The following is a 57,671-nucleotide window of genomic DNA, read 5'->3' as shown; positions in this document are numbered from 1 at the left end:
GGCCCTCTATTGGGGAACCGCGGGCTCCCTGCAGTTCGTCGATCAAGGCCTCCCTACCCAGGGGGTCGTGCTCGCAAATGGGCTGGGCCTGCTGGCCTTGATGCTAGTCAGCGTGGCGGCCTCATGGCGGCTGCTGACCGGGTCCGGCGGTCCCACGGCCGTGATATCCATCGTGATCCTCCTCATAGGACCCGAGATGGCGCTACTGGAGGACAGCGTGCGGAGCACCCTTCCCGCAGGCGAGCCGTTCTGGTACGGCGCCACGGTCGTGCTGAACCTTGTGACGCTCGCTCTCGTGAGGCCGGTGGTGACGCTCGCCGGACTTTCCCCATCATCGCTTCGTCCCGTGGCGTTCAGGAGCTTTGTCTCCGGCGGCGCTGGATTAGCCGCCGCTCTCGTTGCGGGTCCACTGACCCTCGTGCCGCCCCATGCGCCCGCGACGCTTCCACCCGGGGTCGGCGATGCGGCGGGCTATGGCCTCGGGCTCGCGGTGGCTGCGGTCGTCTTCGCGGCATACGACGCCGTGCATCCCCTCGGCGCACCAGCCGCCGCCGACGCTTCGCACCCTGTGGGCAGTGATAGCCCAGCGCCGTCCGAATCCCAAGCTCCTCCGGGCCAGGCCGCGGCGCCCGCGGGGCCGGCCCGCATCGATTCGGGAGGAGAAGCACAACGCCGCCCGCAATGGCAAATGTTGATCCTTGCCATCCGAGGCTCAAGCGTTCCCGAAGGCGTCGAAAAGACCGGCGAAGACCGCCTCATGCAGAGGGCCATATCGGAACGGACCGGGATCGGAGCGCCCCGCATTTCGACAATCGTTGCCGAACTCACCGAGGGCGCTGAAGCGCGGCTCGATGCGTACATGCCCGGGTGGAGGACGGAGTCCAGATCGCGGCCAGAGATCCTGCGCCAGTTCCGTGGCGCGATTCCCGGATTTGCGGGCGTCTGGGTCTACTATCGGCTTACCCCCCTAGGTGAGAAGTTGGCAGAAAGGATTGCGGGGGAAAGCCATCTTGGCCGGCCGGGACCGTAGGCGCTCGAATGCTTCTTCCGCGGTGCCATCGTAGGCCACGAGTAAGACAACACGAGACTCGCTAACGCCCGACAGATCATTCTCGCACGGCAAACGCCGAATACGTGAACGGCGGGCCACGGGGCGCGCCTGTGGCGAGAACGAGCGTGCAAGTTCCGCTCGCGTGAAACTCCCACGGTAAAGGGACTTGCAGGGGGTTGTTCCCTCTTTCGGGGCGAATTCCCCCATAATTCTGCGCAATCCTCATACTAAATGATGTTTTCCCCGGACCTGTCCGGCGAAAACCTGATGCGGGGCGTGCCGACCGGCAGCGCGAAGAACGCGCCACGGCCGAAATTCTTGACGGGCAAACGGGCCTCGGCGGACGGAGAACGGAAGTATGGCGCAAGATACAGGGTCATGGAAGTACTGGCTACGAACGATCCGGAACCCCAAGGTGATCGCGACGTTCCTCGTGGTCATTCTCGTGGTGCCAGGAGGCCTCATTCTTCCCACGCCGCAGACCGACGAGTCCGCTTCGTGGACCTTGCCGTCGACCGTGCCACCTACCGCGACCGGCGAGCCCCTCCTTTCAATCACTGGAACCGCCGCTTTGGACGGAGCGTCCGGTCGACCGGCACCAAAGGTAACGGCCCCGACGGCGCCCCCGATCCCCATCCACATCGAGGAAAACCGCGGCCAATTCGACGCCAACGTTCTCTATGCAGCACGCTCAAGCGACTCGATGTTGGCCTTTGAGACCGACGCGGTAACGTGGGTCTCTGGCCGAAGCGCCATGCGCATGGAATTTCCGGGCTCAAGACCCCACACCACGCCCACGGGCGTCGGCCCCGTGGAAGGCGTCAGCAGCTATTTCCGCGGCAGCGACGAATCGGAATGGGTCTCAGGCGCTCGCCACTTTTCAAGTGTCAGCTACGGCGACCTGTATCCGGGGATCGACCTGATCTTCTATCCGCCTGGCGGAACGGCGCTAGAGTACGATTTCATGGTGCACCCGGGCGCCGACCCATCGCTCATCAAGATGGCATTCACCGGAGCCACGGTGGAACTGGCCGCCACCGGAGATCTCCTGCTCCATGGGACTGACGGCGACATCCTGCGCCACGCCCCTCCATCGCTCTACCAAACGGGCGCAATGGGAGAGCACCAAGACGTGGCCGGACGGTTCGAGAAGTCGTGGGATGGCACCATAGGGTTTTCGGTCGCGCCCTACGACGCTGCGCGCGACCTCGTCATCGATCCTCGGCTCGAATACGCCACGTACCTAGGGGGCCAGGGCTTCGAATACGCGCATTCCCTCTTTGTGGATTCCTCTGGCAACGTCTACGTCGTGGGCAGCACGACATCCGACGACAGTTTCCCGACCACTCCTAACGCCCTCCGCCGGACGCGTAACAAGGCATCGAACGAGCAGTGGCCTAAGACCGACGTTTTCGTGGCCAAACTCAACCCGTCTGGGACATCCATCGTCTACGCCACCTACGTGGGCGGATCGGACCAGGAATACGCGCACGGGATAACGGTGGATACGGGTGGCAACGCCTACTTGGCAGGCTACACGACATCCGACGACTTCCCGGTCACGGCCAACGCACTGCAGAGTTCGCGTTCCAAGCCCGCCTCCGAATCATCCTGTTGCCCGGGATCGGATGCATTCCTGATGAAGATCAACCCCACTGGGACGAACCTCGCTTATTCGACTTACCTTGGCGGTAAGGGCGGTGAATACGCATCCGCTCTCGTGGTCGCCTCCAACGGCGCCGCCTACATAACGGGGTCCACGTCGTCCGACGATTTCCCCGTGAGTTCCAACGCATTCCAAAGAACGCGTGCCAAGTCATCCACCGAAAATTCCTACTATCCGCCTGCGGACGTTTTCGTCGCGCAAGTGAATCCCGGGGGAACGGCCCTGACATTCTCCACGCTCCTCGGTGGAGTCGACTCCGAGTATCCCCACGCCATGAGCGTGGATTCGAGCGGAAACGTGTACGTCCAAGGTTCCACCACCTCGAGCGATTTCCCGGTGACCTCGAACGCGTTCCAGAGAACCCTCACCCGGAACTCGAACTCCTACTACAGCGCCGACGTCTTCGCGGCCAAGTTCAACTCCCTCGGCACAAGCCTCACCTACTCAACGTTCATCGGCGGCGACGGCTACGATTATCCGTCAGCTGCGTTCGTGGATTCGGTCGGCAACACGTACCTATCGGGGTCGACGTCGTCGGACAACTTCCCCACGACCGCCGGCGCATTCCAGACCACCAGGTCGAAAGCGAGCAGCGAAAACGCCTGCTGTCTGGTCCAGGACGCCTTCGTGACGAAACTGAATTCCGCCGGTACCGCTCTCACGTTTTCCACGTTTCTCGGGGGTAAGGGACACGACTACGCCGGAAAGATGAGTGTGGACGCCAACGGTAACATCTACATCGCGGGCACGACCACGTCCGACGATTTCCCGGTGACGGCCAACGCATTCCAACGCGCCCGCGCAAAGAACACGACCGAATCCTACCCGACGGGGGACGCCTTCGTCACGAAGGTCTCCTCCACAGGGACCTCTCTCATCTACTCCACGTACCTAGGGGGGAACAAGACGGAATACGCCAATGGTCTCTTCGTGGATTCCACCGGGACCGCATACGTGACAGGTCAAACTGGATCCGACAATTTCCCGACCACGGCCCGCACCTTGCAAAGCGCGCGCGGGAGGACTCCGACGGATTCTCCTGACTGGCCGAGCCAAGACAGTTTCGTCACCGTCATGAACGCGACCGGGACCGGTTTGAGCTTCTCGACGTTCCTCGGGGGAAACCAGTCTGACTACGCCACTGGTCTCTCCGTCGACTCCAGCGGCAACATTTACGTGCTAGGGTCCACGTCGTCGGAAGACTTTCCGGTCACGTCAAACGCCTTCCAACAGACGTTGGTAAAGGACGCGAGCTCGACGTACTATTACTACAGTGGAGGGGACGTTTTCATCACGAAGATCACAATGGCGCCTGCCTGCACGGGCCCTCCCGTGACTAGCGCGAACGCCACCGGCACGGCCGGCTCCAACGGATGGAACACGTCGGCCGTCAACCTGACTTTCAGCGTCGCGTCGAACTGCACCATCGTGTCCCATTTTCAGGTGGACGGCGGCGCGGTCCAATCGGGAGCGAATGCCACCCTGTCGTCAGACGGCGACCACAACGTGACTTACTACGCGACGGACGAAGTGGGAAACAACGAGACCGCCCGGACCATCAGGGTAAAAGTCGATCGTACCACGACCTTGCCGTCCATCAATCTGACCTGTCTCGACCAACCGCTCGTCACCACCTGCCGATCGGCGAACTTCACCTCGGTGATCTCGGCGACGGACGCCACCTCGGGTGTCTTAAGCCTCGTCTGCAAGGACAACGGGACGACGATCAACTGCGCGAGCGCCGACATCACGGGCGCTGGTCTCCACAACATCACCGCGAATCTCACGGACAACGCGGGCAACACCAGGAACTCATCGGCGAACCTCACCATCGACACGACGCTCGGGGTCATCTCGTCCTTGAGCTTCACGAGGTCCCCGACCTCCGAAAAGACCGGTGTGACCATTTCAGACGTAGTGGTGAAAGCGAAGGACGCCTACGGCAACGTCGCCGACACGTTCACCGGGATCATCACGGTAGCGCTTGGCGTCCCCGCAGGAAAGACGGCGACACTCTCCGGAACGGCCACCGCGTCCGCCGTACGCGGCGTCGCGACGTTTTCGGGCCTCACGATCACGGGAGACGCATCAAACTCGTACACGTTCATAGCCAACGCGACGCTTCCAAACGCGACCGGGACGAACGTCACGAGCGGCACCTTCGCGTTGACGGCGCCGCCCACCGTGTCCCTCATCTATCCGCCTTTCCTCAACACGGGAACGACGGGAACGACTTTGACGGTGAAGGGCGCGAATTTTACCTCGGGAACGACCGTGAACGTCTCGGGCGGGAACGTGAGCGTCACGGCGGTCACCGTGAGCTCCTCCACCCAACTCACGATCACCGTCAGCGTCGACCAGAACGCGCGCTCTGGCCCGAGGACCGTCACGGCGGGTAACGCCGCGGGGGATGGCCTCTGCTATGGCTGCATCACGGTGCGAGCCGTCGGCGACAACGTACGGACATGGGGCAACGCAGGCAACGGCCGTCTCGGCGACGGAAGCATCGCCGGCACCGTCACTTCCCCGGTCACGGCCACGGGCCTGGCGAACGCCGTCGAAGTCGGGGGGCAGGACTTCACTTCTCATGCGCTCCTTTCCAACGGGACCGTTTGGGGATGGGGCGGGCAAGGTAGCGACGGGCGCGTCGGGGACGGGAACACGAACACCAACCAGGCGACACCCGTGGAAGTGCGCACCGATGCCACGACCTACCTTTCCGGGGTCGTGCAGATCGCAGTCGGGGGCGGCCACACGCAGGCGTTGAAATCCGACGGAACGGTCTTCGGTTGGGGCTACAACGCTGACGGCCGGCTTGGAGACGGAACCACGTCCGGACGCGCATACGCCACGCAGGCGACGGGGCTCTCGAACGCCGTCCGCATCGCCGTCGGCGACAGCCATTCACTGGCCGTCGATTCGAACGGTGACATCTGGGCGTGGGGCGGGAACTCGCGCGGGCAGTTCGGAAACGGCACCACCACGGACAGCACTTCCCCTACGAGGCTTTCGACGTTCTCGGGCGCAGTACAGCTTTCGGCGGGCCGATACCACTCGCTGGCGCTCATGCCGAACGGGACGGTCTATTCGTGGGGCGCAAACGACTACGGTCAGCTCGGCGACGGCACGACGACGGACCGCTCGACTCCGGCGAAGGTAGCAGGCATCTCACAGATCGTCCAAGTGGCTGGCGGGGCCTACTCTTCGTACGCCCTGGCCGCAAATGGCACGATCTATGCTTGGGGCAGAAACGATGACGGCCGACTCGGGGACGGGAGCACCACGCAAAGGACGAGCCCGGTCGCACTCACCGCGCTTTCGAACGCGACACTCCTAGGCGGCGGCATTTGGGAAATACGCCATTCGCTTGTCCTTGCGGGCGACGGCAACGCCTACGCATCGGGTTCCAACTCCAACGGGCAACTCGCAGTCCCGACGTCGACGACCAGCCGGTCGTCACACACTGTCGTCACAGGCCTGCTCAACGTGACCGCGGTCGCGATGGGGACGACGCACTCGCTCGCCATCGACAGGACGATCGGCTCCCCGCCCTTCGCGCTGTTCAGCATCGCCCCGACGAACAGGACCGGCGACACGTCCACGCAATTCACGTTCACCGACATCTCCTCGTCCTTCGGCGGACCGGTAAGCGGCAGGTCGTGGGACTTCGGCGACGGCAACTCTAGCACGTCGGCGGTCCCGACCCACCAATTCACGAGAAACGGAACGTACACGGTGACGCTCTCCGTCACGGACAGGGCGGGCCTTTCCGACGCGAGGACCGCCACGGTCGCGGTCTCTCGAGGACCGCTCTACAACCTTACGGCGACGCCTTCGACGACGACCCAGACGGCGGGCTCCACGTCTGCCGTCTTCTACAACGCCTCGGGAACGGATCAACTCGGAAACGACGTTGAGATAAACGCGACGAACGACCTCACTTGGACCGTCAGCCCATCGACCGGCGGCACCTTCATCGGAGCGAGTTTCTCCCCCTCAAATGTGGCCGGCAACTACACGATAACGGCCACGAACGCGACGACCGGAAGGACCGCGAACGTCACGTTGACGATACTTCCAGGCTCCGCCGCGTCACTCACGATAACGACTTCCGCTACCACACAATCCGCCAATGCGACCTCGAACGTCACCTATTCGGCGGTGGCGAAGGACGCGTTCGGAAACAACGTGACCATCGACTCGGCCACAGACGTGGATTGGGCAGTGTCCGCCAGCGACGCAGGGAACTTTTCGCAAAACGTACTGGCTCCGTCCACCAAGGCCGGGCGCTACATCGTGACGGCCGCGCTCAGAAACCTCACGACCGCCCGCGACACAGTGAACTTCACAATGAACACCGGACCGGTCAACTCCATCATCCCAGTGCCATCAGCGGGCTTCCATGTGGCCGGTGCGTCAGGAAACATCACCTGGAACGCCAACGCCTCAGATGCCTTCGGCAACGCAGTCACCTTGAACGCCACCACGGACGTCTCATGGTCGATCTCGCCCACCGCAGGCGGGACGTTCTCCGGAAACGTTCTCGCCGCTGGAACCGCCTCAGGCTTCTACATGGTGACGGCCACGCTCAATTCCAACACGTCGACGAACGGCTCCCGGACGTTCCCGATACAACCCGGCGCGATCGTGGCGATCGTCATCGACAACGGCAACCTCTCCCAACAAGCCACCGATGGCCGTACAATCACCTACAAGGTCACGGGCAGGGATGCGTTCGGTAACAACGCGAGTGTTCCAACCGCGAACGCCACGTGGGAGATCGCCGTCAACGGCACCACGGGAAGCGTCGGCGGTTCTTTCAACGCCAACGTCCTGGCGCCATCCACCATCACGGGAAGATACACGGTGACGGCCACGTACACGCTCAACACGAGCATCAAGGCGAACGCGGATTTCACGCTGACGCCCGGGGCGCTGGCTGTGATCTACATCCAGACGCCGCTCAACGTGACCGCCGCCGGGGCGACCACGAGCCTCACCTACAACGCCACGGGCAAGGACAAGCTCGGAAACAACGTGACACTCAACGCGGCCACGGACGTCACCTGGTCGATCAACAACAGCGCCGGCGGTTCCTTCAGTACCAACGTCCTTAACCCGGGAACTATTGCGGGCCTTTACAAGACCTCGGCATCTAACGGCTCCGTCCCGGAACCGGCGGAGGCGTTCCTCCAAATCGTCGCTGCCACTCCTCTGAGGATCAGCATCACGAACGGCAACATCACGCAGACGGCCGGAAACACGTCAATAGTCACCTACATGGCGAACGTCACGGATGCATTCGGCAACAACATCCCGTTGAGCTCTGCCAAGAATGTGACATGGACCGTCAACGCGTCCACTGGCGGTTCGTTCGCGGCGAACGATTTCGCGCCCACCAACACCGCCGGTAACTACACGATACGCGCCTCCCTAGACTCGGATTCGAACATCAGCGCCACCGTCCGTTTCGACATCGGGCCTGCCGGACCCGACAAGATCGTGGTGACGACCGGGAACCGTATCCAGACGGCGGGGAACACCTCGTCCATTACCTACGGGGTTTCCGCCACGGACTCCTTCGGCAACGCCGTCGCCCTGGACGCCGCCAACGACGTGACCTGGAGTATCAGCCCCTCGAGCGGTGGCACCATGGGTCTCAACGTACTCTCGCCGACGAACACATCCGGACGATACAACGTGACGGCGACGCTCAAATCGGACGCGTCCAAGAACAACAGCGTCGGGTTCAAGATCCGGCCGGCGTCAATCGTGACCCTCACGGTGGCGGGCGGCAACGCGTCGGCACTCGCAGGCTCCACGAACGTGAGCCTGGCCGTGAACGCGACAGACAGGTTCGGGAACCGCGTCGAAATCGACTCCGCCACCGAGGTCTCCTGGGCCGTGTCGCCCCGGGCAGGTGGCTTCTTCTCGAACAACCTGCTCGTGGCAGGCCCCGTTTCGGGTAACTACACGGTCACCGCCACGCTCCTGGCAAACACAAGCGTCACGGCATCGACGAACATGACGATACGCCCGTCGGACCCGTTCTATCTCAAGATCACAAACGGTCCCGTGACCCAACGGGCCGGTCAGACGAGTCAGGTCACCTACAACGTGACCGCGACGGACTCGCGGCTCAATCCCGTGCCCATGGACTCCACCACCGACGTGACGTGGTCGCTCGACTCCATCCGTGCGGGCAGCTTCTCATCAAACGTCCTGAATCCGAGCAATGCCGCTGGCCTGTACACGGTCAGGGTCCACCTGTCGTCGAACTCGTCGCGAAACGCGTCCGCGAGCCTACAGATCCGGCCGGCAGCGCCGAATTCGTTCTTCATCGTGAACGCGAGGACGACCGAATCCGCGGACAACGTCACGAGCCTCGACTACGAGGCCACGAGCACCGACGCATTCGGCAACCCGATCCAATTGGACATGGCGAAGGACATCCTCTGGACGCTCGACTCCGCCGCGGGCGGTTCATTCACGAGGAACACGTTCAACCCGACGCAAGCAGCCGGGACGTACACGATCACCGCCACGCTCGCGTCGGACCTGTCGAAGAACTCTACGGCGGTGTTCGTGATGGCACCTGGTCCGCTATACAAGATCGCGTTCACCTCTGCGCCCGGCGCCATCAACGCCGGCTCGACGGGGAGCTTCGTCGCCGTGCCGCGAGACGCATTCGGGAATGACCGAACGGACGCTCTCACGTGGAGCACGTCTGGCGGCACCGTCGTGCCGTCGAACTCGACCGCCGCAACCTTCGACCCACGGGGGGCCGCGGGCGCGTACGCGATCACGGTGACCACGACGGGCGGAGTAAGGAACGTGACCAACGTCACCGTCAATCCCCTAGGAATCGAGCACCTTCATATCGGATGTGTGGACACCGTGGAGGCGGGGAACGCGACCGTTTGCGGAATCGTGGCGACCCACGACATCCATCATAACAAGATCGGCGATCCCTCGCTCGCGTGGAGTTCGCCTTCCGGACGCTTTTCGCAGGCGAACGGAGGCGTCACCCTCTTCACGCCCCCCGCGACCGTGGGTACTTACCTCATCACGGCGACGGGGGCAGGCAAGACTGCTTCCGCGCAGGTTCGGGTCGTTTCGGGCCCGCTCTCCGATTTCAAGCTCTCATGTCCGGCAAACGCGACGGCGGGCGTGACCGCCTCCTGCACGGTGCGTGGTGCGTCCGACGCCTACGGCAACGTCGTCACCATCGCCGCCGTCACATGGGATGCGCCGGGCTCAACGCCCGATCTCCAAGCCCTGGACGCGGGCTTCGTCTGGACGTCTCCCGGGACCAAGGCGGTGACGGCATCAGCCGGCGGAGTGTCGACGACCGCGACCGTGACGGTGAGCCCTGGCCCGGTGGCGTCACTTGTAATCCTCAACGGCGCCCTCCTGTTGACCGCCGGCAACGCCACGCCAATCCCCTACGCGACCGTTGCGAAGGACGCCTTTGGAAACGAGGTGCCTTTGGCCGCGAGCGCCATCCAGTGGGGGGTCTCGGACGGCGCCGGGAACTTCACCGGAGCCATCCTGCAGCCCGGCACGAAAGCCGGAAACTACACCATCACGGCGCGGCTAGCGCAAGCGTCAGGCGCGGTGGGGGCCACGGTGAGAGTCCAGATCCTGCCGTCGTCGCTCGCTCGGCTCGTAGTGGACGCCCCGGAAACGGTGGAAGCAAACACGACCGTCACAGTGAATCTCACAGGATTCGACGAATTCGGAAACGAAGTGAAGCTCGCCGAGACCTCCGTCACGTTCCAAGCCAACCCGACCATGGGCGCCCAGACCGTGCCCGTTGCGGTTGGTAACTTGACTTTACCCGCCACTTGGACCGTGGTCGCACCAGGGACAATATCAAGGGCGGGCTTGTCGGGCGGCGCCGAAAAGAGTGCGGGCGCGGGTCAAGACGTGGCGGGATCATCCGCTCTTGGGGGCAATGTCACGGGCGAAGCGCCCACCGAACGCGGCGGCCTACCATGGACCGTCTACGGCGCCATCGCGTTGGGGCTACTGACCGCGCTTCTGGTGATCGTCGCATGGCGTAGGCGCAGAAAGAAGGAAGAGGACCGATAGTGGCGGCGAACCGAGGAAGCGGCGACCCCGTTACCCACGCTCCTTCCCTGCCGTGACACGCTAGGCGGCGGCCACCGGGGCGCGAGGCGCGGTCCTATTCGTCGGGGGCTACATTACGCACGAGCTCCGGCGAATTCTTCATGAACTGGACCGCCGCTTCTATTCCCACATGGAACAGCCGCGAAGAGGCGGAGAGTAGTGATTTTTCGACTCACCGCCGTTTGGGGCGTAGCCGCAACCGCAGGCCATGTCGCCCATAAGGGCGTGACGGCCCCAACGACTATCGCGTTCTGGGATACGCCGAACCTGATGCGTTGACCTTGGGCCGAAGAACTAAAGAATGTTAGCGACTCGGCCTCCGCGCTGAATGCCGCCTCCTGGAAGACCGTCGCCTGACGAAAAAACCCGGGGCCCGCGAACGCGAGCCCCGTTTTCCGGACCGAAAGTCCGGGACCGTGACAGGTCTACGTACCATTAGATCGGGAAAGAACTTAAGAGTTTCCCAGGTCGAATGTTGTCCCGGAGGTTGGCCACAATCTCCCGGCCGGGTGGCGGAACCAGGTCAACGCGCTGGATTGAAGATCCAGGGATCGTGACAGGTCCTGCGGGTTCAAATCCCGCCCCGGCCGCACGTTCACGAAGCGCTCACGACCGGCGGGGGTCAAGATGGAGCATCCCTTTATTTGACGGCCAAACGTTGTCGTCTGGATACCATGAAGTCCCGCATCAAGTCCATCTTCAAGCGCGCCCCGAAGACCGTCGACGCCATCGTGCTCTTCAACGCCGAAGCGCCGCACATGGACATGAGTTTCTTCTACGCGACCGACCTCGTCGAAGGGGGCCTCTTCGAGGGCGGTGGCGCGGTCCTTCACCGCGACGGCTCGTGCCAGGTCTTGTCATCGCTTCTTGAGGAACAATCGGCGAGGAAGGGTCGCGAGGCGGATGTGCTCGTTTTCACGACCGGCAAGGAGCGCACGGAGCATCTGAAGAAATCCGTGGGGAGAGCGAAGACCGTCGGCATCAACGCGCATGAACTCACTCACCAGAATTTCCTCTACCTCAAGAAGGCGCTTCCCGGGCGCAAATTCGTGGACGTGACCGACGCCGTGATGAAGGCGCGCCTTTACAAGGACGAGGTGGAACTTGAGAGGCTGCGAAAGGCATGCAAGCTCGTCTCCAAGGTGGGCGACGAGATCCCGAAGATGCTCGTCCCCGGTATGACGGAGATGGAGCTCTCGGCGGAGATAAACGACCGCATGCAGCGTTACGGCGCGTCAGGCCCGAGTTTCCAGACGATAATCGCGTTCGGCGAGAACGCGGCCGAGCCCCATTATAGCCCCGGGGAGCGGCGTCTCAAGAAAGGCGACTACGTGCTTTGCGACTTCGGCGCGTTCTACAAAATGTACGCGTCGGATATCACCCGCACGTTCGTCTTCGGGAAAGCGACGAAGGAGATGCGGACGGTCTACGAGATAGTCCAGGAGGCCCAAGAGGTCGGGTTCAAGATGATCCACCACGGCGCGAAGGCGTCGGACGTGCACATGGCGGTGGAGAAGGTCATCAACTCGACGAAGTACAAGGGCCGATTCATCCACTCGACGGGGCATTCCATCGGATTGGCCGTGCATGACGGCGGTCGCATCGCGGCGCTGAGCGACACGACGCTCGAGGAGACGATGGCGTTCACGGTCGAACCGGGGATATACGTCCCGAAATGGGGCGGAGTCCGGATCGAGGATGACGTCGTCGTCACGAAGACCGGGTGCAAGATGTTGACGACGGCCGGCCGCGACCTCGTCGAAGTGTAGGTCCCTGCCCCATCATGCGGTCGGACGCAGGTCCGGCGGGGGCCTGTCGTACTTGTTCGAGAGGATGATGCCGTTTATCATCGACATGCCGGCGACGACCATCACCTGCCCCGCGATGATGATGGAGGTGAAGGCCGGATCGTCGAGGGAAAGGCCGGCTGTGTAGCGCACTGCGTCCGCCTCCGCGATGATCGCGATTCCGAAGAGGATGAAGCTGATCCCCCAACGGAAACTCTTGTACCCGTTGAAGAAGCGCTCGGCGGAGACGCGAGCCTTGGCCGAACCGGCAAAATTCGCGGCGATCGATAGCAGGTTCATCACCATCACAAGTTCGAGCGAGATGGAGATCGCGTCGAAGAGGCTTATCGCGATGGGATGCCGCCCCCTTCCATGTCGAGGCGGTCGCGGGCCTTTGGCGCCGGGTACCACGTGGAAGCGGCGATGAGCACCACGCCGACATAATAGATCGGGTAGATCGCCATCCGGACGAGGTCACGTTCTGCCTCTCCCCGGCCGGCCGCGAAAGCCGTGTTCGTGATGCTGATGAGAAGTCCGAGGACGACTAGGAGAAGCCCGATCCGCAGGCGCCCGTAGAGCGTCTTCATCCGTTCGGCGCTGACGCGCGCCTCGGAACTGTTCCTGAAGCTCAAAAGAAGTGCCGAAGTGAGGGAGGCCAGAATGATGTCGAGTACCGGGAATACCCATTCGAACATTTCTCAAGCGCCCCGCGTGTTCCTATCATGAGGACGGACCGACGCACATTAAACCTTCTTGTTTTTCCTTGTCCCCAACTCCCGTGGGTGACTGGCATTGTTCCGGTGGGGCGGCCGATTCCCCCGGGAAAAAGGAAATATGCGCCCCAAGGCCCGTCCGGGAAGGTGCGCAACCTCCAAGTCGCGTTCCTCCTTGCAATCGTCGCCCTCGCGGCGCTCCTCGGCTCGAACGTGGGCCGCAGGGAGGAGATCGTGGACCTCGCAAGCCTCCAATCCCGCGTCGGCGAGGACGTCTCCGTGCGAGGTCACGTCGTCGACGCCCGGGTCGGACGCACCGGGCACACGATGTTATCGATCGCGGACACCGCCGGCGGGACGGCCAAGCTGTCGTTTCCCGCGATAGTGCCCGTCTTGGAGGACGAACTCATCGAGGCGCGCGGCCGTGTGGCCACCGGCCTTGACGGCGTGGTTGTCTTTGCCAACGTCGATTCGCTCCGGACGATCAAGGTGCGATCCCTTCTCACGGTGGCCGAACTCAACGCGCAAGCGCCGCGTATCCTGGGCCGCACGGTGACCGTCGTTGGGGTCATGGCGCAGGATGGCGAAGGAATCGAGGACCTCGACGGCGGCCATCGGATATGCGTTCGCATCACGAGCGAACTCGCTTTCTCCGGCGCCATGCGGTTCACCGGCGTCACCGAGTACAGGCCAGCCACCGCCCAGTACTGTTTGAAAGTCAAGGCCGCCGAAGGCTTCTGGCCGAACGCGTCGACGAAAGATAGCGACGACCGAGGCACGCCTGCGGGGAGCGATGACTGACCCGGCGTCGTACACCGCCCTTCTCGTAGGCGCCGCCCTCGCAGGCAGCGTCCTTGGCCTCGTTCCCGGATTCCATTCGAACACTCTCGCCTTGTTCGGCCTCGCCTCCATCCCCTTCATGTTGGCTCAACTTCCCACGCTCACGATCCAGGAGAGCTCTGCCCTTCTCGTCGCCTTCTCGATGGCCGGCGCCATGGGGGCGATCGTCCCTGGGACGATCCTTGGCGCCTACGACGAGCGGCAGGCGCTATCGGCTCTGCCGGCCCAGAAGCTCTTCCTCAGCGGCCGCTTCCACGAGGCCGTGACGCTTTCCGTCGCAGGCAGCCTCGCCGGCCTTTCGATCGGTCTCCTCCTCGTTTTCGCGGGAGCGTCCATCTTCCTCCCTCCATCGACGGCTTCAAGCGACCTGCGTTCGGCCCTTCCCGCGCTTCTTCTATGCGCGACGATCGCCTTGGTGGTCACGGAGAAGGGCGCCGTGCCGTATCGCCGAGTGATCACGCCGTGCCCGTTCGGGGTAGTTCGCGGCGATGGCGCTTTCTCGAGGCAGACGCCGGTCACGGGACTCACCGTGACGGGGACGGTGGATGCCGTGTCCAAACGTGGCTTCGTACTCGAAACCCCGACCGGTCGCGTAAGAGTCGAGGACGACATAGGATGGCTCGACGACATCGGCGAGGGGGATCAGTTGCGCGTTCGAGGTTCCGTTTCTTACTGGGTGGGGCCGTGGTCGCGCCTTCTTGCGATCTTCGTCGGCGCCCTCCTCTTCGTTGCGAGCGGTCTTCTCGGTCTGTTGCTTCCGCTCGTCCACGTCGAATCGCCCGTGGGTTTCCCATCCTCCCCCATTTTCCCGGTCCTTGCGGGCCTATTCGGACTCCCGTCGTTGCTTTTGGCTCTCGATGCGGCCCCCGTAGAGCGGCGCCAACAACTCTTCGAGGCGGCCCAGCCGACGAAAGAGTTCCTTGGCGATTCGGCGTGCGGCGCGGTCGCGGGGGCGATCGTCGGTCTCCTTCCGGGCGTCACGCCGGCCGCTGCGGCGACGCTCTTGTCCCCCTCGGAGATCGACGCCGAACGCTCCATCGTCCGCTTCTCCGCCGCCGAAGCGGCGAACGGGCTTGCGGCACTTTGTGCGCTCTTTCTCCTTGGAAGTACGCGTTCCGGCGAGGCGGCGGCGCTTTCACGCTTGGCCATCGACCTCTCCTGGGCCGATCTCCTGCCCGGCCCTGCAGTGATCGGGGTGCTCGTGGGGGCCGCAACGGCGATGGTCGTGGGGGGCGTGGTTGCGGTCTCGCTTTCGGGCGCCCTGGTAGGTCTAATCGCGGGCGGAGGCGCAAGACGGGTCGCTCTCCTCGGCCTCGCCCTGACGGCCGTCTTCGTGCTCCTTTTCACCGGGGCTTCCGGACTGCTCCTGTACTTCGTTTGCGGCGGTCTCGGGACCGTGCCGCTTGTCGCAAGGGTCCGCAGGACAAATCTCCTCGGCGTCCTCATCGTGCCCGTACTCGTTTCGCTCTGGGGTGTCGGGTGGATGTAAGGATCGGCGCGACGGGGCGCGAAAGTGCGCGGGAGGGCGCCCTGTTCAGCGGAGGATCTCGTCGGAGAGTTCACGCGCGAGCGACCGGACGTCGACGCCATGCCGCGCGAGAACGAACAACGTGAGGGCATCCCTTGAATGAAGGCCGCGAGTCCGCGCCTCGAGCGAGGCCAACGCTTCGCCCACTTCGACCGTCGAGACACCGCTTGACTCCGGAAGAAGGGCTATCCGTTCGCGCACCGACGGTGCGTCAAGCGCACTGGGCCGCGGGGGCTTGAAATCTAGCGGAGCGTCGACGGGACCGGCCGCCGAGGCCACGACGAGGAACTCCCCGTCCTCCTTGACGAGGCCTCGCCGGCGGACTTCGTCTATGAAGCGCCGGGCGTCCGTCGGGGTGTACCAGTTGAGCTCGAAACTCAGCACCTGGCGCAGTTCCGCCTCGGTGAGCGTCCCTTTCCCGCGCCGCTTGAAGGCGAGGGCCAAAGCCATCTCGTATTCGTCCAACTTCCATCATCTCCGAGTCCCGATGGCGCCGGAGAAGCCGAGGCTTCGGAGGTCGGCGATCGAGTGTTCGTCGAAGTCCCCTCCGAGGGCGTACTTGCGGCCGTTGAAGCCTTCCCAAGCTGAAACGACGCCCCTCGAGGGGGCTCCGGATCCAGCGCCGCTTTTCAAGTCGACGACCACGACACCGACGCCGAACTTCGTCGCGATCTCCCGCATGTCGCGCTCCGCGGTCGCTTTCATCCCCGGATTCTGCCGGAAACCCCCATCGTATTCGACGCCTAGGTAGGCGTCCTCGGAGAGTTCAGCGAGTTCCGCAAGTTCGTCCTCGGATCGCAACTTCGACCAACGCGCCGTGACCCTGTCCGCGCCGCCGACGAAGAGATCCATCGCGTCGTCAGCGTAGCGAGGACCGGCGTCCACCCACAGCTCGGCCTTACGCGACGCCGCTTTGAGTAGTCTGAGGTTCGGTTTGTTCGAGGCGATCCCGTCCGCGTCTATCACGTACAGGGCCTTGCCGCCCGCGGCTTGCTTCACCACGTCACCAGGGTCGCCTTCGAGTAACGCGCCGTCCGGCGAATGGAACCGCCCGCGCGACGCAAGGAGAAGTGGGAGAAGCTGGAAATCTTCCAAGACCGACCGGACAGGCAGCCGGTGCGTCGGTTATGAATTTTTGGGCGATCGGCCCGTCCGCTCCAGCGTCTAGTCGACGGCCGCGAGCGAGGCGAGGGCGCGTTCGAAGGAGGCCCCCTGATTCTCCGGCGTGAGGTCCGACGTCAGACGTCGGGCGCGCCGGCCTAGTTCGCGGCGCTTGTCGGAACCAAGTTCCAGGTAATCCAAGATCGCCTCCGTGATGGCATCCACGCCCGTTCCCGCGACAAGCCCAGTGTCGACCCCGGCCACGATGTCCTTGGTCCCGGTCTCCGTCGATACGAGCGCTGGGACTCCTGCCACCATCGCCTCAAGGGTCGACACGGGTGAGGCCTGGCCTAGGCCAGGGAGCGCGAAGAGGGCGCTATCTCGAAGGAGTGGTGCAATCGATTCGACGCGACCATGTTCCACTACGCCGGCCGAAGGGCGGTCCCCGAAGGTGCCGCGCGCGTCACCAATGATGTGGAGCTCCGCAGCCGGCACGTGTCGCCTTACCTCAGCGAACGCTTCCATGAGGACCGCGGTCCCGTTCTTGCCCGACGCATGCGAGATGTGGAGGATCTTCGACCCTTCAAGCGCGGGCTCGATGGTTTCGAGCGACTTTCTGACATCCTGGAGGACATGGGGTCGGACGACCTCGACCGGAAGGTCTGGTAGCAACACCTTCAGATCGTCTCTCACGTAGGGACTCACGGCTATCGCGCCGTCGAGCCAGCCCGAGAATGCGCGCCACCACCACCGCTCGCCCCGGGGGAGCGGGGACGGGACGCCTCGCCGGAGACGCGACCACGTCTCATCGGCTGCGAGTACGACCGCCCGTTTGACACGGCCGATGCGGTTGGCAAGCGCGCAAGCTCCAGCGGGGCCTCCCCCTTCCGCCACGGCGACGTCGCACCTCGGGACGTGGAGGGCCGCATCGAGGTCCCTCAACGGAATCGCCGGGTAGGGCCCCGGGCGGGGAAGCCACGGGTGGAGCGCCATCCCGGCGGCCTGCGCCCAATCGCGATGCACGGGATGGGGCGTCTGGTAGACCATCACCGCCTTCAACCCTTCAGCCCCACGACCTCAAGGACGAAGCGCATGGCAAGCGGGCCACGGTCGAAAAGGAAGCGGGTGGCCCGTAGGGTCGCGTTGCCGAGGTATTTCTCGATTCCATGCGGGCCTACACCCATGAACGGGGCGAGGTCGGGGATCACCTCAAGCCGTTTCGTGCGAAGGCGAGCCCGGGAGTAGTAGTTGTAATCGCTCCACGGTGGGGCCTCGCCATCGGGGGCGAAGTAATCGAACGTGTTCTCCGTGAAAGGCGTCTTGTGCGTGAAGTCCTGGAAATACGCCTTGCTCAAGGCGTAGGGCACCTCCACGAGGGCTCGCCCACCAGGCTTTACGATGCGGCAGATCTCCTCCATGACCTCACCAAGGTCTTCGAGGTGTTCCAGTACCTGTACGGCGACGACGCCATCGAACTCGGCGTCCCGGAACGGCCACGGCCGTTTGGAAAGGTCGTGGACGACGTCCACGCCGTCAAACGGCACGATGTCGTTTCGGACCAGCTCGATTCTCCTAAGGCTTGCGCGCGCGGCCGCGACCTCGGGCCACGAGTCGAGATCGCTTCTCTTTCCCGCGCCGATCTCCAGGAGCCGCAGCGGGCCTGTACCTGTGAAGGGCGCTGGCAGGCCTCGGGACTTGACCATGTCGAGGTGTCACAAGCGGCACGATGGTCTTGAACCTGGCGACCGGATCCCGGCGATTGCCTCCAACGCGTAAAGGTAGTGGGGACGTTGCGCGGCATGCGACGAGTCACCCGGACGTACCCGTTGTGTGATGCCGCTTCCCCCTTTGACGGACACGGTGGGATTCGAACCCACGATCCCAGGCTTAGGAGGCCTGTACCATATCCTGGCTTGGCTACGTGTCCAAATCCGTCTACTACGTAGCCAAGCCATAAGAGGGCGAGCGTCAGCGAGCCCTCGCAATGCTTGGCTACGTGTCCAGACTGCTGCTATGTAGCCAGCGAACTGAAACGGGACGAATATCCGCACATTGGCTTGGCTACGGGACGCGACCTACCTCGTCGCGTCGTCACCCCAACAATGTGAACGCAATAAACCTGACGCTTCAACGAAGGTGATTTGGCATTCGCCCATCGGCGTTCGACGCTTGCGGGAAAAACGCCTTAGGCCGTGATCACGGTCGACGTGAGTGTCCCCGTTTCTCGCACTCGGCCTTTGGCTACTCTTGAGCGGGACCGCAAGCGCCGGCCATCTCGCACCACCCGAAGCCGTTTCCCTCGAGCCCGGGTCGGTCCATACCTTCACCGCGCCCGAGACGTCATATTCCGCCTTTGTCGACGTAGTCGGATCGGCCAACTCCAGCCTGCTCCTATCCAGCTATGTCGCCAGCGGGGACCACATCCTAGCGCCCCTTTGCCACGCCGTCCGGCGCGGCGTGGAGGTGGAGATGCTTCTCGACGGCTCTCCTGTCGGCGGAATCGCGGACGAGGAACGTGTTTTCATTGAAACGGCATTGGCCAGCGGCGTGCGTGTGACCCTCACCGGCGGAGCCACAAGCTATTCCTTCGCGAGCATGCATGCAAAGTACATTGTCGTGGACCACGCGAGGGTCCTTGTGGGCTCCGAGAACCTTGGTCCGACGGGCTACCCTGTGCGGGGGCAAGGCAACCGTGGTTGGGGCGTCGTCGTTGAAAGCGCTGAGGTCGCGGCGCGCTTCGAGGAGATCTTCATGACAGACACGGGCGGCGCGTCGGGAGGGGTACGCGTCTTGGAACCATCGAGACCACGCGCCGATTGTCCTCGCGCGCCGGACGGTGAAGGCCGTGTCCGGGGCCTACCGGCCCTCGTCCCCGACGCAGGTTCGGTCGAGACCTTTTTCTCTCCCGCCCCGATGGTGCTCGAAAGGCTCTCTTCGCTCATACGTGACTCATCGCTCTCCATCGACGCGGAGCATCTCCAAGTGCCGCCCCGCTGGCGTGACGATGAGAATGCGGTACTCGAAGGGCTAACATCCGCTGCGTCCGCCGGGACGCGCGTGCGGCTACTAATGGATTCGAAGTACGCGGACTCGGATCCGGACTCCAACCTTGCGACGTTGCATGATATCGATGAGCGTGGGGTTGCAAGGATGGAGGCCCGCCTCGCCGTCCTCGGCGGATTGTCGAAGATCCACAACAAGGGGTTCATATTCGATTCCGACGCCGTTTGGGTCGGAAGCGCGAACCTGGGGGAGGCGTCATTCAAGCGCAACCGTGAAGCGGTCATCGTCTTGCACTCGGATACGGCGGCCGGATACTTCGCTGACCATTTCGAGGCCGATTGGGGAGACCGCGGCACGAAACCGTGGCCATCGTTTTCGGTAATGAGCCTCGTCGTGGCGGTCGCCGCGGGCTCGCTCTACGCGGCGTATTCCTCCTTGTCCGAGGCCATTCACTACCGAAGAAGGCATAAATAGGGGTTATCCGCTAACCGGTTTACTTCGGGCGCGAAGCTTATATATTGAGTTCGCCCCGCTGGAGCGTAATCCGATGGTGAAACTTCCCCGCGCTATCTCCCGATACTGCCCCAACTGCAAAAAGCACCAACAGCACGACGTCGAGCGCGTCAAGAAACGACGCACGTCGGAGTTGAAGCAAGGGCAGCGGCGATTCAGGCGGGCGACCGCCGGTTACCGCGGTTTCCCGCGTCCGAAACCGGAGGGCCGCGAAAAACCGACGAAGCGCGTGAACCTGAGGTACAGGTGCAAGGTCTGCAAGAAGGCGCATCAACCGCCGTCGGAACGCGCCAAGAAATTCGAACTGGTGGAGTGATCCAAATGGCCAAAGAGAGATTCCCGGGGACCGTATCGAAGTTCCTCAAAGTGAAATGCCCTGACTGCGGAAACGACCAAGTGCTCTTCAACAAGGCGTCGACGGTCGTGAACTGCCTCGTCTGCGGCAGCAACCTCGCACAACCGGCGGGTGGGCTCGCCGAACTCAAGGGCGAAGTTGTCGGAGAAGTCGAGTGATGTCCTCGAAGGGGGACTTTCCAGAGGAAGGAGAACTCGTCGTCGGCACCGTAAGAGAGGTGAAGAACTTCGGCGCCTTCGTCGTCCTCGAGGAGTACCCCGGAAAGGAAGGCTTCATCCACATCGCAGAGATCGCCACGGGCTGGGTCAAGTACGTCCGAGACCACGTGCGCGAGAACCAGAAGGTCGTCTGCAAGGTCATAGGCGTCGACCGCTCGAAAGGCCACGTCGACCTGTCGCTCAAGAAGGTCAATGAACACCAACGGCGGGAGAGCATCTCGGAGTGGAAGAACGAGACGAAGGCCTCGAAACTCCTTGAGATACTGGCGACCGAACTGAACATCCCGAAGGAGAAGGCCGACCGGGAGATCGGCGGGCTTCTCGTCGAGAAGTTCGGGACACTCTACCGTGCTTTCGAGACCGCCGCCGCGAGCCCGGAGGAATTGAAGGGCGAAGGCATCGACGGCGCGTGGGTCGCGAGGTTCGTGAAGATCGCCCAGGACAACATCTCTATCCCGTTCGTGGAGGTCAAGGGTGTTTTGGACCTCACGAGCTACGCCCCCGACGGCGTCAAGAAACTGAAATCCGCCTTGGAGAAGGCAGGGACTTCCGATTACGAGGACGTCGAGATAACGCTCAAGTACCTCGGAGCACCCAGGTACCTCATCAAGGTCAAAGCGCCCGACTACAAGGTCGCCGAGGACGAACTGAGGAAGGCGGCCGAACGCATCGTGAACGAGATGAAGAAACACGGCGGCGAGGCATCTTTCAGCAGGGAAGTCCCGACCGAGAAACCGGCCGCATGACCCTCAACAAGTGCCGCAAGTGCGGAATCTACACCATGAAACCCGCGTGCCCGTCGTGCGGCGGTAACACGGGAAAACCCGGCCCGGCAAAGTACTCGCCGGAGGACAGGTTCGGGAAATACCGGCGCCAACTGCGCCGTCTCGAGGAGGGGAAATAGATGGCAAAACCCAAGGCCCAACGAGAACCGATGAAGGACGTCGAGATAACGCAGTTCTCGAAGCCGAAAGTGCGAAACCCCATCCTCATCGAGGGGCTTCCCGGTGTGGGAAACGTCGGGAAACTCGCCGCCGACCATCTCATCTCCGAGTTGAAGGCGAAGAAGTTCGCCGAGATCACGTCCAAGTACTTCCCACCGCAGGTCTTGGTGCAACCGGACGGGACGATACGGCTCGTCAACAACGAGCTCTACTACTACACGGCGAAGGGAGCCGCTCGAAACGACCTCATCATACTCATCGGCGACTACCAGGGCCTCACGGCCGACGGCCAATACGCCTTGGCCGACGCGATCCTCTCGTACCTTGGACAATGGGGCGTCAAGGAGCTTTACACGCTCGGTGGATACGGCACCGGCCGGACACAGGAGAAACCGCGAGTCCTCGGTGCTGCCACGAGCAAGGAGCTCGTCAAGCAGATGAAAAAGTACGAGGTCGTGTTCAGGAAGAACGAGCCCGGCGGCGGCATCGTCGGCGCATCCGGCCTCCTTCTTGGCATGGGCATGCAGCGCGGCCTAGACGGTGTCTGCCTCATGGGCGAGACGAGCGGTTACCTCGTCGACCCGAAGAGCGCCCAGGCCGTCTTGGAAGTGCTCGCGCATCTTCTCGGCGTCAAGATCGATTTCAAAGACCTCGAATCGAGAGCCGAGCAGATGGACAAACTCGCACAACAGCTAAGGGACCTGGAGAAGGCGAGCCAGGGACCGAGCGATGAGGATCTGAAGTACATAGGGTAGCGGCGTTCACGAGAACGGGCCCGTGAACAGACCGACCAGCCCCTCGAAAAGACACGCCGATGGGAGGCCCCCTCCACACGTCCCTACGACTCTTCACGTGGAGAAGACGGCTCTAAATATTCGGACGCGAGAGTTGTCCAAACCAACGGGGTGCGCACCAAGCGCGCAAACGAACCACTCGCAGGAGATCACGGCGAGATCCCACGTCTGGAGCCGGTAATCGGGGGCCAATCCATTCTTGAAAGTCTTTCGCGCGGCCTTGGTTTCCTTGGTCTCCACGATCGGGGCTCCGGCGTTTTTCAGGATGACTATGTCCTCTGGGTTTCCCCCAAGGGTCATCGCGGCCCCCGTCACGTTCACCACGTTGTCGCGAATGATCCCATCCTGAAGACCCAAGGCCCAAACGCCGTGAGTACGGTTTCCAGTGAGAGTATTGTTGTGGATCTTCAAACCTTGAGACCATTTGGCTTGGTTGAAACTCGGCCCGACGAGGATGCCAGTGGTCCCTGTTCCCGTCACGACGTTATTTGAGATCGAGCCCTGTTTCCCGCGAAGCACGATCATCGAGTGTTGACTCCCGATCAACGTGTTGTTCCGTATCTCGACGTCCTTCGCATCCTGCGCGAAAACGTGCGCGAGCCGGTGGTTCGCGAACGTGCTGTTCTCGATCGTCCAGCGGGTGCCGGTCCCGTTCGCGAAAAGGACTCCCGTCCACGCGTTGTCGTGCACGTTCACGCGGGAAAGCCTCACATCCGTACTCGCTCCGAGCGCCACGATGCCGCTTGAGGGATCGTCCGTGCGGAGGAGGTCGTCGAAATTCCTGATCTCTAAGCCGAGGAGCGTGAAACCGGTGACGCCGTTCGCGATCCGGACGCCGTACCTCGTGCCACTCAGGATCGCCCCGTCAAGGACAGCGCCCGAGGGGGCGTCAAGCGTCAGGCCGTTCTTGTTGATGAAAAGCGATTCCGCGTAAATTCCTGCGCAAATGACGAGGCGGGCGTTCAGAGGCGAAGCGTCAATGTTGGATTGGATACTCATCCCCGGGCGCACGTCGCAATCGTCACCGGGAAGATGCGCCTTGACGACGTCGAGCGGCAGGCTCGCAGTCAAGAGCAAGCCAAGAACGCCCAACGCCTGTAATTTGAATCGAGCCTTACCTCCGCTGTCCCCCAAACCTTCCGCCACATGTAGGACGCTTCGTACGTCTTTGAAGAACGCGGCGTCACCAGAGGGGGTGACGACTTCAGGTTGCCCCTTGGCAGGACGACATCATACGACGTCGCGAGATTCGGCGCCGTTAGCCGGAGACAGGGAATCGCGGCCTTGGCACCAATCCGGATTCCCCGGCCCTTCTTCGCGCCTCATGGCCATCACGGAGACCTGTTCACGGACGCTTGCCCGTCCTATCCCTCAGACGGCTGCATCCCAAAATCGGCTTGATCACGATTCCTATCGCCAGATCATCACTTTCATCAAGGCCGCCGCGCCCTGAAGCTGCACGGTCGCGTCCTCGCCCTCGAACAGGAGCGTGCCGCCTCCGGCCGCCATCTGATTCTTCAACAATGCTTCACTCTCGCGAAAGGCTCCGACATCGACGGGCGGGAAATGCGCGTTCGGGGGTGCCTGTGTGAAGCAGAAGTAGACGCCCATCACGTAGCCGCGGGGCCGCGCCTTCGCCTTCGCCATGTGGCCGATGAGCTTGGCCGAATTGTCGTTGATTCCTTTTCCCGGCCATGGCATCTCGATGTAGAAATGCGGATACTCAGACCACTTTGTGTCGTCCTGGCGTTGGTATGGAAGGAACCTGAGATCCGGAACGGGGTCTCCGGGTCGAGAGCGGCCCACGGCTTCCAAGTCGAGCTTCGCAGCGTCCAGCTCCTTTGCGAGCCGGCGGTCCGCGTATCTGAAAACGGCCGCCTTTTTCGCTCCCGAAAGCAATTCGCCGGCGACTAGATGCGCGCTGGAGCGTACGCTCCTGTCGATGACGGCGAACAGCGCATCGTCTTCGGCCACCCTTCTACGCCTCCATTTTTCTACGGCTCCATTCTCGTACGCCCCTGTTCTTCCACGCCTCCGTTCGCCCACGGCTCCATTGTGCTACGCCCCCGTTGCGCCACGCCTCCATGGTACTACAACTCCATCGGTTTTCCGCCGAGAAGCGCGTTTTGCGGTCGGGCGACCTTTATCCCTAGTGGTTCGAGGTTCTTCACGAACAGGTCATGGCGCTCGGTGTGTATAGGCACTACGGTCCGAGGCTCGATCGCCTTTATCGCGTTCCAAAGCTCCGGGCCCGAAGCGTGGCCCGAAGCGTGCCTTTGGACGTAAGGGAAGAGGCCGAAGTGCTTGAGCCAGTTCTCGGTGCGCTCCTTGTCGATCTTCATCTCCTCGTCGAAGGGTTCGGTGACCGAGCGGATGTAGACGGACCCTGGCGGCGGTTGCAGGTCTATGAGTTCGGCGAGCTCGAAGAAATCAAGCCGCACCACATAATCCTCGGGCCTATCGCGGACCCCTTCGGCCATTATCGCGTTCCTATGTGTCGCGAAGGTGCGTTCCAGGGTGTCGTAATCTTGGAGCGCAAGCTCCTGTGGAATCCCTGCCCGTCCCCAGAGTCCCCACCCTTTCCTGCGAATGTAGATGCGTAGATGCGGGTCGTCGAGGGAGGGGAGTTCGGTCTCACCGGCGGCCCGAAGCTCTTGTAGGACGAAGGCCTGCTTGCTGCTCACGCAGAGCTTACGCCCGGCGCTCTTGGCCGCGTCGTAGAAGCTCAGGAGGCGGTCGGTGTCTCGCACGGGCCAGTTGGCGATCACCAACTTGGGCGTCGAACGGATCGTCCCCGCGATCTCCGCGGCGACCTCGCCCTCGGATGTGCCCGCATCGTCGGTGACGCGGGTTCCCTCGATGAGCAGGTAATCCGGTTCAAACGCACGGGCAGCGTCGACGAACGCCATCGATTTTCCGCCATGCCTCCCGTGGAACCGGAAATCGCCCGTGTAGGTGATTCGAGTCGTCGCCGCATCCACGAATATCCCGTGCGCCCCGGGCAATGAATGGTCTTCGGGCGTCCCGCGCACCTTCACGTCGCCGATGGCCTGCTCATTGACGCCGAAAGTGAGCGTCGGGCGCGGGATCGTGGCGACATCCTTTTGGCGAATGGTCTTTCCGCTCTTTCCTAAGCCCACCCTGAAAGCCGGCTTGAAGTTCAGGTACTCGTCGCCGCTTCCCACCTCTTCGAGTGCTTTCATGATGCCAAACGACGCGTCGCTTGCGACGATGGGCACGTCCTCTCGCAGGAAATGGATGTCGCCGATGTGGTCCATATGAGCGTGCGTGACGATCACGCCGTCGAGGCCGCGCTCCTCCTTTGGCAGGCCTTGGTGGGAGAGGTAGTCGTTGCGGTATATGCCCGGTATCCGTGGAAGGATGTTCAAGGCCCAATAATCGCCGACGCCGTTCAGCGCGCGCGGCTGCAGGAACTCGCTGAAGTAATCCTTCTCGCGCCCGAAAGACATCCCGAAATCGAGGAAGACGCGCGTCCTCCCGGTGTCGAGGAGGAACTTGTTCCCTCCGATCTCGTCTACCCCGCCGAAGAAGGTCAGGGTCGCTTGCGCCATCTCGCCTCCACCCGGGGGGAACGTCCCACTAGGGTCACGGCCCGGATTCCACCAGTTTTTCCCGTATTATCACGACGAAAGCCACTCGCAGCCCCTGCATCACCTCGGGGCGCTGTGGCTTGAAGATCCCATAGGCGTCGATGGCCTCCAACTGGTATACGGCGGTCTCGTTCACGAGGAAACCCGCGATGTTGGCGGCGATGGGCGCGTAGATCTGCGGGACAGGCGTCTGGCCGTCGATACTCATGGCGACGGCCGAGTACGAATCCCTCAACTGGAACCCCTGGGTGAACTTGGGGATCGCCGTATCCTTCGCGATCCTCTCGATCGACGTGTCCACCAAGAGCCCATTCGGAAGGTAGATCACGTAGTCAAAAGCGACGCGCGAGCGCTGGTCGAGGGCGGCGCCCAATCCACCAAGTTGGAACGGGAGCGGTATGCGGCCGGTAACGGCCGGGTCTTCCCGTGCGGTCACCGTCACGGTCGCCGTATAGTACCCTTCGGTGATGTTACGTAGGTCCGCGAAGGCCTGGACGATGATGGTGTGGAGTTGCCCGGCGGGGACCTCGAAGGAAATCGTGGATGTGTTCGTAAGACTCTCCACCGGGGGCCCGCCGGGGTCACCCACGTTGTCTTCGGCCACGAAGGTGAAAAACCCCTCCGGGAAGTCGATGGTCACGTTCGCCACGGTCCTCACGTTCCCCGTGTTCTTCACGGCGATAGGCCACCGCATAGCCCGAGGACAAAGGGTCGTGTCGTTCTCGCCGCGTGGAGCGCAATAGCGGATATCCGTCTCGTTGACGCCGCTTACGTTCACCCTGTGGCTTCCGCCCCGGATGGCCTCGTCAACGTATGGCCGCGACGAGAGTTCGCGCTTCACGACGTAGCCGGTCGGCGCTCCCGGAAAGCTCACTGTAAGATTCATCGCGGGTGGGGACTTCGGGCGTTGGGTCGCAGGGTCGGTGGTGAGGTTGCCGATCCGCCGGACGATGTCGAGGCCGCTGCAGACGCGCCCGAAGACCGAGTGACGGTCGTCGAGTTGCGGCGCGGGAGCGAGGGTCACGAAGAACTGGCTCGAACCCGTGTCGGGGCCGGAGTTCGCCATCGAAAGGACACCTTCCTGGTCGTGGAAAAGGTCGGGATGGAACTCGTCCGGGATCTCGGTGCCTGAACCCCCGAAGCCGTCGTTCGATGGGTCGCCGTCTTTGCTCAAGGGATCCCCGCCTTGGATCACGAAACCCTTGATCACGCGGTGGAAAAGGGTCCCATTGTACAGGCCGGAACGCGCAAGGTTAAGGAAATTCGAGGCGGTGATGGGCACCTGTTCCTGGAAGATCTCCGCTTTGAAGCTGCCAAGGGGCGTCGAGAAGACCACGACGGGATTGTTCCACTTCAACGCCCTCACCGGGTCGCTGACCGCGCAAGGGTCTTCAGTGACCGGCGGGACCACGTCGTCAACGGGAGGTGAATCGGTGGGTGTCGTGCACCCGGACGCGGGGACGAAGAGCAAGAGTGCGATGACCGCCAAAGCGCTCTTCCCGTCGGAGGGCACGCGGTTCAAGCGAGAGGGTAGTATTTAAAAATAGGTCTTCGGCCGCGATCTGGCGGCGTAAGCGCCGAGCGAGTCGAGACTCCGCGACGCGGATTGTGGACCGACGAGGGCATCCGGGAACGGGCGACGCGCATGTGCGACCGTGGGGGACGTTCCGATCGAGTGGTAAGGATCCCGTCGACGGCGTCGGACAATTACGACGCGCACCCCGACACTCTCACGGTCGCAGGACGCGCTGTTCGATCCGGCGTTCGCTCCGAAGGAAAAAGCGGGCCTTCTGTTGCGCTGCCGCGCAACGCGAGCGGAGGCGCTTGAGGGTCCGCTGCGTCGCCTCCGGATGGGGCCCGCCGGCGGTATTTCGTAGCGTCGCTCCCCTGGCGCGTTTCAACCCCTCGAGGACGACGGGAAGTTCCTCATAGATACTCGCCGCCTCCTTAGGATCCAATTCTGTGAGCCGGTGGCCTTTCGCATCCGCTAGCCTCACCGCGCGACCCGTGACATGATGAGCTCTACGGAACGGGACGCCCCGAAGCACCAACGCCTCCGCCACGTCGGTCGCCTCGAGGAAACCGGCGTCGAGGGCTTGCTTCAACCGGACCCGGTCGAAGCTGGCCCCCGAGACCATCTCCGCCATCAAGGCCGCTGAGAGGCAGGTCGTCGTCAACGACTCCGTCAGGAGAGGTTTTAACTCCTGGAGGTCGCGGTTGTACGCCTGGGGGAGGCCCTTCAAGACACCCAAGACGGCGCCCGATTGTTGGGAAACGACGGCAGCCTTGGCCCGGATGAGCTCGCACACGTCGGGATTGCGCTTCTGCGGCATTATGCTGGAGCCCGTCGTATGCGTTTCAGGAAGTCGGACAAAGCCGAACCCCGGGCCTGACCAGATTATGAGTTCCTCCGCGAGCGACGAGAGGTGGATCATGTGGAGCGCGCAGGCGAAGACCAGTTCGGCAAGATAGGCCCGGTCCGAGACCGCATCCATCGTCGAATCCACGGGTGCCTCGAACCCGAGTGCCAGGGCCGTTCGCGATCGGTCGATGGGAAGGTGCGTCCCCGCGAGGGCGCCCGCGCCCAACGGCGAATGGTTCAAAGTCGAGCGCAGGTGGAGGAACCTTTCGCTGTCGCGAAGGAACCTCGCCGCGTGGGCGAGAAGGTGATGCGCGAGGGTCACGGGCTGCGCGGGCTGCATGTGCGTGTAACCGGGCATCACCGTGCGCCGGTTGCGATCCGCGACGGACAATACGGCGTTTGCGAGGTCGGCGGTGGCTTTGGCCGCCTCGGCGGCGCGTAGGCGCGCGTAGAGGCGCAAGTCGAGGGCGACCTGGTCGTTACGCGAGCGGCCCGAATGGAGCTTCTCGCCCGCGCGGCCGGCAAACCGCGTCACCAGCGATTCAACCCCCATATGGACATCTTCCATCGAATCGTCCAGTACGAATCGGCCGTCACGGTGAAGCCGCCAGACGCGCCGCAAGGCCGCGACAAGGCGCCTTGATTCAGCCGGCGAAAGGACGCCCGCTTTTCCAAGCATCTTCGCGTGGACGATGGAGCCCATGACGTCCTCCCTCACGAACCTCGCATCGACCACGATCGATGACGTGAACCGCTCCACGGAGGGGGACGTGGTTTGCGAAAAACGACCACCCCAAGGTTTTTCGGGGCTTGCCCGTTGAGGCCGTCGCCGCGACGCAGGGTTTCGGACGCGTTTTGGCATGCGCGCTTACCGTCGGACGCCTTGTTGCCCTTCGGCGACGCGTAGAGTCTCTTTCTTGGGGTCGGGTCCGCTAGTATGGCTCTTGCGATCTACTGCCGCGGCGACTCGCGAGGGAAGGCCCCACACGTCGATGAACCCCTTGGCGCTCGTATGGTCGAACGCGTCGCCCGTCCCGTAGGTGGCGAGCTTCACATCGTAAAGCGAGTGCGGACTCTCCTTGCCGATGACGGTCGCGCTTCCTTTGAAGAGCTTCAGGGTCACGGCCCCGGTCACGTTCTTCTGCGTTTCGTCAACGAACGCCGCGATGGCCTTCATCAGGGGCGAGTACCAAAGGCCGTTGTACGTGAGTTCCGCGAACTTCTGTTCGAGGCCGCTCTTGAAGTGCGCGACGTCTTTGGTGATCGTGATCGTCTCGAGGTCCTTGTGCGCCTTCACGAGGATGAGGGCGGCCGGCGCCTCATAGACCTCGCGGCTCTTGATGCCGACGAGCCGGTTCTCCACGTGGTCGATGCGGCCCACCCCATTCTCTCCGCCGATCGAATTGAGTTTGCCTATGAGTTCGATCCCCGACATCGGCATCCCGTTGAGGCTCACCGGCACACCGTGCTCGAAACCGATCGTGACGGTCGCCGGTTCGTCGGGGGCCGCCGTCGGCGACTTCGTCCACGCGTAGGCGTCTTCCCGCGGCTCCGCGTTCGGGTCCTCCAGGAGGCCTGATTCGACGGAGCGGCCGTAGATGTTCTCGTCGATGGAGTACGGGCTTTCCTTCTTCACGGGGACGACGATCCCGTGTTTCTTGGCATAATCCACCGCCTCGGCCCGGGTGTATACCCATTCGCGCATCGGCGCGATGACCTTTATCGCGGGGTCCAGGGAACGCACGCCCACCTCGATCCGTACCTGGTCGTTGCCTTTGGCCGTACAACCGTGGCTTACGAAGTCGGCGTTCTCCGAGTGGGCCGCCTCCACCAGTTTCTTGGCGATGAGCGGGCGCCCTAGGGCGGTGGCAAGGGGGTAGATCCCCTCGTAGAGCGCGTTGGCTTTGACCGCCGGCCAGATGAACTCCCGGATGAACTCGTCGCGGGCGTCGACCACGATCGTCTGGACGGCGCCGATCTTCTTCGCCCTGGACACGGCATCGTCGAGGCCGGCGGTAGGCTGGCCGATGTCGAGCGTGAGCGTGACCACGTCAAGCCCGTGGGTCTCCTTGAGCCAGCGGATAGCGACGCTCGTATCCAACCCGCCTGAGTACGCAAGCACGACCTTCTTCGCCATTCTATCGCGCCGGATGAGGGAAGAGCGAAGGGATATCCTTTTTGCCTCCAAGGGGACCCCCTGAAACACGGGTGTCCGAAATCGGACAATTCGGACCGGAAACACGGAAAGGCGGGGCGGTTTCCGATGCAGGCTAGATGGGTCGGCCCGGAAGCCTCGCATTTATTTCCCAGCTGAGCGTAGCGCCGCTGTGGCCCGCAAGAGGACCGGCGAAGGAAAGCCCTCCGTGGCACAGGTCGTCCGCGAGTACATCGACAGGCACCCCTCCATCAAGGACTCGATGAAACTCCAGATCATCAACCTCTCGGCGCTTGCGCGGAAGATAATGGACGAAGAAGGGGTCAAGTCCGAGGAAGCCGCGCTCATCGCCTGCCGCAGGTACGAACTCGACCCGCGCGAGGGGATAAGCGAGGAGAAGATCCTGAAAGTCCTGGCCCGCTCCAAGATCGAGATCCGCACCAAGGTCGCGATAATCACGGCCAAACCCAGCTGGCACATCTTCGCGAAGCTCGAAAAAGCGATGAACGCGCTTAGGGGCCGTAACCACAGCCTCCACGTGATCCAAGGGACTGGTAGCCTCACCATCATCACTGACGGCGCGGTCTCGGCTGAGATCGAGGAGATCCTCGGCGAGGACGAGATAATCAAGACGCAGAAGAACCTCGTCGAACTCATCGTGACAAGCCCCGACGTCATAGAGGAGGTTCCGGGCATCATGGCCTACCTCTCGTCGGCCCTCGCAAGCCGCGGCATCAACTTCATCGAGGTCATAAGCTGCTACAAGGACACGATGTTCGTCATAGGCGAGAAGGACATGGTGGCCGCCTTCGAGACGTTGAACAAGATGACGGGGACGGCATAGACTTTCGGGGCGACGGGGGACAGGCGTCCCGTCCGGTCGTGGGCCGCGGATTCAATGGGTAAGCGCGGCGTGGGCTTTTTCGCGACGGGGAGCCAGGCGAGGCCGCAGCGCGGTCCGCAGTTTCTCGACCGCTTCGTCAACTTCGCCCTTGGTCACGATGAGCGGTGGGGCAAGGCGTAATACCGATTCACCGATGCTTCCGACGAGAAGACCGCTCTCTTCCGCCCTCTTTCGAACCGCCTTCGCTTCCGGACTTGCGAGTTCCACTCCGCAAAGAAGGCCCATGCCGCGGATCTCGGACACGTGCCCTCCAAGCGCGATCTCCAACTCCTCGAACATGTACTCGCCGAGCGCCTTCGCGTTCTCGACGAGCCCCTCCTCCTCGATGACGTCGAGCGTTGCCAGGGCCGCAGCCGTCGAAAGGGGGTTCCCGCCGAAAGTGCATCCGTGATCGCCGGGCTTGAAGGTGGCCGCCACCTCGTCAGTCGCGTGTACAGCGCCTATCGGGATTCCGCTCGCAAGGCCCTTTGCCATAGTGACGATGTCCGGCCGGATGCCGAACCGTTGGAACGCGAACATGTTTCCCGTGCGACCTATTCCCGTCTGGACCTCGTCGAGGATGAGCAGGATGTCGCGTTTGTCGCAGAGGTCCCTCAATCCTCTCATGAACTCCTGGCGCGCCGGGTAGACGCCGGCCTCGCCCTGGACGGGTTCCACCATGATCGCGACCGTCTCGTCGGCGATTTGGGCAGTTACGGATGCGAGATCATTGAATCGGGCGAACTTGAACCCTGAAGGAAGCGGCCCGAATCGCTCCTGGTACTTGGGTTGCCCGGTGGCCGCGAGGCTGCCGAGTGTCCTTCCATGGAACGAGTTCTCGAACGCGATTATCTCGGGTGCCTCGACACCTTTGCGGTGGCCGAATGAACGCGCCAGCTTGATTGCCGCTTCGTTCGCCTCGGTGCCGCTGTTCACGAAGAGGATCTTTCCGGGTCCGATGAGGCCGATCAGCCTATGGGCGAGCCGCAGTTGCGGCACGTTGCCGTAGAGGTTGCTTGTGTGGATGAGTTCCTTCGCCTGTTTGGCGACCGCCTCGGCCACCATTGGGTGCGAGTGACCGGTGCTTGCGACTGCGAGACCGGCGAGGAAGTCCAGATACTCCTTGCCCGCCGTGTCCCATACGCGGCATCCCGAGCCGCGCTCGATGAAGACGCCGGGCGTGGCATAGTTCTTCATCATGGTCTCGTCCCAAAAACGGGCGTAGTCGAAGTTCATCCTTCTTTCCATCATGTGCCCCACCTTCCGATGACGGTCGTTCCAGCGTTTTTCCCCGAGAGGGCGCCGGTGAGGGGATCGGGTCGCGTCCCTCCCGTGATCACCACCCTGCCGACCCCCGCCTCGACCACCGCGATGGCCGAGGTGAGTTTGGGGACCATGCCGCCATTGGCGACCCCTGATTTCAAAAGAGCGTCCGCCTCATCGGCAGACAACGAAGTCAGGACGTGGCCGGCCGCGTCTTTGACGCCCGCGACGTCCGTCATGAGTATGAGACTCTCTGCTTTCAAGGCGACGGCGAGCGCCGCGGCGGCCTCGTCGGCGTTCACGTTGAGGCGCCCGCCCGCGCCGTCGCTCGAAATCGGGGAGATGACCGGGATGAACCCTGCGGCAAGGAGGCATTCGACCAGCCTTACGTCCACCGACTTGATCTCGCCCACGAGGCCAAGGTCCGCCTCTCCCCCCGATAGGGCCCGGGGGGTGTCCATCCCCTTCTTCACGGCGTTGAAAGTATGGCCGTCGCGCCCGGAGATCGAAACGCTTCTCGCGAAAGATCGTTCCAATTCCCCGACGAGCGATTTGCCCACGGCGGCGAGGGTGGCCTCCACCACCGCAAGGGTGGCGTCGTCGGTTACCCGCAAGCCGTTCACGAACCGCGGCTCGATCCCTTGTCTTTTGAGGGCTGCGTCGATCTGGGGGCCGGCGCCGTGGACTATCACGGGGCTTAGTCCTAAGTCGATGAGGCGCACCAGGTCCTGGAGCAATCTTGTCCTCGATGAGGCGTCCTCCATCGCGTGGCCGCCGAGCTTCACAAGCGTGACCCGGCGGCCGTTGGAAGGCGCGGCCCCGCGTCGGGGGAGCGACGATGCGTGTTGCGACACGACGCTTCCACCATGTTGTTGCGACATTGGATCCGCGTTGTCCCTATGTGGTGTATTTCGCATTGATCTTCACGTAGTCGTACGAGAGGTCGCAGCCCCACGCGCGCGCCGAGGAGCGCCCCGAGCCGAGGTCCACTTCTATCTTGACCTCGTCGCTCATGAGGATCTTCTTCAAGAGGCTCTGGTCGGCCGGGATGCCCGCGCCGTTATTTGCGATCTTGACGCGCCCCACGCCGTTCTCCATGTAGAGCGCGACCTTTTCGGGCTTGACCTTCGCTCCGCTGTAGCCGACGGCGGCGATTATGCGGCCCCAGTTCGGGTCCTTGCCGAAGACCGCGGCCTTCACGAGGTTCGATCCCGCGACCGCTAACGCCGCCTTCCGTGCGTCTTTCTCCGTCGAGGCCCCTTTCACGGTGACTTCTATGAGCGCATTGGCGCCCTCGCCGTCGCGTGCGATCTTCTTGGCGAGCGTCACGCATGCAAGGCCCAAGGCTTCGGCGAACACAGTCTCGCTCGCTCCGGCCGTGACTTCGACGCCAGAGGCGCCGTTCGCCATCACCGTGGCCATGTCGTTTGTCGACGTGTCGCCGTCCACACTCACCATGTTGAATGACGCCTCAGTCGCCTCAAGGAGGAGGCTGCGCAGGAGTTCGGGCGCGACCGCAGCGTCCGTTGCCAGGAATCCGAGCATCGTCCCCATGTTGGGGTGGATCATCCCGCTTCCCTTCGCGATCCCGCCGATGCGGAACTTCTTGCCTTTCCAGGACGATTCGACGAGCACGTGCTTGGTCGTCGTGTCGGTCGTGAGTATCGCATCCTCCGCTTTCGCGGGCTTGGCGCCAGAGCGGAAAGCGAGGGTCAACGCGCCGATGCCTTTGCCGATCTTCTCCATGGGAAGCGGTTGTCCGATGACGCCGGTCGACGCGACGATGACCTGAGAGGGGTCGACGCCGATCGCGGCCGCCGTCATGCCGGCCATTGCCTCCGCGTCTTGCATGCCTTTGGCGCCCGTGCAGGCGTTGGCGCACCCGGCGTTCACTACCACTACCCGCGCCTTGCCGCCCGAGTGGGCGAGGTTCTTCTTGGTGACGAGAAGGGGCGCCGCCTTGATCGCGTTCTTCGTGTACACGGCGGCGGCTGTCGCCTCGACGTCGCTCACGATGAGGGCCATGTCGGGCTTTGCCCGCTTCAGCCCTGCGTGCACGCCAAGAGACGTGAAACCCCGGACATCGTCTACACTGCCTTCGATCAGCACTGGTTTGTTCATGGATAGACACCGGTCTTCGGAAGCCCAATGGTCTCATCGAGACCGAGCATGATGTTCATGTTCTGGACGGCCTGCCCCGCGGCGCCTTTCATCAGGTTGTCGATCGCCGACATCGCGACGATGGTCCCAGTCCTTTCGACCCACTTGACGCTCACGTCGCAGAAGTTGCTGAGTCTCACGACCTTCGAATCCGGTGGCGCCTCGGTGAGGCGCACGAAGGGCTCTTCCGAGTACTTCTTCTCGTAATGGGCGGTCAGCATCGCCTGGTCCACCTTGCCCTCGGGCCTCAGGTAGGCGGTGGTCGTTATCCCGCGGTTCATCGGGACGATGTGCGGCGTGAACGTGACTTGGGCGCCAGGCGCCACTTGCGCGATCGCGCCTTCGATCTCCGGCGTGTGCCTGTGGTTACCCACCTTGTACGCGCGGACACTCTCGTTCATCTCGGGGAAGTGCGTCTCAAGGCTGGGTTCGCGTCCGGCGCCCGAGACGCCTGATTTCGAATCGACGATTATCCCGGTCTTCGACGCCAAGCCGAATTCCAGAAGCGGCAGGATCGCAAGGATCGCTCCCGTAGGATAGCAACCGGGGTTGGCGACGACGGAAGCGTCTTTGATGCTCGTGCGGTTGAGTTCTGGAAGGCCGTAAACGGCCTTTGCAAGGAGATCCGGTGCGGGGTGCGTCCCCCCGTACCACGCCGCATGGGTCTTCTCGTCGAGTCTCAAGTCGGCCGAGAGGTCGATGACCTTCGCGCCCGTCTTTGCCACTTGCGCCGAGAATGCGGCGCTTACGCCGTGCGGCAGCGCCGAGAAGAACACGTCCACTGCTTCGTATGCACCCACTGAATGCGGTCGGAACGTGAGTCCCGCCGCACCGTTCAAGTGTGGGAGCGCTTTCTCGACGCGTTTTCCGGCGAACGTGCGTGAGGTGACTGAAGCGACCTCCACGGCCGGGTGGCCGAGCAACAGGCGAAGTAGCTCGGCTCCTGCGTATCCCGTCGCGCCCGCGACTCCGACCTTGACGCTTTTCTTGGCGATCAACTGTATCGGGGCGTTTCATGGTCGCCGGCGGTATTAAGGCAGATGACGACGCGGAGACAGCGCCGGTCACGTGTGTCCGGTTTCGGACAACTAAGCCCGGATTTCCGATGGGCGTTTGTTTCGCGATCACGCGGCCCCGGGCGTCGGATGCCGGGCAGGCAGGCAGACCCCGCATGGGCCGGGCGCCGGCGGCCCGGGTTCCGCCGTGGCACGGTCCGCCGTGGCAAGTTGGGAGGGAACGAACTTGGCTGGCCGGGCGGGAAAGCGATCATCACGGTCGAGCGGGCCTCGCCAAAGAAGCGCAAGAATGCCGAAAAAAAAGAACATTGATGTACAAAAACGCATAAGAAAGTATAAATCTCGCCATCAATAACTACGGTCGATGATCGTCCGCGAACTCCCCATCAGGGAGGGCCCGCTTGAACTCTTTGAACGGATCCTTGCGGCGTACGACGAAGCATACCTTCTCCAGAGCGCGGAAGGGCCCAAGCGGTTTTCGAAATACTCCTTCATCGGATTCGCACCCGCCGGCAAGGTATCCCTCCACCATGGGAGACTGAGGAAAACCGGCGCGGCGCAAGACGTGGCGCCGGACGCCGAGACCTTCGACGAGGTCCTTCGCTCGCTCCTATCCGCCTTCCACCCCACCGAGAGCCACCTCCGCTTTCTCGGCGGCCTCGTAGGATACACGACGTACGAATACGTCCGTGGCCTCGAGAAGGTCCCCGACAACGGCGACTCCGGTTTTCCCCTCCTCGAATACGGGTTGTTCCTCGACGGGATCACTTACCTCCACGATGAGGGCAAGGTCGTGTACGTGAGCGTGGCCGACGACCGGTCGGACGAGATCGCGCACCTTCCGCCCGCCAAGAAGGATTCTCTCCACGTCTCGGCCCTAAGGTGCGACACGAGCGAAACGCGCTTCCACAAGATGGTCGACGCCGCAAAGGGGCGCATACACGACGGCGAGGTCTTCCAAGTCGTCTTGTCAAAGGGGTTCGAGGCCGGTTTCTCCGGGAACCTCCTTGAATTCTACAAGGGCCTCCTCAAGATCAACCCCAGCCCCTACATGCACTACATGAAGTTCGCCGACCGCGAAGTCATCGGGACAAGCCCGGAGATGCTCGTCCAGGTCGAGGGCGATACGGTCGCGACCTACCCGATAGCCGGCACGCGGCCGCTCGGGAAGACCGCCGCCGAGACCGAAGGCTTGAAACGGGACCTCCTCTCCGACAAGAAGGAGCTCGCGGAGCATTCGATGCTCGTCGACCTTGCTAGAAACGACGTCGGGAGGGTGAGCGAGTACGGAAGCGTTCGCGTCCCCGAACTCATGAAAGTCGAGCGATTCAGCCACGTGCAGCACATCGTGAGCCGCGTCGAAGGGAAGCTCCGAAACGGCTTCGATTGCCTGGACGCCTACGATGCGATCTTTCCGGCAGGCACGGTCACCGGCGCCCCGAAGGTGCGCGCCATGGAGATCATCGCCCGCTTGGAGGCGGCGCCTCGAGGCCCCTACGCGGGCTCCGTCGGCTACTTTTCGCTCAACGGGAACCTCGACAGCGCGATCACGATCAGGACGCTTGCGGCGCGGCGGGGGAAGTTACGCGTACAGGCGGGGGCCGGGATCGTCGCGGACTCGACGCCCGAGGGCGAATGGGCCGAGACCGAGGCAAAAGCCAAAGCCCTGACATCGGTTCTGGAGGGATTCGGTTAGATGCCACCACGCATCCTCGTCATCGACAACTACGATTCCTTCACGTACAACCTAGTCCAGTACATCGGCGAATTGGGGGGCGACCCTGTCGTCTACAGGAACGACGCGATCACCCCGGACGAGGTCGCGAAACTCGCCCCACGCGGGATAGTGATCTCGCCGGGACCGGGCAACCCCGCGAAGGAGCGGGATTTCGGCGTCTCGGCGGCGATCCTCAAGACCATCGCCAGGGAGACGCCGACGCTCGGCGTCTGTCTTGGACTCCAAGGCTTTGCGCATCACTATGGCGGCCGGGTCGTCCACGCGAAGTCGCTCATGCATGGAAAGACGTCGGAGATAACGCACGACGGGAAAGGCGTTTTCAAGGGGTTGACGAACCCTCTTACGGGCGGCCGCTACCATTCGCTCGTGGTCGAGGAGAAGAGCCTTCCGGCGGAGATCGAGGTCTCGGCGCGTAGCCAAGATGGCGAGGTCATGGGCGCAAGACACAAGCGCTACCCGATCGAAGGCGTCCAATTCCACCCTGAGTCCATCCTGACCGAGGACGGGAAGAAGTTGATCACGAACTTCCTGGAGATGGCCAAGGAATGATGCCGCGGGGGTGCCTTCGATGAGCGAGACGGGTCCGGCCCACATCCGCGAGCCCCTGACCCGGGTCGTCGAGGGCCACGCCTTGAGCGAATCGCAGGCGGAGGCCGCGATGGACTCGATCATGGCAGGCGGTGTGAGCCACATCCAACTTGCCGCGTTCCTCACGGCCCTCAGGATGAAAGGGGAGACGGTCGAGGAGATAACGGGGTTTGCAAGGTCGATGCGTAGACACTGCTCCAAGATCCACCCAAAAGTCGAGGGCCGCCTCATCGACACGTGCGGCACCGGCGGGGCGGGGATAAAACTCTTCAACGTCTCCACGATCGCGGCGTTCGTCGCGGCCGGCGCCGGGGCCGCGGTCGCCAAGCACGGCAACAGGTCCGCCACGAGACCGTCGGGCTCGGCCGACGTCCTCGAAGCGCTCGGGGCCGACATCGGGATCGATGCCGCAAGAGTCGCGGCTTTGGTGGAGAGGATCGGCATAGGGTTCGTGTTCGCGCCGAACTTCCATCCCGCGATAAAGCACGCGATGCCGGTCCGCAAGGACCTGGGACTTCGCACCGTCTACAACATCCTTGGACCACTCACCAATCCCGCGAACGCGAAAGGCCAAGTGCTCGGCGTCTTCGCCGAAGGACTCGTCATGAAACTCGCCCCCGTGCTCAACCGCTTGGGCGCCGAACGCGCGGTGGTAGTCCACGGCCGCTCCGATGGACCGTGGGGGACGTCGCTACGAGGAGCCGGCATGGACGAAATATCCCTATCCGGGGAGACCGTCGTCGGGCTCCTCGAGAGGGGCGAAGTCACGTACTTCACGATCACGCCAGAAGAGTTCGGCCTGGAACGCCACGATCCAGGGAAGATGGAGCCGCTTGCGCCTCGCGAAAGCGCGTCGCTAGCGCACGCGATTCTCGATGGCAAGGAGAAAGGACCGCGGCGGGACATCGTGCTCCTCAACGCGGCGGCCGCCATCTACGTCGCGGGAAAGGCCGACTCGATGAAGGACGGCCTGGTCAAGGCGCGCGAGTCCCTTGATTCGGGCCGCGCGGCGGGAAAGCTTGCCGCATACGTGGCGGCGACCAGGGAGGTGTAGGAGGTTGGACCACTTGGAGGACCTTGCGTTCCAGGCGCGGGCCCTTGTGAAGTCCGGGTACTACGACGCGCGACCGGCGAAGGTCCGGTCGCGGCCACCGTCGCTTCGCGAAGCGGTGCTCGGGCGCGAGCGGGCCATCATCGCCGAGATAAAACCGGCCTCGCCAAGCGGCGGCGTGCTTCGCCCGGACATTGATGTCTCGAGCTTGGCCAAGGACCTGAAGAACGCGGGTGCTTGTGGCCTCTCGGTGCTCACGGAACCGAAATCGTTCCGCGGCTCGCTCGAATCGCTATCCGCCGCCGGCTCCTGCGGACTTCCGGCGCTCATGAAGGACTTCGTCGTCTCAAGGGCCCAGATCGAGGCCGCGGCGGCGCACGGCGCCAGCGCCGTCCTCCTCATCGTCACTCTTTTCGACAGAAGACTGACCGAGCTGCCACTGGAGACTGCCGTCGATTACGCGCACTCGCTAGGCCTTGAGACGCTTGCCGAGGCTGCCGACGACGGTGAATACCGGACGGCCGCCGCCTCCGGGTCGGACATCCTTGGGATAAACAACCGGGACCTGCCGACCATGACCGTGGACTTGAAGCGTACGATAGCGGTGCTCAAGGCCTGCGGAAAGCTCGGCCCGACGATCTCGCTCTCCGGGGTCGCCTCCCGGCTCGACGCGGACGTCCTGTTCGGGGCCGGCGCCGACGGCATCCTCGTGGGTTCGAGCCTGATGAGGGACCGGGACCCCGCAACCATGCTTCGCAAGATAATCGGAGCGTGAGAGGTTTCATGCCCCGCGGGCGCGTGGAGGGGCACGGACCTTGAACACCATGACTCTCAGGCCGTCGATGGTGCGCGTGCGGATCTCTTCGTTTCGTGAGGCGATAGACGAGCGGTACGTTCCGGCCCCTGTCGTGCAAAGCGGCGGTGTCGGGATTTGAGCCAGGCAACGGGTGGGCGCTTCGGTGCCTACGGTGGCCAATTCGTGCCCGAGACCTTGATGCCGGCGCTCAAAGAACTCGAGGACGCTTACTTGCGTTTCAAGGACGAGCCCGGTTTCGTCGCCGAACTCGAGTGGTTCCACCGCCATTACGGCGGCCGGCCGACTCCCTTGTACTTCGCAAGGAACCTCACCGCACATTGCGGTGGCGCCCAGATCTTCCTCAAGCGCGAGGACCTCGTCCACGGCGGAGCCCACAAGTTCAACAACGTGATGGGGCAGGCTCTTCTGACGAAGCGCATGGGGAAGACGCGCCTTATCGCCGAGACCGGGGCGGGCCAACATGGCGTCGCGACCGCCATGGCCGGCGCCGTCCTCGCCCTACCGGCAGAGGTCTACATGGGCTCGGTCGACATCAAGCGGCAGGCGCTCAACGTCTTTCGCATGAAGCTCATGGGGGCGAAGGTCCACGCGGTGGAGTCGGGTTCGAAGACATTGAATGACGCAATCAATGAGGCCTTAAGGGACTGGGTGACGAACGTGGAGACGACACACTACTGCATCGGGAGCGTGGTCGGTCCACACCCGTTCCCTACGATGGTGCGCGATTTCCAGAGCGTCATAGGGCGCGAGGTGAGAAGACAGGCCCAGGAGCAGCTCGGCCACATGCCGGACTGCCTCATCGCATGCGTGGGCGGCGGAAGTAACGCCATGGGGACGTTCCACCCGTTCAAGGACGACCCGAAGGTCCGCCTCGTCGGGGTCGAAGCGGGCGGCGAGGGCGTGAAGACGCGAAAGCACTCGGCGACGCTTTCCCTCGGCCGGCCGGGCGTCGTCCATGGATCGTTCTCGTACCTGCTCCAAGACCGGGACGGCCAGGTGACCGAGACGCACTCCGTCTCGGCGGGCCTCGATTACCCCGGCGTCGGCCCCGAGCATTCCGCCTTCAAGGACTCCGGACGCGCCGAATACGTCACCGCCACCGACAAGGAGGCCCTTGCGGCGACGCAACTTCTGTCGAGGCTCGAAGGGATCATCCCGGCGCTCGAGCCCGCCCATGCGATCGCGGAAGGCTTGAAGCGCGCGAAGGCCATGTCACCGGATTCCGTGATCGTCGTCACCCTTTCCGGCCGCGGCGACAAGGACATGCACACGATCATGGAGAATCTGGGGTCGAAGCGATGACGAGGGGAAACCTACGTTCTGCCTGGTCACGGCGGGACGCGGGCTTCGTGGAGACGGACCCGGGGTGGCCCTGCCCATGACCCGGCTCGAGGAAGTCTTCTCGGACGGAAGACACGCGCTCATCACGTACCTCATGACGGGCGACCCGACGCTTGAGAGGTCGCGCAGTTACGCAGAGGCCCTCGTAGCGGGCGGTGCGGACATCCTGGAGCTCGGGATGCCGTTCAGCGACCCCGTGGCAGACGGGCCGACGATACAACGGGCCGCTATGCGCTCGCTGGCGAACGGCACCCGGCCGACGGACACCTTCAAGATTGCGAAAACGCTTGGGAAGGCAGGCCGCGCACCGGTCGTGGCGATGGGCTACTACAACCCGATCCTCCAGATGGGGCTTGAGACCTTCGCCTCAAGATGCCGCGAGAGCGGCATCGAGGCGGCCATCGTGCCCGACCTACCCTTCGAAGAGGCCGGGCCGCTGCGCATGTCGATGGAGAGCGAGGGCCTTTCCCTGGTGCTTCTTGCGTCCCCGGCCTGCGACGACGACCGGTTGCGCACGCTCGCCAAGGGCACGAGCGGTTTCCTGTACCTCGTCTCTTCGTATGGCACCACGGGAAAACGCGCGGGTCTTGCGAAGGAGACGCTCGCCCTTGTCCGGCGCGCGAAGTCCATCTGCCGCGAGGTCGGGGTCCCCTTGGCGGTGGGGTTCGGCGTCAAAGAGGCGTCTCAAGCGGCACAGCTCGTGAAGGCGGGCGCGGACGGGGTCATCGTGGGAAGCGCCATCGTGGAGATGATCGAGAGACGCGCCTCACGCTCTAACGTCACCCGGTTCGCGGCTTCACTCAAGAAAGGCATCGGAGCGAAGGCGCTTTGAGCGGGCCACCGGCGTTTCGCTCGGCGGGTACTCCGCTCGTTAGAAAACAGACTTTCCCGAGATAGCTTTATTCCACCGCGGCCGACTGCTCTTCACGGAGGCGGAAGTGGTTGGTCGGTAATCGCCGCCCTAGCGATGCTGCGTCATCGGGGGCACTGTCGAACGTGTTCGTCCTAGCGATGCTCTTGACGCCGGGCCTCACGCCATGGATCGCGTACGAGGCGAAGGCCGACACCGTCACGACCGCACCGGGCCTGCTTCCGACCGGCCGGGAGCGCCTCACGGCGATCGCGGTCGGCTCGGACATCTACGTTTTCGGCGGCTGGGACAAGACGTTCATCAAAGAGATAGTCCGTTACAACACGACGACGGGGAGCGTGACGGCGATGGGAGCGCAACTGCCGACCGGACGGTATGGTGCCTCGGCCGTCTGGACGGGGGAGTACGCCTACGTCTTCGGCGGTTGCACGCCGACCGCGTGCGGCACGAATGAGACGGTCCGCTACGACCCGGCCACCGACACGGCCGTCCTCATGCCGCGGCGCATGTACATCGACCGCTTCTACGCGAGCGCGATATACGATGGCACGCACGCCTACATCTTCGGCGGTTGCGCCCTCATGGTCTGCCCTTGGAACAACATCATGCAGTACGACCCCGCGACGGACAGTTACATGAACATGAGTTCGCGGCTTCCAAACCCTCGGGAACGGACGGCTGCCGTATGGTCGGGAGAGTACGCGTACATCTTCGGCGGCTGCGACGTCGATCAATGCCTCAACCGGCATGGGGGTCCGCTCGACCAGATAGTGAGGTTCGATCCGGCCGCGGATCTTGTCCAGGTCATGGCCGCCCGTCTTCCGGCACCTCTATACCGCACCAGCGCCGCGTGGGACGGCGCCCACGCGTACCTGTTCGGCGGCTGCAACAACACGGATTGCGCAAGCGACCGCATCTACCGTTACGACCCGTCGACGGACAACGCGACCACGATGGACGGCCGTCTTCCCACCGTCCGGTATGGGACGGCGGCGGTCTGGGTGGGAGGCGCGGGTCACGTCGTCGGGGGCTACGACGGCTCATCCTTTTTCCGCCAGATAGTGAAGTACGTTCCGCCACCACCGACGCCTCCATCGGCGCCGCAGGGACTGGTCGCAACGCCTGGTCCCGGCGCAGGCGAGATCTCGCTCACCTGGCAAGCACCTGCGTCAAACGGCGGCGCTCCCATCAGCGGCTACAACGTGTATAGAGGGACAAGCGCCGGTGCCGAGGTCCTCCACGCGGCGATCGGCGGGCAGACGACCCACGTCGATCCGGGCCTTGGCGACGGCGCGACCTTGTACTATCAGATAAGTGCGTCGAACGTGGCGGGGGAAGGTCCCGTGGGCAACGAGGCGGTCGCTAGCACGCCGGCCGTTCCAAGCGCCCCGTTGGCTTTCTCCGCCGTCGCAGGTCCAGGCGCAGGCCAGATCACGCTCGCGTGGTCGACGCCGGTTTCAGGCGGGCCCGTGACGGGATATCGGATACACCGGGCCAGTGCGAGCGGCGCCGAGGTCTTCCTCCTCCAGACCGGACCGGGGACGAGCTACGTGGACCCTGGACTCCCCACCGGCGCGTCGAGATTCTACCAGGTGGCGGCGATGAGCGCGGCCGGCACGGGACCTTTGAGCGGCGAAGCCAACGCGACCACGTTTGCCGCCCCGTCGGGCCCGACCTCGCTTGTTTCCGCGACGGGTGCGGGCGCGGGAACGATATCCCTCACGTGGGCGCCGCCGACGTCGAACGGCGGTTCGCCCGTCACCCATTATCGCATCTACCGCGGGACGACGAGCGGGAGCTTGTCGGTCCTCGCACAGTTCGGCCCTGTCCTGGCGTACGACGACACCGGTCTCCCGAACAACGCCACGCGTTACTACCGTATCTCCGCTGTCAACATCGCGGGCGAAGGCATTCAAGCGTCGGAAGTGTCTGCGGCCAGCATGACGCTAGTGCCCGGAGCACCCCGTAACCTCTCCGCGAAGACGCAACTTACGCCGGGCAATATCCTTCTCTCGTGGCAGCCGCCGTCAAGCGACGGCGGCGACGGGGTCGACAACTATGTGATCTACCGTGGAGCGGCAAGCGGTGGCGAAGTGCCGGTGACGACGCTTGGTAACGTGACTTCTTTCCTCGACACGGGCCGGGGCCTCGGGCCCTGGTTTTACAAGGTGCGCGCGGGAAACGTCGCCGGCACGGGTCCTGAGTCGAACGAGGCGATGACCGTCGGGACCTCACCCCGATTGTGAGCACCGATCCAAAGGTGCGGACTCCGATCGGCGGGCGGCCAAGGTCCGTGCGCACCCATCAGCGCGTTTCGTTCAACCCAGCTTTTCCAGTCGTTTTGCGGCTGCGTCGAGGACTTGGAGGCTCTTTGCGAAGTGGAAGCGGATGAGCGACTTGCCAAGATCGGGGTTCGAGAAGAACGAGCTTCCCGGGACGCCGGCGAGGCCGATATCGCTCACGAGCCACTCCGCGAAGGCACGGTCGTCCGTCTTGGCAGCCTTCGGCGCCTCGACGTCGGCGAAATCGCTCAGGATGTAGTAGGCACCTTCGGGAGGCGTGACCTTGAAGCCGGCGCCTCGTAGCATCGACACGAGCCTTTCACGTTGGTCGAGGTAGCGCGCCTTCAGGCCCGAATAGTAGGATCGTGGAAGCGTCTCGATGGCCGCCGCCACGCCCGCTTGAAGAGGGTGGGGGGCGCCGACGGTGAGGAAATCGTGGACCCGGCGAAGGGCCGTCGAGATGATCTCGGGCGCGATGAGCCAAGCGACGCGCCAACCGGTCATCGAATAGACCTTCGAAGCCCCTTGGATGGTGATGGTCCGCTCCATCATGCCTGGAAGCGATGCGAGCGAGACGTGCCGCGTGTCTCCGTAGGTGAGGAAATCGTATATCTCATCGGTGACGGCGACCACGTCGTTGTCGATGCATAGATCGGCGATGAGTTTCAACTCGTGTCGCGTCAACACCTTGCCGCTCGGGTTGTTCGGGGTGTTCAGTATGATGGCCTTCGTTGTCGCATTGAATGAAGACTTCAGTTCCTCTTCATCGAACGAGAATCCGCGGTCCGGGTAGAGCGGGACGAAACGCGGTCTAGCGCCGGAAAGCGCCGCGTCGGGGCCATAGTTCTCGTAGAATGGCTCTGGCACGATGACCTCGTCTCCAGCGTCGACGAGCGCTAGGCAGGCGGCCATCATCGCTTCCGTGGCACCGCATGTGACGGTCACGTTCTTCTCGGGGTCGGCCTCGATCCCGGCGAACAAACGCGCGTATTTCGGCACGGCGTTCCTGAGTTCGCTCGTCCCCCACGTGATGGCGTACTGGTTCTTTCCCGAATCCATCGCTTTCTTCGCCGCATCGATGGCGACTGAGGGAGGGTCCCAATCGGGGAATCCCTGGGCAAGGTTCACGGCGCCGTGCTTCATTGCGAGCCGGGTCATCTCGCGGATGACCGACTCGGGGAAGAGGTGGACGCGTTCGGCAAGGTGCGGGTCGGAAAGGCGGAAGGAGCGGAGGGAGGACATGGGCCCCGGATGACCGTCAGATAGAAAAAGCTCGTGCCGCGAAGCCCAATGGCCGTTGGCGATCACGACTGAGCGCGCGGCCGCCAGGGGTCTACTGTATCACGACGCTTCTCACACCCTTCGCCGACTTGATCGCTGGGATGACGTCCATCGGGATCGGTTTCTCGGTGACGATGTAGAGCCTCGGCTCGTCGGTGAGCTCCGGGTCGTCGACTATCGCCTGCCTCACGCTGATCCCTTTGGCGGCGACGATGCTAGCGACGTCTGCAAGTATCCCCGCCATGTGGGCGTCGGTCGGGATTATCTCGAGCACGCCCCAGCCGAGTTCCGTGGCGGCGTCTTTGAGGTGCAGCGTCGGCCGGAGTTTGGCGTAAAGGCGTTGTAGGTCGGGTTCTTCGCGGATGGTCTTGACCGTGGCAGAGATCACTCGCCGGTCGACGTTACAGGCCCGCGCGAGCGACGTGTCAGGGATCGATATCTCGGCACAGTATATGCCGTCCTCCCGGACGGATAGGCCGAGCCGAAGCAGCGTCTGGGCGACACGCGTCTGCGCCGGGTACCGCTGGAAGTATTTCGTCAAGGCTTTCCACATATCGACGCCATTGACCGTATTGGTACGTCCCATATTAGCTTTTTACGTAAATGGTCAAAAGTGGCTTTTATCTGAGACTACAATCTAAAGCGGCGGCTTTTCCCTCCGTCATCAATGGTTAAATAGAGGCATTTCGAGTATCCACTGGAGTATCACCGTGTCAATAATTGGCAGAGAGCGAAGGCTCGCCAGAATCATGGACAAACCCTCCGGCACATTTGTGCTGGTGCCCATGGACCATGGCGTTTCCGCCGGGCCGATGGGCGGGATCGAGGACCCGACAGCGACCGTGCGCATTGTCGCCGCCGGCGGAGCGACCGGAATCATTGCGCACAAAGGGCTTGTCCCCGAGATCGCCGGCTCGCTCGGAACCGCCGGTCTCTTCGTCCATCTTTCGGCCTCCACATCCTTGAATCCCGACCCGAACGACAAGCGGCTCGTCTGCACCGTCCCGGAGGCCATCGGTCTCGGCGCCGACGCCATTTCCGTTCACATCAACGTCGGGTCGCCCACGGAAAGCACGCAGCTTGAAGATCTCGGCCGCGTGAGCCGCGAATGCGGCGAATTCGGCCTGCCGCTACTTGCAATGATGTACCCGAGGGGCCCTGCGATCAAGAACCCACACGATGTCACGCTTGTGAAGCACGTCGCGCGCCTCGGAGCTGAACTCGGGGCTGACATCCTCAAAGTGCCTTACACTGGTTCCGTCGAGACGTTCAAGGAGGTAGTGCGAGGGACTTCCAAACCGGTCGTGCTTTCGGGCGGCGCAAAGATGGATTCCGACGAAGCCGTCCTCCAGATGGTCGCCGATTCCATCGAAGCCGGCGGGCGCGGCGTCTCCATAGGACGAAACGTCTGGCAGCACAAGCGGCCCGAACTGATGTGCCGGGCAGTCTCCGAGATCTGCCGTGGGACCGCCGACGTCCGGGCTGCCACGAAACTCCTGAAGGGGTGACCTCGGCCACGACAAGCGACAGGTCGAGACGAGCCGTCCGTGAAAGACGAGGCGGAAGAGAAAAACCGCTTCGCGAACGCTCCATCTGGATCGCCGCACGCACAAAGTCCGACGTGGCCGCGGCACTCGAGCATGGATTCCACTCGATAGCATTCACTGGTCCCCCACCGAAGAATGCGGAGAAACTCGGCCGCTTCGAGCAGATCGTCCTCGATGGCGCCCGCGTCTTCAGGGGCCGCACCGAGATCGGCCGCCGCGTGCGCATCAACGACAAGAGGACCCAGCAGGCGGCATTGAAAGGCCTGGCGCGAGGGAAGGTTACTCTCGTTGACGCGTCGGATTGGAAGATCATTCCCTTCGAGAACCTTGTCGCGGCCGCACAAGCCATGAGCGCCCGCGTCTTTGCCGAGGTCGACACGGCGCAAGACGCCGAACTCCTCTTCAACACGCTCGAAGCCGGCGTGGACGGAGTGCTCCTTCGAAGCGCCCAACGCAAGGAACTCGCGAAGCTTCGCGGCCTCGTCGACCGACTCGAAGCCGACCATATCCGCTTGACGAGAGCGCGGGTCACGTCCCTGAGACTTCTCGGCATGGGCGACCGCGTCTGCGTCGACACGTGTTCCATCATGGGCCACGGTGAGGGAATGCTCGTCGGCTCGTCGAGCGCGTGTCTCTTTCTCATCCACGCCGAATCCATCGAATCGGAATACGTCGCCGCGCGGCCCTTTAGGGTCAACGCAGGCCCCGTCCACTCCTACGTCTTGGCGCCGGGCGGAAAGACGCGGTACCTTTCTGAACTGCGCTCCGGTGACGATGTGCTGCTCACCGACCGGCGAGGACGCACGCGCCACGCGGTCGTCGGACGCGTCAAGATCGAGAGGCGGCCGCTCGTCCTTCTGTCCGTGAGCGCGGGGGGGCGCGACCACTCCGTTATCCTCCAGAATGCGGAGACGATCAGGCTCATGACCGACCGGGGAGCGAAGTCGGTATCCGAAATCCGGCCGGGCGACACGGTGCTCGTGCGCCTCGAAGAGGGGGGCCGGCACTTCGGCATGAAAGTCCGCGAGACCGTGGCGGAGGCTTGAATTGACGCTCCTCGTCGAATCGGTGAAGCAGAAGACCGCCCGACGCACGGTTTCCGTCGCCCAGCGTGCCCGTGGCGACCTCGTCGAGATCCGGCTCGACGCGATATCAGGCCTTACCGATGAGGGCGTCGCGGCTATCCGGGGCTCCTTGCGAAAGCCCCTCGTCGCCACGCTACGGCCCAAGGGACATGGTGGCGACTCTGTACTTCCGGAACCGGAACGCATGAGGCTCCTCTACAAAGCCGCCAATGCAGGCTTCGAGTGGGTGGATCTCGAATATGAGACCGCCCAACTCACGAAGCGGATCAAGCGGATCCACGAGGCGGGCGCCGCGGTCATCGTCTCCGCACATTCGCTACGCGGCACTCCGCCCGCCCGTCGCATACTCGTGGGGCTTCGACGCGCGGTACGCGCCGGGGCGGACGTCGTGAAATACGCCTCCCTTGTCAAGACCGACGATGCTCGACTCCGACTCGTCGATTGCATCGCCGGCGCTCGACGGGAGGGGATCCCCGTCGCCGTCATGGGCTTGGGGGACGCAAGCCTACGGGCCGCGGCACCACTCATGGGGCAGGCGTTGGTCTATTGTCGGAGCACCGGCTCGGCGGCCGCTGCGGGGCAACTACCCGCCCAAGAGATGAGGGCGCACCTTGCGGCCGCGAAAAGGCCGACGACCCCCGCGACGAAGCTCCTCCTTCTCATCGGCAGCCCCGTTTCCCATTCGCTCTCACCCGCCATCCAAAACGCCGCCATCGACGGGGCGGGACTTGATGCACGTTACCTCGCCTACGATGCTGACCAAGTGGAACTCTCATCGCTCTTCGCGGTCCTTCACGGCGCCAACATCCTCGGCGCCAACATCACGGCCCCCTACAAGGAACGGGCCGCACTGCTTCCAGACGAACTCACCGAAGCCGCGCGGCTCACTAATTCGGTGAACTGTCTCCGTAATGACTCCGGGCGTCTCATAGGCCACACGACCGATGGCGAAGGCGCCGTGAGGGCGCTCGAACGGGCGGGCGTCGGACTCGAAGGCGCGAAGGCGGTGGTCTTGGGCGCCGGCGGTTCCGGACGGTCGGTGAGCCTCGCCCTCACGCGCTCAGGCGCCAAGGTCACGCTTCTCAACCGGACGGCGAAGAGCGCCACCGATCTACGCTCGAGGCTTGGTCTTCACGGCGCCGGCGGACTTGAGCTCGCGGAGAAAACGTTACGCGATACGGACGTGCTCGTCAATTGCGCGTCCCCCGCGCCTGATGGGGCGCCCTTGTTCGATTACGCGGCCATCCACTCGAAACTCACTGTCCTCGATGCGGTCTATTCCCCTCCCGTCACGCCGCTGCTCGCAGCGGCCAAGAAGCGTCGCGCGAACGTGGTCAAAGGGACCGAGATGCTTCTCGAACAAGGGATCCTCTCGTTCCAGTTCTGGTTCGACCGGCCCGCGCCGAGGGCCTTGATGCGCTTCGCGATGCTGGAGGCGTCAGTTCGATGACGTCGCTGCGGTCGCCTTCCTTCGTGAAGGCCGCGGGGCCTTGGCCGGAGGGCACGTGGTGAGAGGCGCTGCCACCGTCCATGGGGCAGCGACCATCGTCAATGCTCTTGCCACCGGGAAAGGGGCCGCCTTCGGCATTGGCCTCACGACGACGGCTGAAGTGGAACTAACTGCCGATCCGACGATCGCCGTCGCGATAGAGGGGCAACCCGACGAGACCACGCGCCTTGCCGAGGAGTGCGTGCGCCGCACCCTTGACCATGTTGGCATGAAAGAACAAGGGGCCCGCGCCACGACGAAAAGCGACATTCCTATCTCCCGGGGCCTGAAAAGCAGCTCCGCGGCGGCGAACGCCCTAGTCCTCGCAACCTCCCGCGCCGCGGGTCGCTCCCTTGGGCCCGAGGAAACGATCTCATTGGGCGTCGACGCGGCACTCGCGGCAGGCGTGAGTGTCACGGGTGCCTACGACGACGCCTGCGCGTCCTACTTCGGCGGTGTCGTGGTGACGGACAACGTTTCGCGCCTGCTCATCTCGCGTCGCGAGATCGACCCCTCGCTCCGGATAGCGATATTGGTCCCGGCGCGTCAAATACGAAAGACGGAGGCGGCCAAGGTCGATTACTCGCCCGTAAGAGCGCAGATGGAAGCCTGCCATGGATTGGCCGCCGAAGGCCGATGGATGAAGGCGCTCACTTTGAATGGGATATACTGTTCAGCCGTCGCCGGTCTTTCACTTGAGGCGACGGCGGAGGCGATCAGGGCGGGCTCGCTTGCGGCCGGCCTCACCGGGACCGGGCCTGCCACCGTCGCCGTCTGCAGCGAGGCCACAGTCGATGCCGTGAAGGCGGCGTGGGGAAGACTTGAGGGCGAGATAATCCTCTCGCGGCCGACGAACGGAGGGCTCCTATGACGCTCACGGTCGAACGCTCCGAGATAAGCGGTGTGATCGATGCGCCGCCTTCAAAATCCTACACGCACCGCGCGCTTATCATGAGCGCGCTCGCGAAGAAAGGCCGCATCACGAACCCCTTGCTCTCCGCGGACACGCTCGCGACTCTTGAGGCGCTTGAGCTCTTCGGTGCCGAGTTCACGCCGATAAAGAACGGGTACCGGGTGGAGACGGAGGAGCTGTCGGCGCCTCCCGACGTCATCGACGTGAAGAACTCGGGAACGACGCTACGTCTCCTCTCGGGGTTGGCAGGGCTCCTCCCAGGGACCACCATCTTCACAGGCGATGCCTCCATCCGGCGTCGCCCGATGGGGCCGCTTCTTTCCGCGTTGTCGACTTTGGGCGCCGACGCCTTTTCGAGCCGCGACAACGGTTGCGCTCCCGTCGTCATCACGGGGCCGATGCGCGGGGGGACCGTGACGATTCGCGGTGACGTCTCTTCGCAATTCATCTCGTCGCTTCTCATTGCCGCCCCTCTTGCCGGTAAATCGACGCAGATCACGGTCACCAACGAGATGTTCTCCGAACCCTACGTGGAGGTGACACTCGAGATGCTCGAAGGCTTTGGCGTGAAATGGGAGCGACGCGAGAACTCCTTCAAGACCGGCGGCGGGGAGAAGTACCGCGAGAACCCGTTCAGGGTCCCGGGCGACTTCTCGTCCGCGGCGTTTCCGCTTGCGGCCGCGGCGATCACGGGCGGGCGCGTGAAAGTCCTCGGCGTCGACAACGGCCTCGCCCAGGGGGACAAGGCGATAATCCAACACTTGAGGAAGTTCGGCGCAATGGTCAAGCTTGGACGGGGGTCCGTGGAAGTCAACGGCGGCGACCTCACGGGCTGCGACCTTGATCTCAAGGCCACGCCGGATCTGTTCCCGATCCTTTGCGTCGTCGCGGCGAGCGCAAAGGGCACCTCCACGCTTTCCGGGGCGGCGCATCTACGTTTGAAGGAATCCGACCGGATCAAGGCGATGGCCGAGGGCCTTTCGAGGATGGGCGCAAGCGCCGTGGAGTTGCCGGACGGACTCCGCATCGACGGCGGCAGCCCCTTGCGCGGCGCGAAGATCAACACGTACGGCGACCACCGCATCGCGATGGCCTTCGCGATCGCCGGACTCGTCTCGAGCGGACGCGTCGTCATCGACGACGAATCCTCCGCGGCGGTGTCGTACCCTGGCTTCGTGACGCACCTTCAACGTCTTGGCGCGAAGGCGGTGGTGCGAGAATGAGGATAGACATGGGTCGCCGTTTCGGCCGATCATTCCACGGGCCCCTCGATGCAGGTGGGGAGGGGATCGCATGATGACTTTCGGCGGCGCCCTAAGGATGGCGGTCTTCGGCGAGAGCCACGGGCAAGTGGTGGGCGTGGTCGTCGACGGTTGCCCCGCGGGCCTCGCCCTCGACTTGGATGCGATCCAAAAGGAGTTGGACCGGAGGAGGCCCGGGCAAAGCAAGATCGTCACCCAACGGAAAGAGGGGGACAGGGTGATTGTCGCGTCCGGCGTTCTCGAAGGGACGACCACTGGGGCGCCCATCCTCATGTACATCGAGAACTCGGACACAGACCCTTCGAAGTACCTGGAATTCAAGAGAAGACCGCGGCCCGGGCACGCCGATTTCACGGGCACAATGAAATTCGCCGGGATGAACGACATCCGCGGCGGCGGCATGTTCAGCGGCCGCTTGACCGCGGCCCTTGTCATGGCCGGATGCGCCGCCCGCGTGATCCTGGCGCGCGAAGGGATCAGCGTCACGGCGCACACGACGGCGATCGGCAGGATCGAAGTGGGCCATGAAGTGGGATTCGACGAGGCGAAAGCGAACGTCGAATCGAACCCCGTGCGATGTGCTAGCGCCCCGGAAGCCATGCTCATGGAGAAGGAGGTCACCGACGCCCGTAGCGCCGGCGATTCCGTGGGGGGAATCGTGGAATTCATCGCAGAGGGACTGCCGGTGGGATTGGGCGACCCGTTCTTCGACTCCGTGGAATCGCTTGTGGCGCACCTATGCTTCGCGATCCCCGCGGTGAAGGGCCTGGAATTCGGTGCGGGTTTCGCCTTCACGAAGATGCGCGGCTCGCAAGCCAACGACGCCTACATCATCGAGGGGGACCATGTCCGCACGAGGACGAACAACCACGGCGGCGTCCTCGGCGGATTGACATCAGGGATGCCGGTACGCTTCCGCGTCGCCTTCAAACCGACCTCCTCCATCCCTATCGAACAGGACACGGTCGACCTCGACACGATGCAGCCCGCGAAACTGAGAGTCGCAGGCCGCCACGACCCGTGCATCGTGCCGCGGGCCGTTCCAGTCGTCGAGGCCTGCGGGGCCTTCGTCCTTGCGGACCTGCTTCTTCGAGAGAAGGGGAGGGGTGCGCTTGGCAAGTGACATCCATAGGATGCGACGTGAGATCCATGACGTGGACCGGCGGTTGGTCGAGCTCGTGGCGAAGCGACTGACCTACGCGAGGAGAATCGGCGACCTGAAGCGCGGCCTCAGGCTCCCGATCCGCGATTATCGCGTCGAAGCAGAGGTCATCAGCGACACTTTGAGACTCTGCAGGAAGCGTGGGATCGACCCGGCCGTCGGCGAGAATCTGATGCGGATCCTCATCGCGGCCTCGGTCGATGTACAGAAAGGGGAAGCGCCACCGGGCAAGCGTCGGCGATCCTCTGGGAAGGCCCTCATCATCGGCGGGCGCGGCCGGATGGGCCGATGGTTCGCCGATTATCTGAATTCCCGTGGGATGCAGGTCTCCATCCATGACCCGCGGGGTGCGCCGCGAGGATATGCGAAAGCGAAGGACCTCGAAGCCTCGGCCCGAAGCTCCGACGTGGTGATGATCGCGACCCCGATGGCCGTCGCGGGAAAGGCCGTCGCCTCCATACCTTCAGACTCGAAGGCCCTGACGTTCGACATCTGCAGCCTCAAGACCCCGGTCGCTTCAGCGCTCCGGAAATCCGCCGCGCGAGGGCTGAGAGTGACATCGCTTCATCCCATGTGGGGCCCGACCGCAGGATTTCTTTCTGGAAAGAACCTCGTCGTCGCCTCCGTGGGGAAACTGAAGGCCGACCGTGCGGCGGAGGCGCTCTTCTCCGACACGGCGGTCCGGATCGTGCGCATGGGTCTCGAAGAACACGACGAGTACATGGCTTATGTGTTGGGCCTCGCGCATGCGACCAGCCTAGCCTTTTCCAGGACGCTTGAAAAGAGCGGCCACTCGATCGATGACTTTGCTGACACGGGCGGCCCCACGTTCCAAAAACAGCTCGAACTATCGCGCGAGGTCTCCGCCGAGAACCCCGACCTTTATCGGGAGATCCAAGCCTTGAACCCACAAAATGCGAAAGTGTATTCGGCCCTCGTCCGGGCGATCGAGGAGATACGTGAAGGGAGAAATAGGCCGACACGTTTCCGCCGCATGATGGAAGGCTTGAACCGGTACTACGGCGGTGAAACCAAGTGAACATGCCCGTGGACCGACGAGGGAATCAGTTCGTGGCCTGGCTTGACGAAGTGGGGGCGACGACGTGCGAGTGATGAAATTCGGAGGCGCGAGCCTCACTTCGGGCGCCCAATTCGCGCGTGTGGCCGAGATAATCCGCATGCAGACGGGGCCCCGCGCCGTGGTGCTTTCCGCGATGGAGGGTGTGACCGACCAGATATCCACTAGCCTTCCAAAGATCAAGGACGACGAGGCGCACATCAAAGCCCTCCTTGCAGATCTCCGCCACCGTCACGTGGATGCAATCGAACTCTGCATCAAGGACAACTCTCATCGACTCCAAGCCTCTGAAGAGATAGACGCCCTCCTGCAACGCCTCGAACGCATGCTCTACGGCATATCCTACACCGAAGAATTGACACCGAAGACGCAGGACTATGCGCTCTCATTCGGCGAACGGCTGTCAGTACGCGTCCTCGGCTCGGTCTTACGCGAGATGGGCGTCAAAGCCCGCTCGTGCGATGCCGACGAGATAGGCCTCCTCACCGACGGCGTCTTCGGAGGCGCCTCACCGCTTCTTCACATGATCGAACGCCGCTTCCAGGAGGAACTGAAGCCCCAGATAGAGCAGGGGCTCATCCCGGTGATCACGGGTTTCTTCGGCTGCGACATCGACGGCCACGTGACGACGTTCGGGCGCGGTGGGAGCGACTACTCAGCTGCGATCATCGCCAACGCCTTGAACGCCGAACGGCTCGAAGTATGGAAGGACGTGGACGGTTTCCTCACGGCCGATCCGCGCATCGTCTCGAAGGCCATCCCCGTCGACAGGATGAGCTACGACGAGGCGGCCGAGCTTGCCTATCTTGGAGCCGAGATTTTGCATCCCCGGACCGTCGAACCCGTCGCGAAGAAGAGCATACCGATCGTCGTGAAGAACACGAACCGGCCCGAGGCCGAAGGCACCATCATCGAACGTGTCCCCAACACCGCCCGCAGGGCCCTCATAAGTGTAGCGGCAAAGGACGGCCTCGCGATCCTCAAACTCTACGGGCCCGGGATGGCCTATACGCCCGGTGTCGGGCAGCGCGTCTTCAGCGCCCTTGGTCAATCGCGCGTGAACGTCTACAACATGGCCGCGAGCCAAGCGAACTTCGCGCTGCTTGTGAACTCCAAGGACATCGAATCCGGTCTACGGGCCCTTCAAGCGATGCAGGACGGGATCGTCCAGGGCGTGGAACCGATCGACGGGATGAGTCTCGTCTGCGTCGTCGGCAAAGGGATCGGCGCCGTGCCGGGAACGGCGGGCCACATATTCACCGCGGTCGGAAAAGCCGGAGTCAACGTCGAGATGATAAGCGTTGGCGCTTCGGACATCGCCTTGAACTTCGTCGTGAAGACGGCGGACAAGATGAAGGCCATAACCGCGGTACACGAGCATTTCCTCAACCAGGTGCACAAATGAAGATGGAGCGGACGTCCAGGACGCTTGCGCCCGCCGATGTGTGCGAGCGACTCCCAAGAAAGGTGAAAATGTGAAGGTGGCGATAGTAGGGGCGACCGGGGCTGTTGGACAGCGATTCATTTCGCTGCTTCAAGACCATCCATGGTTCAAGATAACGGCACTCGTCGCCTCCGAACGTAGCGCCGGAAAGACGTACGCCGAGGCGGCGAACTGGGTGCTGAACGATGCGATGCCCAAGGCGGTCGCGTCCATGCCAGTCCTCGCTTCCGACGATCGCCTGGACGCGGACCTCGTCTTCTCGGCGATCCCCAGCGGCACCGCGGGCCCCATCGAGGAAAAACTATCGGGCGCTGGTCTACGAGTGTTCTCGAACGCGCGTGACCACCGGATGGAAGCGGACGTTCCCCTACTCATACCGGAAGTGAACCCGGAGCACGTGGCGCTCGTCGAAGTGCAAAAACGAAGGCGACGCACCGACGGCTACATCGTCACGAACCCGAACTGCGCGGCAGTCGTCGTCACGATGAGCTGGAAACCGCTCCACGAGAAGTTCAAGATCAAGAAAGCAGTGATCACGACGATGCAAGCAATAAGCGGGGCGGGCTATCCCGGCGTCCCGTCGCTCGACATCACCGCAAACGTGATCCCGTTCATCGGCGGCGGCGAAGAGGAAAAGGTCCAGACCGAACCGCTGAAGATGCTGGGGAACTTCGAGAACGGCGCCGTGAAAAACGCCGCATTCCCCATTTCGGCGACCTGTACCCGAGTCCCCGTCGAAGAAGGCCACAGCGCCGTCGTCAACCTCGAATTCGAGCGCATCACCAACGAGAACGAGATCCTCGAAACGTGGAGCCAATGGACGGCCGAACCGCAGAAACTCAAGACGCCGCTCGCACCGCTGCGCCCGCTCCACGTGAAACGGGAAGAGAACCGTCCCCAGCCGAGACGTGACTGGAACCTCGAAAAAGGCATGGCGGTCTCGGTGGGCCGATTGAGGAAGGACAACGTCCTGCATTACAAGTACTTCGTGAGCGGGAGCAACACGGTGAGGGGAGCGGCGGGCGGGTCGATCCTCAATGCAGAGTTGATGTACGCGAAGAAGATGCTGTGACGAGAGCATCGCGGATTCCGCACACGCGCTCTTATGCGGGAAACAGGGCGCGCACCAGCACCCTTTTTCATGGTGTGGGAGGCGCCAACTGAGACTTTGCAGGGACGCCGTTCCGCGAGGGCCGCTATCTCATGGCGCCGCTTATCCTCGTGGAATCGGTCCGAGCGACTTCCGGAGTTCGCGAATGACAGAGTCGAACGGTGCTAGGTCTTTCGTGAGCCTGGCGAGAGCCGTTTCCCAGTGCTGGCCGGCGTCAACGAGGCGGTTCTCGTCGAATATCAATCGGGGTTCGAAGGGAACGGCTGTGAGCTTGCACTTTCGGATGAGAAGCACCCTCGTCTGCGTGAGGTCGTAATTGCCCTCGCGCAGGAGCCGCCAAACGTCGTAGTAATCGCGCGCATAGCCGCGTTGCATGATGTGTGCTGTAACTTCCTAAACCGGCCCCTTTTGTAACTCCAAAAACGACCCGGGCAAACGGGCTAAAACCCGTCGACCCTGACCCCCGACCGGTGGTCCTGGTGAAGCCCGTGTTCGATGATCCCAACGTGTTGGCG

Annotated in this window: 47 protein-coding genes and 2 tRNA genes (1 of these 49 running past the window's edge); 29 read left to right on the top strand and 20 right to left on the bottom strand. The window is 63.2% G+C overall.

Annotated features, from left to right (window positions below):
- The 4 genes from HY556_00245 to HY556_00230 form a co-directional block, all read left to right on the top strand.
- A protein-coding gene (locus HY556_00245) for a hypothetical protein (GenBank protein MBI4392213.1) crosses the window boundary here: on the top strand, positions 1 to 1,030 show its 3' portion. Its footprint begins 479 nt before the window's first position; only the last 1,030 of its 1,509 coding nucleotides appear in the window; its start codon lies off the left edge, out of view; it ends in the stop codon at positions 1,028 to 1,030.
- Between the two features lie 379 nt (positions 1,031 to 1,409).
- Entirely contained in the window at positions 1,410 to 10,811 is a 9,402-nt protein-coding gene (locus HY556_00240) for an SBBP repeat-containing protein (GenBank protein ID MBI4392212.1), read from the top strand.
- Positions 10,812 to 11,353: 542 nt separating this feature from the next.
- Positions 11,354 to 11,440: transfer RNA gene (locus HY556_00235), tRNA-Phe, on the top strand.
- Positions 11,441 to 11,524: 84 nt separating this feature from the next.
- Positions 11,525 to 12,619: an aminopeptidase P family protein gene (locus HY556_00230; GenBank protein ID MBI4392211.1), complete on the top strand. Its 1,095-nt coding sequence runs from the start codon at positions 11,525 to 11,527 to the stop codon at positions 12,617 to 12,619.
- A gap of 12 nt (positions 12,620 to 12,631) precedes the next feature.
- On the opposite strand, the gene HY556_00225 is transcribed toward HY556_00230, so the two are convergent.
- A complete protein-coding gene (locus HY556_00225; protein MBI4392210.1) occupies positions 12,632 to 12,943 on the bottom strand; it encodes a hypothetical protein in 312 nt (103 codons plus the stop codon).
- Between the two features lie 38 nt (positions 12,944 to 12,981).
- Complete coding sequence (locus HY556_00220; GenBank protein ID MBI4392209.1) at positions 12,982 to 13,332, bottom strand: hypothetical protein; 351 nt, start codon at positions 13,330 to 13,332, stop codon at positions 12,982 to 12,984.
- A 165-nt stretch (positions 13,333 to 13,497) separates the two neighbouring features.
- Here HY556_00220 and HY556_00215 point away from each other — a divergent pair, with 165 nt between their 5' ends.
- Together HY556_00215 and HY556_00210 are read left to right on the top strand one after the other, a co-directional pair.
- Entirely contained in the window at positions 13,498 to 14,151 is a 654-nt protein-coding gene (locus HY556_00215) for a hypothetical protein (GenBank protein ID MBI4392208.1), read from the top strand.
- Positions 14,144 to 15,679 (top strand): tripartite tricarboxylate transporter permease, encoded by a 1,536-nt coding sequence (locus HY556_00210; protein ID MBI4392207.1) that lies wholly within the window; start codon positions 14,144 to 14,146, stop codon positions 15,677 to 15,679. Before HY556_00215 ends, HY556_00210 begins: the two co-directional genes overlap by 8 nt.
- Positions 15,680 to 15,724: 45 nt before the next feature.
- On the opposite strand, the gene HY556_00205 is transcribed toward HY556_00210, so the two are convergent.
- The 5 genes from HY556_00205 to HY556_00185 form a co-directional block, all read right to left on the bottom strand.
- Complete coding sequence (locus HY556_00205) at positions 15,725 to 16,183, bottom strand: DUF2240 family protein (GenBank protein ID MBI4392206.1); 459 nt, start codon at positions 16,181 to 16,183, stop codon at positions 15,725 to 15,727.
- Positions 16,184 to 16,189: 6 nt separating this feature from the next.
- Positions 16,190 to 16,813, bottom strand: coding sequence for a hypothetical protein (locus tag HY556_00200; GenBank protein MBI4392205.1), 624 nt, complete (start codon positions 16,811 to 16,813; stop codon positions 16,190 to 16,192).
- Between the two features lie 69 nt (positions 16,814 to 16,882).
- The gene (locus HY556_00195) at positions 16,883 to 17,869 is read right to left on the bottom strand and encodes a glycosyltransferase (GenBank protein ID MBI4392204.1); all 987 of its coding nucleotides are present in this window, start codon (positions 17,867 to 17,869) and stop codon (positions 16,883 to 16,885) included.
- A 5-nt stretch (positions 17,870 to 17,874) separates the two neighbouring features.
- On the bottom strand, positions 17,875 to 18,522 hold the full coding sequence (locus tag HY556_00190; GenBank protein ID MBI4392203.1) for a class I SAM-dependent methyltransferase: 648 nt from the start codon (positions 18,520 to 18,522) through the stop codon (positions 17,875 to 17,877).
- A gap of 149 nt (positions 18,523 to 18,671) precedes the next feature.
- Positions 18,672 to 18,746 (bottom strand) — tRNA-Arg (locus HY556_00185).
- Between the two features lie 284 nt (positions 18,747 to 19,030).
- Between HY556_00185 and HY556_00180 the strand changes: the two genes are divergently transcribed.
- From HY556_00180 to HY556_00155, 6 genes are all read left to right on the top strand, one after another.
- Positions 19,031 to 20,296: a hypothetical protein gene (locus HY556_00180; GenBank protein MBI4392202.1), complete on the top strand. Its 1,266-nt coding sequence runs from the start codon at positions 19,031 to 19,033 to the stop codon at positions 20,294 to 20,296.
- Positions 20,297 to 20,372: 76 nt separating this feature from the next.
- A complete protein-coding gene (locus HY556_00175) occupies positions 20,373 to 20,651 on the top strand; it encodes a 50S ribosomal protein L44e (GenBank protein MBI4392201.1) in 279 nt (92 codons plus the stop codon).
- A 5-nt stretch (positions 20,652 to 20,656) separates the two neighbouring features.
- Positions 20,657 to 20,848 (top strand): 30S ribosomal protein S27e, encoded by a 192-nt coding sequence (locus HY556_00170; GenBank protein ID MBI4392200.1) that lies wholly within the window; start codon positions 20,657 to 20,659, stop codon positions 20,846 to 20,848.
- Positions 20,848 to 21,654: a translation initiation factor IF-2 subunit alpha gene (locus HY556_00165; GenBank protein ID MBI4392199.1), complete on the top strand. Its 807-nt coding sequence runs from the start codon at positions 20,848 to 20,850 to the stop codon at positions 21,652 to 21,654. Before HY556_00170 ends, HY556_00165 begins: the two co-directional genes overlap by 1 nt.
- Positions 21,651 to 21,812, top strand: a complete 162-nt coding sequence (locus tag HY556_00160) for an RNA-protein complex protein Nop10 (GenBank protein MBI4392198.1) — start codon at positions 21,651 to 21,653, stop codon at positions 21,810 to 21,812. Before HY556_00165 ends, HY556_00160 begins: the two co-directional genes overlap by 4 nt.
- Before the next feature lie 30 nt (positions 21,813 to 21,842).
- Entirely contained in the window at positions 21,843 to 22,607 is a 765-nt protein-coding gene (locus HY556_00155; GenBank protein ID MBI4392197.1) for a proteasome assembly chaperone family protein, read from the top strand.
- A 93-nt stretch (positions 22,608 to 22,700) separates the two neighbouring features.
- Here the strand turns inward: HY556_00155 and HY556_00150 are convergent, their stop codons facing one another.
- The 6 genes from HY556_00150 to HY556_00125 all read right to left on the bottom strand — a co-directional run bounded on the left by HY556_00150 (position 22,701) and on the right by HY556_00125 (position 30,756).
- Positions 22,701 to 23,723: a right-handed parallel beta-helix repeat-containing protein gene (locus HY556_00150; GenBank protein MBI4392196.1), complete on the bottom strand. Its 1,023-nt coding sequence runs from the start codon at positions 23,721 to 23,723 to the stop codon at positions 22,701 to 22,703.
- 333 nt (positions 23,724 to 24,056) lie between these two features.
- Positions 24,057 to 24,620 (bottom strand): hypothetical protein, encoded by a 564-nt coding sequence (locus tag HY556_00145; GenBank protein ID MBI4392195.1) that lies wholly within the window; start codon positions 24,618 to 24,620, stop codon positions 24,057 to 24,059.
- 116 nt (positions 24,621 to 24,736) lie between these two features.
- Positions 24,737 to 26,218: an MBL fold metallo-hydrolase gene (locus tag HY556_00140; protein ID MBI4392194.1), complete on the bottom strand. Its 1,482-nt coding sequence runs from the start codon at positions 26,216 to 26,218 to the stop codon at positions 24,737 to 24,739.
- 34 nt (positions 26,219 to 26,252) lie between these two features.
- On the bottom strand, positions 26,253 to 27,593 hold the full coding sequence (locus tag HY556_00135) for a peptidylprolyl isomerase (GenBank protein MBI4392193.1): 1,341 nt from the start codon (positions 27,591 to 27,593) through the stop codon (positions 26,253 to 26,255).
- A gap of 394 nt (positions 27,594 to 27,987) precedes the next feature.
- Positions 27,988 to 29,379 carry an argininosuccinate lyase gene (gene argH / locus HY556_00130; protein ID MBI4392192.1) on the bottom strand — a complete coding sequence of 464 codons (1,392 nt, stop codon included), beginning with the start codon at positions 29,377 to 29,379 and terminating at the stop codon, positions 27,988 to 27,990.
- 108 nt (positions 29,380 to 29,487) lie between these two features.
- The gene (locus HY556_00125) at positions 29,488 to 30,756 is read right to left on the bottom strand and encodes an argininosuccinate synthase (protein MBI4392191.1); all 1,269 of its coding nucleotides are present in this window, start codon (positions 30,754 to 30,756) and stop codon (positions 29,488 to 29,490) included.
- 190 nt (positions 30,757 to 30,946) lie between these two features.
- On the opposite strand from HY556_00125, the gene HY556_00120 reads away from it, so the two are divergent.
- Entirely contained in the window at positions 30,947 to 31,618 is a 672-nt protein-coding gene (locus HY556_00120) for an ACT domain-containing protein (GenBank protein ID MBI4392190.1), read from the top strand.
- 51 nt (positions 31,619 to 31,669) lie between these two features.
- Here the strand turns inward: HY556_00120 and HY556_00115 are convergent, their stop codons facing one another.
- Genes HY556_00115 through HY556_00100 form a run of 4 tightly spaced genes read right to left on the bottom strand, consistent with a single transcriptional unit; the run spans position 31,670 to position 36,075 of the window.
- Positions 31,670 to 32,893, bottom strand: a complete 1,224-nt coding sequence (locus HY556_00115) for an acetylornithine transaminase (protein MBI4392189.1) — start codon at positions 32,891 to 32,893, stop codon at positions 31,670 to 31,672.
- Between the two features lie 11 nt (positions 32,894 to 32,904).
- Positions 32,905 to 33,801 carry an acetylglutamate kinase gene (gene argB / locus HY556_00110; protein ID MBI4392188.1) on the bottom strand — a complete coding sequence of 299 codons (897 nt, stop codon included), beginning with the start codon at positions 33,799 to 33,801 and terminating at the stop codon, positions 32,905 to 32,907.
- Between the two features lie 16 nt (positions 33,802 to 33,817).
- Complete coding sequence (argJ, locus tag HY556_00105) at positions 33,818 to 35,041, bottom strand: bifunctional glutamate N-acetyltransferase/amino-acid acetyltransferase ArgJ (protein ID MBI4392187.1); 1,224 nt, start codon at positions 35,039 to 35,041, stop codon at positions 33,818 to 33,820.
- Positions 35,038 to 36,075 (bottom strand): N-acetyl-gamma-glutamyl-phosphate reductase, encoded by a 1,038-nt coding sequence (locus tag HY556_00100; GenBank protein ID MBI4392186.1) that lies wholly within the window; start codon positions 36,073 to 36,075, stop codon positions 35,038 to 35,040. The genes argJ and HY556_00100 overlap by 4 nt, the downstream gene beginning before the upstream one ends.
- A gap of 385 nt (positions 36,076 to 36,460) precedes the next feature.
- Here HY556_00100 and HY556_00095 point away from each other — a divergent pair, with 385 nt between their 5' ends.
- From HY556_00095 to HY556_00065, 7 genes are all read left to right on the top strand, one after another.
- The gene (locus tag HY556_00095; protein MBI4392185.1) at positions 36,461 to 37,792 is read left to right on the top strand and encodes an anthranilate synthase component I family protein; all 1,332 of its coding nucleotides are present in this window, start codon (positions 36,461 to 36,463) and stop codon (positions 37,790 to 37,792) included.
- Positions 37,793 to 38,383: an aminodeoxychorismate/anthranilate synthase component II gene (locus tag HY556_00090; GenBank protein MBI4392184.1), complete on the top strand. Its 591-nt coding sequence runs from the start codon at positions 37,793 to 37,795 to the stop codon at positions 38,381 to 38,383.
- Between the two features lie 19 nt (positions 38,384 to 38,402).
- Positions 38,403 to 39,476 carry an anthranilate phosphoribosyltransferase gene (gene trpD, locus HY556_00085; protein MBI4392183.1) on the top strand — a complete coding sequence of 358 codons (1,074 nt, stop codon included), beginning with the start codon at positions 38,403 to 38,405 and terminating at the stop codon, positions 39,474 to 39,476.
- Positions 39,477 to 39,480: 4 nt separating this feature from the next.
- A complete protein-coding gene (locus tag HY556_00080; GenBank protein MBI4392182.1) occupies positions 39,481 to 40,248 on the top strand; it encodes an indole-3-glycerol-phosphate synthase in 768 nt (255 codons plus the stop codon).
- A gap of 219 nt (positions 40,249 to 40,467) precedes the next feature.
- Entirely contained in the window at positions 40,468 to 41,592 is a 1,125-nt protein-coding gene (trpB, locus tag HY556_00075) for a tryptophan synthase subunit beta (GenBank protein MBI4392181.1), read from the top strand.
- A gap of 76 nt (positions 41,593 to 41,668) precedes the next feature.
- Positions 41,669 to 42,463 carry a tryptophan synthase subunit alpha gene (locus HY556_00070; protein ID MBI4392180.1) on the top strand — a complete coding sequence of 265 codons (795 nt, stop codon included), beginning with the start codon at positions 41,669 to 41,671 and terminating at the stop codon, positions 42,461 to 42,463.
- A gap of 164 nt (positions 42,464 to 42,627) precedes the next feature.
- Entirely contained in the window at positions 42,628 to 44,748 is a 2,121-nt protein-coding gene (locus HY556_00065; protein MBI4392179.1) for a fibronectin type III domain-containing protein, read from the top strand.
- Between the two features lie 72 nt (positions 44,749 to 44,820).
- On the opposite strand, the gene HY556_00060 is transcribed toward HY556_00065, so the two are convergent.
- Together HY556_00060 and HY556_00055 are read right to left on the bottom strand one after the other, a co-directional pair.
- Positions 44,821 to 46,026, bottom strand: coding sequence for an aminotransferase class I/II-fold pyridoxal phosphate-dependent enzyme (locus HY556_00060; GenBank protein MBI4392178.1), 1,206 nt, complete (start codon positions 46,024 to 46,026; stop codon positions 44,821 to 44,823).
- Between the two features lie 91 nt (positions 46,027 to 46,117).
- Positions 46,118 to 46,651, bottom strand: coding sequence for a regulator (locus HY556_00055; GenBank protein MBI4392177.1), 534 nt, complete (start codon positions 46,649 to 46,651; stop codon positions 46,118 to 46,120).
- A 124-nt stretch (positions 46,652 to 46,775) separates the two neighbouring features.
- Here HY556_00055 and HY556_00050 point away from each other — a divergent pair, with 124 nt between their 5' ends.
- The 9 genes from HY556_00050 to asd all read left to right on the top strand — a co-directional run bounded on the left by HY556_00050 (position 46,776) and on the right by asd (position 57,117).
- On the top strand, positions 46,776 to 47,573 hold the full coding sequence (locus HY556_00050) for a class I fructose-bisphosphate aldolase family protein (protein ID MBI4392176.1): 798 nt from the start codon (positions 46,776 to 46,778) through the stop codon (positions 47,571 to 47,573).
- Positions 47,570 to 48,658 (top strand): 3-dehydroquinate synthase II, encoded by a 1,089-nt coding sequence (locus HY556_00045; protein ID MBI4392175.1) that lies wholly within the window; start codon positions 47,570 to 47,572, stop codon positions 48,656 to 48,658. The genes HY556_00050 and HY556_00045 overlap by 4 nt, the downstream gene beginning before the upstream one ends.
- Before the next feature lies 1 nt (position 48,659).
- Positions 48,660 to 50,147, top strand: a complete 1,488-nt coding sequence (locus HY556_00040; GenBank protein ID MBI4392174.1) for a type I 3-dehydroquinate dehydratase — start codon at positions 48,660 to 48,662, stop codon at positions 50,145 to 50,147.
- Positions 50,148 to 50,205: 58 nt separating this feature from the next.
- On the top strand, positions 50,206 to 51,057 hold the full coding sequence (locus HY556_00035; GenBank protein MBI4392173.1) for a shikimate kinase: 852 nt from the start codon (positions 50,206 to 50,208) through the stop codon (positions 51,055 to 51,057).
- On the top strand, positions 51,054 to 52,322 hold the full coding sequence (gene aroA, locus HY556_00030; GenBank protein MBI4392172.1) for a 3-phosphoshikimate 1-carboxyvinyltransferase: 1,269 nt from the start codon (positions 51,054 to 51,056) through the stop codon (positions 52,320 to 52,322). Before HY556_00035 ends, aroA begins: the two co-directional genes overlap by 4 nt.
- A gap of 70 nt (positions 52,323 to 52,392) precedes the next feature.
- Positions 52,393 to 53,484 (top strand): chorismate synthase, encoded by a 1,092-nt coding sequence (gene aroC / locus HY556_00025; protein ID MBI4392171.1) that lies wholly within the window; start codon positions 52,393 to 52,395, stop codon positions 53,482 to 53,484.
- Complete coding sequence (locus HY556_00020; GenBank protein MBI4392170.1) at positions 53,474 to 54,562, top strand: prephenate dehydrogenase/arogenate dehydrogenase family protein; 1,089 nt, start codon at positions 53,474 to 53,476, stop codon at positions 54,560 to 54,562. Before aroC ends, HY556_00020 begins: the two co-directional genes overlap by 11 nt.
- A 64-nt stretch (positions 54,563 to 54,626) precedes the next feature.
- Positions 54,627 to 56,006 (top strand): aspartate kinase, encoded by a 1,380-nt coding sequence (locus HY556_00015; GenBank protein ID MBI4392169.1) that lies wholly within the window; start codon positions 54,627 to 54,629, stop codon positions 56,004 to 56,006.
- A gap of 40 nt (positions 56,007 to 56,046) precedes the next feature.
- Positions 56,047 to 57,117, top strand: coding sequence for an aspartate-semialdehyde dehydrogenase (gene asd, locus HY556_00010; protein MBI4392168.1), 1,071 nt, complete (start codon positions 56,047 to 56,049; stop codon positions 57,115 to 57,117).
- A 141-nt stretch (positions 57,118 to 57,258) separates the two neighbouring features.
- Here the strand turns inward: asd and HY556_00005 are convergent, their stop codons facing one another.
- The gene (locus HY556_00005; protein MBI4392167.1) at positions 57,259 to 57,531 is read right to left on the bottom strand and encodes a nucleotidyl transferase AbiEii/AbiGii toxin family protein; all 273 of its coding nucleotides are present in this window, start codon (positions 57,529 to 57,531) and stop codon (positions 57,259 to 57,261) included.
- Positions 57,532 to 57,671: the final 140 nt, after the last annotated feature.

This window comes from Euryarchaeota archaeon (assembly GCA_016207515.1).
In the GTDB taxonomy this organism is placed as follows: Archaea; Thermoplasmatota; SW-10-69-26; order JACQPN01; family JACQPN01; genus JACQPN01.
Note: the sequence above shows the minus strand (reverse complement) of the source record. Positions and strands in the feature narration are given on the sequence as shown.

What these genes read in the sequence shown, in the direction of transcription:
- argB (MBI4392188.1), bottom strand. Translation starts at nt 33,801, where the DNA reads ATGTCGCAACAACATGGTGGAAGCGTCGTGTCGCAACACGCATCGTCG.
- HY556_00055 (MBI4392177.1), bottom strand. Translation starts at nt 46,651, where the DNA reads ATGGGACGTACCAATACGGTCAATGGCGTCGATATGTGGAAAGCCTTG.
- HY556_00170 (MBI4392200.1), top strand. Translation starts at nt 20,657, where the DNA reads ATGGCCAAAGAGAGATTCCCGGGGACCGTATCGAAGTTCCTCAAAGTG.
- argJ (MBI4392187.1), bottom strand. Translation starts at nt 35,041, where the DNA reads ATGAACAAACCAGTGCTGATCGAAGGCAGTGTAGACGATGTCCGGGGT.
- HY556_00115 (MBI4392189.1), bottom strand. Translation starts at nt 32,893, where the DNA reads ATGAACTTCGACTACGCCCGTTTTTGGGACGAGACCATGATGAAGAAC.
- HY556_00155 (MBI4392197.1), top strand. Translation starts at nt 21,843, where the DNA reads ATGAAGGACGTCGAGATAACGCAGTTCTCGAAGCCGAAAGTGCGAAAC.
- aroA (MBI4392172.1), top strand. Translation starts at nt 51,054, where the DNA reads ATGACGCTCACGGTCGAACGCTCCGAGATAAGCGGTGTGATCGATGCG.
- HY556_00070 (MBI4392180.1), top strand. Translation starts at nt 41,669, where the DNA reads ATGACCCGGCTCGAGGAAGTCTTCTCGGACGGAAGACACGCGCTCATC.
- HY556_00005 (MBI4392167.1), bottom strand. Translation starts at nt 57,531, where the DNA reads ATGCAACGCGGCTATGCGCGCGATTACTACGACGTTTGGCGGCTCCTG.
- HY556_00060 (MBI4392178.1), bottom strand. Translation starts at nt 46,026, where the DNA reads ATGTCCTCCCTCCGCTCCTTCCGCCTTTCCGACCCGCACCTTGCCGAA.
- HY556_00125 (MBI4392191.1), bottom strand. Translation starts at nt 30,756, where the DNA reads ATGGCGAAGAAGGTCGTGCTTGCGTACTCAGGCGGGTTGGATACGAGC.
- HY556_00230 (MBI4392211.1), top strand. Translation starts at nt 11,525, where the DNA reads ATGAAGTCCCGCATCAAGTCCATCTTCAAGCGCGCCCCGAAGACCGTC.
- aroC (MBI4392171.1), top strand. Translation starts at nt 52,393, where the DNA reads ATGATGACTTTCGGCGGCGCCCTAAGGATGGCGGTCTTCGGCGAGAGC.
- HY556_00160 (MBI4392198.1), top strand. Translation starts at nt 21,651, where the DNA reads ATGACCCTCAACAAGTGCCGCAAGTGCGGAATCTACACCATGAAACCC.
- HY556_00190 (MBI4392203.1), bottom strand. Translation starts at nt 18,522, where the DNA reads ATGGTCAAGTCCCGAGGCCTGCCAGCGCCCTTCACAGGTACAGGCCCG.
- HY556_00240 (MBI4392212.1), top strand. Translation starts at nt 1,410, where the DNA reads ATGGCGCAAGATACAGGGTCATGGAAGTACTGGCTACGAACGATCCGG.
- trpB (MBI4392181.1), top strand. Translation starts at nt 40,468, where the DNA reads ATGCCGGCGCTCAAAGAACTCGAGGACGCTTACTTGCGTTTCAAGGAC.
- HY556_00225 (MBI4392210.1), bottom strand. Translation starts at nt 12,943, where the DNA reads ATGGTGATGAACCTGCTATCGATCGCCGCGAATTTTGCCGGTTCGGCC.
- HY556_00220 (MBI4392209.1), bottom strand. Translation starts at nt 13,332, where the DNA reads ATGTTCGAATGGGTATTCCCGGTACTCGACATCATTCTGGCCTCCCTC.
- trpD (MBI4392183.1), top strand. Translation starts at nt 38,403, where the DNA reads ATGAGCGAGACGGGTCCGGCCCACATCCGCGAGCCCCTGACCCGGGTC.
- HY556_00090 (MBI4392184.1), top strand. Translation starts at nt 37,793, where the DNA reads ATGCCACCACGCATCCTCGTCATCGACAACTACGATTCCTTCACGTAC.
- HY556_00140 (MBI4392194.1), bottom strand. Translation starts at nt 26,218, where the DNA reads ATGGCGCAAGCGACCCTGACCTTCTTCGGCGGGGTAGACGAGATCGGA.
- HY556_00165 (MBI4392199.1), top strand. Translation starts at nt 20,848, where the DNA reads ATGTCCTCGAAGGGGGACTTTCCAGAGGAAGGAGAACTCGTCGTCGGC.
- HY556_00210 (MBI4392207.1), top strand. Translation starts at nt 14,144, where the DNA reads ATGACTGACCCGGCGTCGTACACCGCCCTTCTCGTAGGCGCCGCCCTC.
- HY556_00095 (MBI4392185.1), top strand. Translation starts at nt 36,461, where the DNA reads ATGATCGTCCGCGAACTCCCCATCAGGGAGGGCCCGCTTGAACTCTTT.